The organism is Pseudomonas entomophila (assembly GCF_029478665.1).
Classification (GTDB): Bacteria; Pseudomonadota; Gammaproteobacteria; order Pseudomonadales; family Pseudomonadaceae; genus Aquipseudomonas; species Aquipseudomonas entomophila_F.
On the sequence record NZ_JARPQB010000027.1, the window covers coordinates 64025 to 120671 of the forward strand.

The window sequence follows — 56647 nt, forward strand, 5'->3', positions numbered from 1 at the left end:
TGATCCAGATCTTCACCCGCCGTGGCAGCGGCCCGGGCCTGCAGCCGCGCCTGCGCCTGGCGGCCGGCAGCAATCAGACCTGGCAACGCAGCCTGGGCCTGTCCGGTGGCAATGGCGCAACGCGCTTCAACCTCGGCGCCAGCCTGGACGAAACGGCCGGCATCGACTCCACCGGGCCGTCATATGCCAGCGATAGCGACCATGACGCCTATCGCAACCGTGCGTTCAACCTCAGCCTGAGCCACACCTTCAACGAGCGTTTCGAAGCGGGCCTGAACCTGCTCGAGAACCGTGGGCGTCGCGAGTTCGACGAGCCTCGTGGCAGCAGCCCGAAGGTGCCCTACTCGAACTTTGCCGTCAGCAGCCTGGGCAGTTACCTCGATGCCCAGCTTACCGAGCGATGGCATTCCCGGCTGGAGGTGGCTCACAGCGAGAACCGCGACGACAGCCGTGACAAGCTCACGCACCAGAGCTCGCCATTCAACACCTATCGCGACCAAGTCACCTGGCAGAACGACCTGACCCTGGATGACGAAAACAGCGTGCTGCTGGGTGGCGAGTGGTACGAGGACCGGGTACACGCGGCCACCGACTTCAACGAGGACAGTCGCTGGAACCGCGCGGTGTTCGCCCAGCATCGCTTCCAGGGCGAACACTTCTCGACCGAACTTGGCGTACGCCACGACGAGAACCAGCAATTCGGCGGCCAGACCACCTGGAGCGGCAGCCTTACCCTGCCGTTGAACAGTCGCAATGACCTGCTGCTGTCCTACAGCGAGGGCTTCCGCGCCCCTACGTTCAACGACCTCTACTACCCCGGCTTCAGCAACCCTGATCTGAAGCCGGAGCACTCGAAGTCCTATGAAGTGCAATGGCGCAGCCAGCTGACCGACAGCAGCCGCCTGGAAACCTCGCTCTATCGCACCGACTTGCGAGACGCCATCAGCTACGACGCAGACACCAGAAACATGGGCAACGTCGCCCAGGCCCGCATCAACGGCTTCGAGATGGCGCTGGACCAGCAATGGGGTGCCTGGACATCGCAACTCGGCCTGGCACTGGTCGACCCACGCGACCGAAAGAGCGGCCACACTCTCGCCCGTCGTGCACGCCGCACCCTGAGCCTGGATATCGACCGTCAATTCGACCGTTTCAATGTCGGTGCCAGCTGGCAGGCCGTCAGCGGCAGCTATAACGACGAAACCAACAATGCACCCATCGGTGGCTACGGGCTGTTGGGCATTCGCGGTGGCTGGGCGGCTACCCGTGAGCTGAAGCTCGACCTCAAGCTCGACAACCTGCTGGACAAGCGTTACAGCCGCAATCTCTACAACTTCCAGGGGCATGACTACGGCTATCGCGAAGAAGGCCGCACCTGGCTGCTGAGCGTCACCTGGACGCCGGCGCTCTAGCCTCAAGCAATGCGCACAAGCGGGCGGTGGCCTCGATCATCTGTCCGCTGGGCCTCTCCAGACCTTTGTCGGGGACAACCAGCAAGCGCTGCCCTTTCACGGCGCTCAACTGCGGCCAGCTACGCCAACTGGCCAGCTGCGCCACGTCACCCGCCAGGATCACCTCGGGGTCGCGCAACAGCACCGATTCCACACTGACTTGCGGCGCGGGTTGGGCCAAGTCATCGAATACATTGCGCGCCCCGCAGACGCGCAAGGCGTCACTGACCACCTGACGCCCACCCAGGGTGTACAGCGGTTTGTCCCAGACCTGGTAGAACACTCGCAACGGCACTTCACGCCGGTACTGTTCCCGCAGCCCATGCAGCCGCTCACGCAAACGGGTGGCATAGGCCTGGCCTTGCTCGTCACGGCCGATGCGCTGGGCGATGGCTTCGATCTGCTCGATCAACTGGTCAAGGTCGCCAGGCTCGCCGCTGAACGTGGCGATGCCCAGGCGCCTGAGCTGGTCGCGCTGGGCAGGTGCCACGCTCCCGGGCCAGAGCAGCAGCAGGTCGGGCTTGAGGCTGAGCAGGCGCTCCATGTCGAGCTGGCCATGGCGGCCGACGGAGGGAAGACGGGCCAGTGCCTGCGGACGTTCGCCGCCGTCGAGCACGCCAACCAGCAGGTCGCCAGCCTCCAGCTCAAGCACGATCTCGGTCATCGACGGCGCCAGGCTGACCACGCGTGGCGCAGCTTCGGCCAAGGCGCCGCAGCACAACAGCGCGATACCGGCGAGCAGTGCCCGCATCAGCCCAACTGACGCGGAATGCGATAGAGGTACAAGATCACCACGGTAGACAACGCCAGCAGGATCTGTGGCACCGCTTCGAGCCCCACCAGCACCGACAGCGCGGCCACCCAGGCGGGGAAACAGGCGAACAGCATGGCCAGGCGCCGCACCCGGGCCAGCTCGATCCAGGCACCGGGTTCTTCCGGCGTGCCCAGTTGCTTGTCGGTGGCGATCAATGCCCGCTTGTAGGCGCCGAAACGCGGCAGGCTGAGGAACATGGTCGCGGCCCCGGCGATGAACAACGGCATGGCCAGCACCGGGATCAGCGGTTCGCCAGCGCCGAACGCCCAGGCCATCACCGGCAACGGCACCAGGCCCACGGCCAGGTACTGCCACCAGGCCAGGGCCAGCCGGCGCTTCACCTCGTTGCGGGTCACGCCTGGGGCACCTCGCCCTGGTGCTTGTTGCCCATCATGTGGCCAAGCTTGTCGGCCTTGGTGGCCAGGTACAGGCGGTTGTGCGGGTTGTGGCCGGTGTGCAGCGGCACGCGCTCGGCGACCTTGATGCTCATGTCGGTCAACGCCTTGACCTTGCGCGGGTTGTTGGTCATCAGGCGCAGCGAGGTCACGCCCAGGTGCTCGAGCATCGGCAGGCACATGGCGTAGTCGCGCTGGTCGGCGGCGAAGCCCAGGCGTTCGTTGGCCTCGACGGTGTCGGCGCCGCCGTCCTGCAGCTCGTAGGCGCGGATCTTGTTCAGCAGGCCGATGCCACGGCCTTCCTGGCGCAGGTACAGCAGCACGCCACGGCCTTCACGGGCGATGGCCTGCAGCGCGGCCTCCAGTTGCGAGCCGCAGTCGCAACGCTGGCTGAACAGGGCATCGCCGGTCAGGCACTCGGAGTGCAGGCGCCCCAGCACCGGCTCACCGTCCGCGATGTCACCCAGGCTGAGCACCACGTGCTCACGGCCAGTGGCTTCGTCGAGGAAGCCATGCATGGTGAAGATCGCAAAGGGGGTCGGGAGTTTGGAGGCGGCGACAAAGACGACGGGCACGTTGTGCTCCTGGAAAGTAGGAATATTCAGATCGGCCGATTGTATCAGCAGCCCGGCGCCGGTGCGCAGGCTGAATATCGCGGCTTAAGATCGAAAAGTTCGATGCTTATAGAGGCGCCATTAGCCCTCGTACCGCTGCTTTCGGGTTCAAGACAACCTGTAGGAGCCGGCTTTGCCGGCGAACCAGGCAACGCGGTGAAGGGCACCGGCTACGCCGGTGTTCGCCGGCAAAGCCGGCTCCTACACGGTCGGCGACTAGTGAGGCTGACTGTCGCCGGTGAACGGATAAGGCTGCTTCCAGCGCTCGAAGATCGGCTTCAGCTCGCCACTGCGCACCAGCACCTCCATGCGCCGGTCGAACAGGTCGCGCAGGGCCTTGCCCTGTTCGCTGTCGGCGAATGCCAGGTACAACGGCAACTCGGCCACATGAGTGAGCTTGAACTGCTTGGGGTCGGGCGCCTGGCCGAGCACGTAGTTCACCTCGGTCTCGGCATCGATGTAGAAATCCACCCGGTCATGCTCGAGCATCGGCAGGATGCCCTCGCGGCGTTGGATCTCGCGGAAATTCCTGGCATTGGGCAGGTAGCTGGCGTAGTCGTAGCCCCGCACCCAGGCCAGGCGGAACTGGCCGATGTTGTCGAGGGTGGGTGCCGGTTTGCTGGCCAGGCCCAGGGCGTAGATATGGTCCATGTCGAAATGCCAGCGCGGGTAGAGGTTGTTGGGGTTCTCCTCCTTGTAGGAGCCCACCCAGGCATCCGCCTCGCCCCGCTTGACCAAACCCACCGCGCGGCTGTACGGCGCGCTCTGCGGCTTGAGCTTGACGCCGGCCGGCTCGAACACCTTGCGCATCACGTCCCAGGCCAGCCCGGTGCCGTCCTTGTTGGTGTAGTCGAGCCACTCCTCGCTGACCAGGCGCACCTGCGTCGGAGCCTCCCGGGCCATGGCACCGGTGCCCGCGACAAGCAGCATCACTGCCAGCAATACAGTCCTGAACCCCATCACAACGCTCCCTGTTTCAGGCCACCGCCCACACCAGCACCTGCATGCCCAGCCAGGCGAACACGCCGGCCAGGATATCGTCGAGCATGATCCCGAAGCCGCCATGCACATGGCGGTCGATCCAGCGGATCGGCCACGGCTTGAGGATGTCGAAGAAGCGGAACATCAGGAACCCCGCCAGCAGCCACTGCCAGCCCTCCGGCACCAGCCACAGGGTGATCCACATGCCGACGATCTCGTCCCAGACAATGCCTTCGTGGTCATGGACGCGCAAGTCGCTGGCCACCTTGCCGCACAGCCACACGCCGAACAGCATGCTGATGCCCAGCAGCAGCCAATAGCCCCAGTCGGGCAGCATCTGCCACAGCGGGATGAACGGCAGCGCCACCAGCGAACCCCAGGTACCCGGGGCCTTGGGCAGGGTGCCGGAGCCGAAGCCGAACGCGATGAAGTGCCACGGGTTGCGCCAGACCGAAGGCGGAACGAACTCCGCAGGCACCTGGTTGGGGTGGTCGGTCACGGTGACTCCCTGAAATGTTGATAACCCCGCTGTGCGGGGGTGATGTCCTGGCCCTGCGGGTCGCGCAGGGTCACGCCCTGGCCTTCCAGCACACGGCCAATGACGTGCACCTGGTCGGCCAGGGATGAAAGCGCGTATTCCGGCAGGGTGAACGCCAGCACGTAGTCGTCGCCACCGGTGAGCGCCGCGTGCACTGCCGCCTCGCGGCCAAGGAACGCCTGCAAGGGAGCAGACACGGGAACCTGCGCCAGGTTCACCTCCAGCGCCACGCCGGACGCCTTGGCGATATGCCCGCAGTCGGCCAGCAGCCCGTCGGAGATGTCCAGTGCCGCCGTGGCCAGGCCACGCAGGCGCTCGCCCAGCTGCAGTTGCGGCAGCGGCGACCAGTAATGCGCCAGCAGCGGCGCGGCTACATCATTAGCCGCTTCGCGCTCGCCCAGCACCAGCGGCAATGCACCTGCCGCGTTCCCCAGAAAACCACCGACGCACAGCAAGTCGCCCGGCCGTGCACCGCTGCGACGCAGCGCCTGGCCGGCCGGCACGCGGCCGAACACGGTCACGGTGATGCTCAACGGGCCACGGGTGGTGTCGCCACCAATCAGCGTCATGCTGCAACGCTGGGCCATGCGACCGAGGCCGTCGGCATAAGCCGCGAGCCAGTCGGGGCCGACTTCGGGCAGCGTGAGGGCCAGGGTGAAGCCGATGGGCGTGGCGCCCATGGCCGCGAGGTCGCTGGCCGCCACGGCAAGCGAGCGCTGGCCGAGCAGCAGGGGGTCGCAGATTGCGGGAAAGTGCACACCGGCCACGAGCGTGTCGGTGGAAACCGCCAGCTGTTCGCCAGCGGGAAGGTCCAGCAGGGCGCAGTCGTCGCCGATACCCAGGGCCACGCCCTCGCCGCCCTGCGCACAGGGCGCGGCGGCGAAGTAGTGGCTGATCAGCTCGAACTCACCCATGGCTCGACAGCGCCGCGATCAGCGCTTGTTCGCCCGGACTTCCGCTTCACGCAGACGCGGAGCCAGCTTGTCCAGCACGCCGTTGACGAACTTGTGCCCGTCGGTGGCGCCGAAGACTTTCGCCAGTTCCACACCTTCGTTGATCACCACGCGGTACGGCACGTCGGCGCGCATCATGAATTCCCAGGCGGACAGGCGCAGCACCGACAGCTCGACCGGGTCGAGTTCTTCCAGTGGCGTATCCAGGCAGGGCTTCAGAGCCTCGTCGATCTCGACCTTCTTCGCCGGGACCCCGTGCAGGATCTCGCGGAAGTAGGCGCCGTCGACATCGGAGAAATCGTTATCGACCCGGAACTGCGCTTCCACTTCGTTCAGCGAGTGCTTGGCCATGTGCCACTGGTAGAGGGCTTGCGTGGCGAGCTTGCGGGCTTCGCGACGCTTGGCGCTCTTCGAGGGCTTGCCGGCATCCGCAGGTTTTGGATCGCGCGGGTTGAAACGATCGCTTTCGTCGCTAATCACTTGGCCTCCAACTGCGCCAGCAGGCTGACCATTTCCAGGGCGGACAGGGCCGCTTCGGCACCTTTGTTGCCAGCCTTGGTGCCGGAACGCTCGATGGCTTGCTCGATGGAGTCGACGGTCAGTACGCCGAAGGCCACCGGAACACCGAACTCCATGGACACCTGGGCCAGGCCCTTGGTGCACTCGCCCGCCACGTATTCGAAGTGCGGGGTACCGCCACGGATCACTGCGCCCAGGGCGATGATCGCGTCGTAAGCGCCTTGCTGGGCGACTTTCTGTGCCACCAGCGGGATCTCGAACGCGCCCGGGGCACGGATGATGGTGATGTCGCTTTCGCTGACGCCATGGCGTACCAGGGCATCGACTGCGCCGCTAACCAGGCTTTCGACGACGAAGCTGTTGAAGCGGCCAACCACCAAAGCATAGCGACCTTTGGGGGCGATGAAGGTACCTTCGATGGTCTTCAGGGTCATTCCGGAGTTCTCATCTTCAAGAGCGAGGCCGCGCAGTGGCGGCCTCGGGAGGGTTTTGACTCGAGTCTAGGGGCGATCAGGCCGCCTCAAGTCACTCGGAGGGCACGTATTCTACAACTTCCAGATCGAATCCGGATATCGCATTGAACTTCATTGGCGAACTCATCAGGCGCATCTTGCGCACGCCGAGGTCGCGCAGTATCTGCGAACCGGCACCGACGGTGCTGTAGGTGGTCGGTGCCTTGGGCTGCGCATCGCCCGCGCTCTCGCGGATGTGCGCCAGCAGCACGTCGCCGTCCAGCGGGTGGCCCAGCAGCAGCACCACGCCGCTGCCGGCCTCGGCCACGGCGGCCATGGCGGCGCGCAGGCTCCAGCGGCCCGGCTGCTTGACCATCAGCAGATCGCGCAGCGGGTCCATGTTGTGCACGCGCACCAGCGTCGGTTCGTCGGCGCAGATCTTGCCCAGCGTCAGGGCCATGTGCACGTCGCCTTCCACCGCGTCGCGGTAGGTGACCAGGTTGAACTGGCCCAGCTCGCTGTCCAGCGGCTGCTCGGAGACGCGCTGCACGGTACGCTCGTGGATCATGCGGTAGTGGATCAGGTCGGCGATGGTGCCGATCTTGAGGTTGTGCTCGGCGGCGAACACTTCCAGCTCGGCGCGGCGCGACATGGTGCCGTCGTCGTTCATCACTTCGCAGATCACGCCGCTCGGCTCGAAGCCGGCCATGCGCGCCAGGTCGCAGGCCGCCTCGGTATGGCCGGCGCGGGCGAGGGTGCCGCCGGGCTGGGCCATCAGCGGGAAGATGTGGCCGGGGCTGACGATGTCCTCGGCCTTGGCGTCTTTGGCGGCGGCGGCCTGCACGGTACGCGCGCGGTCGGCGGCGGAGATGCCGGTGGTGACGCCTTCGGCGGCCTCGATCGACACGGTGAACTTGGTGCCGAAACCAGAACCGTTGCGCGGCGCCATCAGCGGCAGCTTGAGCGTTTCGCAGCGCTCGCGGGTCATGGGCATGCAGATCAGGCCACGGGCGTGCTTGGCCATGAAGTTGATGTGCTCGGGCAGGCAGCATTCGGCTGCCATGATGATGTCGCCTTCGTTCTCGCGGTCTTCGTCATCCATGAGGATGACCATTTTGCCCTGGCGGATGTCTTCGACCAGTTCTTCGATGCTGTTGAGCGCCACGCGGCACCCCCTTCTCAATCAGGATTTCAAGAAGCCGTTGGCGGCCAGGAAGCTTTCGGTGATGCCACTGCCCTTGCTCGGTTCGGCGGCCTTGTCGCCCAGCAGCAGACGCTCCAGGTAACGGGCCAGCAGGTCGACCTCAAGGTTCACCCGACGCCCTGCGCGGTAGTCGGCCATGATGGTTTCGGACAGGGTGTGCGGGACGATGGTCAGCTCGAACTCGGCGCCATCGACTTCGTTGACCGTCAGGCTGGTGCCGTCGACGGTGATCGAGCCCTTGTGGGCGATGTACTTGGCCAGCTCTTTCGGGGCGCGCACGCGGAACTGGATGGCGCGGGCGTTATCGGCGCGCGAGACGATCTCGCCGACACCGTCGACGTGGCCGCTGACCAGGTGGCCGCCCAGGCGGGTGGTGGGGGTCAGGGCCTTTTCCAGGTTGACCCGGCTGCCGCTCTTGAGGTCGACCATGGCGGTACGCTTCAGCGTTTCGACACTGACGTCGGCCCAGAAGCCGTCGCCAGGCAGTTCGACGGCGGTCAGGCACACGCCGTTGACGGCGATGCTGTCGCCCAGCTTGACGTCGCCCAAGTCGAGCTTGCCGGTTTCCACGTAGACGCGCACGTCACCGCCCTTGGGGGTCATGCTGCGGATGGTGCCGATGGATTCGATGATGCCGGTGAACATGGTGTTCTCCTAGATACGGGCTGCGCGGGGCAGGCCAGGCATTATACGCCGGGGGCCGGCAAGGGGATGGCAGTGACTCGCCAGTCATCGCCGACCGCGCGCATTTCGGTGATTTTCAGCCGTGGCGCCTCGCTCATTTTCGACAACGGCCAGTCCAGCAACGGGCGGGCCTCGGAGCCGAGGAAGGTGCCAGCGACGAACAGCTGGAACTCGTCGACCAGGCCCTGGCGGGCGAAGGCGCCGACCAGGCCGGCGCCGGCCTCCAGCAAGATCTCGTTGACACCGCGTTCGGCCAGGCGGCGCAGCAGCGCGGTCAGGTCGACCTGGCCGTCGTCGCCCGGCAGATTGAGCAGTTCATGGCCGGCAGCAGCGTAGCGCGGATCATCGCCCGCAGCGGTGACCACCAGCGCCGGGCCGGCCTGGAAGAACGGTGCGTCCAGCAGCAGGCGCAGGCGCCCGTCGACCAGCACCCGCAGCGGCGGGCGCGACAGGGCCAGGGCGGTGAGCTCGCTGTCCAGCCCGAGCTCTGCGCCACGCACGGTCATCCGGGCGTTGTCCTGCAACACGCTCTGGGCGCTGGTCAGCACCACGCTGGAGCGGGCGCGCAGGCGCTGCACCGCGGCACGGGCGGCGGGGCCGGTGATCCACTGGCTCTCGCCGCTGGCCATGGCGGTGCGGCCGTCCAGGCTCATGGCCAGCTTGGCGCGGACGAACGGCAGGCCATGCTCCATGCGTTTCAGGAAGCCGGGGTTCAGTGCCCGCGCCTCGGCTTCGAGCACGCCGCTGGCCACCTCGATACCGGCCTCGCGCAGGCGCCGCAGGCCATTACCGGCCACTTGCGGGTTGGGGTCCTGCATGGCCGCCACGACCCGCGCCACGCCCGCCTTGACCAGCGCCTCGGCGCACGGCGGCGTGCGACCGTGGTGACTGCACGGTTCGAGAGTGACATAGGCACAGGCGCCGCGGGCACGCTCACCGGCCTGGCGCAGGGCATGCACCTCGGCATGGGGCTCGCCGGCACGTACATGCCAGCCTTCGCCGACCACCTCGCCATCGCGCACGATCACGCAACCGACGCGTGGGTTGGGGTGGGTCGTGTAGAGGCCCTTGCGGGCCAGCTCCACGGCCCGGGCCATGTAATGAGCGTCGAGAATGGCTTGGCTGGACATGCTTACTCTTTAGCCGGCTCGCGGGCCAGGCGGTCGATTTCTTCGCGGAACTCGTCGAGGTCCTGGAAGCGTCGGTAGACCGAGGCGAAACGGATGTAGGCGACTTCGTCGAGCTTGCGCAGCTCGGCCATCACCATTTCACCCACCACCAGCGACTTCACCTCGCGCTCGCCGGTGGCGCGCAACCGGCTCTTGATGTGCGCCAGCGCCGCTTCCAGGCGTTCGATACTCACCGGGCGCTTCTCCAGCGCCCGCTGCATGCCGGCGCGCAGCTTGTCTTCGTCGAAGGGCTGGCGCGTGCCGTCCTGCTTGATCAGCCGGGGCAGGACCAGCTCGGCGGTCTCGAAGGTGGTGAAGCGCTCGCCGCAGGCGACACACTCGCGGCGGCGGCGCACTTGCTCGCCCTCGGCGACAAGACGAGAGTCGATGACCTTGGTGTCGTTGGCACCGCAAAACGGACAGTGCATGGTGGCAGGCAACAAAAAAAGGGAGGGCCATGGTAGCGCATTGCACTGGCAAGACAAGCCAAAGGGTTTACCATCCATGCAAATCTGCCCGTGAAGGACTCCCCCATGCATCATCGCGCACTCATCGTGCTGTGCTGCGCCGTTCTGCTCGCCGCCTGCGGCAGCGACCGGCCCAAGTCCGAGCAAGCCCCGGCGCCCGCACCGGCCAAGGTGGCCAGGAAAGCCCAGCCGCTGGGCCCGCTGCCGGCCTACCAGCGCGAACTGAGCGGCACCCTGCTGGAAGTCCCGGCCGGCGCCGACGTGGAACTGGCCCTGCTGGTCATCGACGAGCGTGGCCGCCCACAGCAACTGCTCGCCAGCAGCACCCTGACCGGCACCGGCCAGGCCCTGCCCTATCACCTGCGCTTCAACCCCGAAGTATTCCCCGCCGGTGGCCGGGTCGAGCTGCGCGGCCGCGCCAGCCAATCAGGCCAGCTGATCCTGCACCTGCCGCCCGTGCGTATCGCCCAGGCCGAAACCCAGGCTACCGGCCCGCTGCGCTTCGAAAAGGCCCCGTAGGATGGCCCCGCAAGCCCTGCAACAGGCCCTGAGCGGCCTGATCGGTGAAGCGCGCCTGGTGGTCAGCGAACTGCCCGGCTGCGCCCTGAAACTCTGGCTGATCGACGACCAGAATATGGACCGCGCCTTCAGCAGCGAGGAAACCCGGCGCATCCTGGAAGAGCCGCCCTACTGGAGCTTCTGCTGGGCCAGCGGCCTGGCCATGGCCCGCTATCTCGCCGAACACCCGGAATGGGTGCGGGGCAAGCGCGTGCTGGACTTCGGCGCGGGCTCCGGCATTGCCGGCATTGCCGCCGCCCAGGCCGGCGCCCTGGAAGTGGTGGCCTGCGACCTCGACCCGCTGGCCCTGGATGCCTGTCGCGCCAACGCCGCGCTGAACCAGGTCGAACTGGGCTACAGCAGCGACTTCTTCGCCGAAGCCGACCGTTTCGACCTGATCCTGGTCGCCGATGTGCTCTACGATCGCGCCAATCTGCCACTACTGGACGCGTTCCTCAGCCGTGGCCGCCAGGCGCTGGTGGCCGACTCGCGGGTGCGCGACTTCAGCCACCCGCTATACCGCTCGCTGGGCGTGCTCGAGGCGCTGACCCTGCCGGACCTGGCCGAGCCGCACGAATTCCGCCGGGTCAGCCTGTACCATGCCAGCCGCGAGCCTTTATAGTGGGGCATTCACGTTTGCGAGAGTCGCGATGAGCCAAGCTCCTGATAACACAAGCCTGCCGTACATCTTCGATGCCACCGATGCCACCTTCCAGCAGCTGGTCATCGAGAACTCCTTCCACAAGCCCGTGCTGGTGGACTTCTGGGCCGAATGGTGCGCGCCCTGCAAGGCGCTGATGCCGCTGCTGGCGAAGATCACCGAGGGCTATCAGGGCGAGCTGCTGCTGGCCAAGATCAACTGCGACGTCGAGCAGCAGGTGGTGGCCCAGTTCGGCATCCGCAGCCTGCCGACCGTGGTGCTGTTCAAGGACGGCCAGCCGGTGGACGGCTTTGCCGGCGCCCAGCCCGAGTCGGCCATCCGCGCCATGCTCGAACCCCATGTGCAGATGCCCGCGCCACCGACCGCCGCGCCGCTGGAGCAGGCCAAGGCGCTGTTCGCCGAAAGCCGTTTCAGCGAAGCCGAAGCCCTGCTGCAGGTGCTGCTGGGTGAAGACAACAGCAACGCCGAGGCGCTGATCCTCTACGCCCGCTGCCTGGCTGAGCGGGGCGAACTGGGCGAGGCGCAGGTGGTGCTCGACGCGGTCAAGACCGACGAGCACAAGGCCGCCCTGGCCGGCGCCAAGGCCCAGCTGACCTTCCTGCGCCAGGCCGCCAGCCTGCCGGAAGCCGCCGAGCTCAAGACCCGCCTGGCGCAGAACCCGCAGGACGACGAAGCGGCCTACCAGCTGTGCATCCAGCAGCTGGCGCGCCAGCAATATGAAGCGGCATTGGATGGGCTGCTGAAGCTGTTCCAGCGCAATCGCGCTTACGAGAATGGGCTACCGCAGAAAGCGTTGCTGCAAGTGTTCGAACTGCTGGGCAACGAGCATCCGCTGGTCGGCGTGTACCGTCGCAAGCTATCGGCGGCGATGTTCTGAGATAGACCGCTGTTCGCCAGCAAGGCTGGCTCCTACAGGTATCACGCCGCCCGAGGGTGCATACACTGTAGGAGCCAGCCTTGCTGGCGAATGGCAGCAACACGGTCACCCCACCCAGTGATACACCGGCGCATCCGCGCCACTTTCCACCTTCACCTCACTGCTGTGGCGCAAGCGCACCAGCAGCCGCTTGCCCGCCGCCACACTGCCAGCCAACCCTTCCAGGCGCTCCAGCAACTCCGGCCCGCCCATCTGCCCCGCCTGGCGCAGCACCTCGCGCGCGGCCAGCCACTGCCCGTCATCCTGGCGCGGCGCCGGGCCAGCGCTGGCCTGAACGGCCTCGACCACGACAGGCGCCTCCAGCCGACGCCCAAGCTGCGCCCACTCTTCAGGCGCCAGCTCGATGGTCAAGTCCACCGGCCAGTCACCGATCTGTCCACGAATTCTCACGCTGCCTTCCTCGATCCTGGGCTTGAATGCAGCCATGCTCCCACGAACATGAAACCTGTGCCAGGCGGGCTGGCGAGGCAAACAGAAGTTGTTATAACATTACCAAATCCTTCCAAGCCGCCCCTGGAGCCGTCCATGCGTCGTCTGCTGCTCGCCCTGCCCTTCGCCCTGCTTCCCCTGGCCGTGGCCCATGCCCACGACGACCATGACCACGACACCCTCGGTGCCCACGAGCACGGCGTGGCCAAGCTCAATGTGGTGCTCGACGGCAACACCCTCGAACTGGGGCTGGACAGCCCGGCGATGAACCTGGTGGGCTTCGAGCACGTCGCCAGCACCGATGCCGACAAGGCCAAGGTCACCGCCGCCCGCCAGCAGCTGGAACAACCGCTGAAGCTGTTCGGCCTGGCCCTGGCCGCTGGCTGCACCGAGGAGAACCAGGAACTGGAGAGCCCGCTGTTCGAGGCCGGCGACAAGCAGGCGCAAGGTCACCAGCACGCCGACATCGAAGCCCATTACCAGCTGACTTGCGCCAACCCCGACAAGCTCACCCGCATCGACCTCGCGCCGCTGTTCAAGACCTTCCCGCAAACCCAGAAGGTCAATGTGCAACTGATCGGCCCGAACGGCCAGAAAGGCACGGAAGCGACGTCCGCCAAGGCCGTGGTCGTGTTCTGAATGCGCCAGCCGTTGATCGACCTGCATGACCTGGTGTTCGCCTGGCCCGGCCAGGCGCCGCTGCTGGATATTCCCGCGTTTCGCCTGGAGCCGGGCGAGGCGCTGTTCCTCAAGGGCCCCAGCGGCAGCGGCAAGACCACCCTGCTCGGCCTGTTGGGCGGTGTGAACCGCCCGGGCCAGGGCAGTATCCAGTTGCTTGGCCAGGACCTGGCGGCGCTGGGCCAGGGCGCCCGTGACCGCTTCCGGGTCGATCACACCGGCTACATCTTCCAGCAGTTCAACCTGCTGCCGTTTCTCTCGGTGCGCGAGAACGTCGAGCTGCCCTGCCGCTTCTCGAAAAGCCGTGCCACCCGCGCCGCCCAGCGCCATGGCAGCGTTGACCAGGCCGCCGCGCAACTGCTCGCGCACCTGGGGCTGGACGACCCGGCCCTGCTCGCCCGCCGCGCCGACAGCTTGTCGATCGGCCAGCAGCAACGGGTGGCCGCGGCCCGGGCGCTGATCGGCCAGCCGGAACTGGTGATCGCCGACGAGCCCACCTCCGCGCTCGACGCCGACACCCGCGAGGCGTTCATCCGCCTGCTGTTCGCCGAATGCCGCGCAGCCGGTTCCAGCCTGCTGTTCGTCAGCCATGACCAGAGCCTGGCGCCACTGTTCGACCGACACCTGTCCCTGGCCGAGCTCAATCGCGCCGCCAAGCCCCGGGAGGCCTGATGTACCTGCTCCGCCTTGCCCTGGCCAGCCTGGCCAACCGCCGCTTTACCGCCCTGCTCACCGCCTTCGCCATCGCCCTGTCGGTGTGCCTGCTGCTGGCCGTCGAGCGCGTGCGCACCGAAGCCCGCGCCAGCTTCGCCAGCACCATCAGCGGCACCGACCTGATCGTCGGCGCCCGCTCGGGGTCGGTGAACCTGCTGCTGTATTCGGTGTTTCGCATCGGCAACGCCACCAACAACATCCGCTGGGACAGCTACGAGCACTACGCCAAGGACCCACGGGTGAAATGGGCGATCCCCATCTCCCTGGGCGACTCGCACCGCGGCTACCGGGTGATGGGCACCACCGGCGACTACTTCAGCCACTACCAGTACGGCCGGCGCCAACACCTGGCGCTGGGCCAGGGCCGCCCGTTCGGCGACAACCCGTTCGAGGTGGTGCTCGGCGCCGAAGTCGCCGAAGCGCTGCACTACACGCTCGGCGACAAGCTGGTGCTGGCCCATGGCGTGGCCGCCATCAGCCTGGTCAAGCACGATGACAAGCCGTTTACCGTGGTCGGGGTGCTCGAGCGTACTGGCACGCCGGTAGACCGCACCCTGCACATCAGCCTGGCCGGCATGGAGGCGATCCACATCGACTGGCACAACGGCGTGCCGGCCCGCGGCGCCGGGCGCATCAGCGCCGAACAAGCGCGTACGATGGACCTGCAACCCACGGCCATCACCGCCTTCATGCTCGGCCTGAACAACAAGATCGCCACCTTCAGCCTGCAGCGCGAGCTCAACGAATACCGCGGCGAGCCGCTGCTGGCGATCCTCCCCGGCGTGGCCCTGCAGGAACTGTGGAGCCTGATGGGCACTGCTGAACAGGCGCTGTTCGTGGTGTCGCTGTTCGTGGTGCTGACCGGGTTGATCGGCATGCTCACGGCGATCCTCACCAGCCTCAACGAACGCCGCCGGGAAATGGCCATCCTGCGCTCGGTGGGCGCACGGCCGTGGCATATCGCCGGGCTGCTGGTGCTCGAGGCACTGGCCCTGGCGCTGGCCGGCATCGCGGCCGGGCTGGGGTTGCTGTATACCGGGATCGCCCTGGCCCAGGGCTATGTGCAGGCCAACTATGGGCTTTACTTGCCGCTGGCCTGGCCGAGCGCTCATGAGTGGACGCTGCTGGCCATCATCCTTGGCGCGGCGTTGCTGATGGGCAGCGTGCCGGCATGGCGCGCCTATCGGCAGTCGCTGGCCGACGGTCTGTCGATTCACCTGTGAGAGTACCCATGCACATTCATCGCATCTTCGTTGCCTGGGTTCGCCGGCAAGCCGGCTCCTACAGATGGGGCGCGCTTTCCGTGCTCCTGCTTGCGCTGGTGTTCGTCATGCCCGCCGGTTGGGCTGCCGAACCCCGCGAACTGGACTGGCCGGCCCTGATCCCCGAAGGCGCCCCGGTCATCCCGCCGCAGCTGACGCCCCTGCACGACCTGTCGCGGATCAGCGACGCGCTCTCGGCCGAAGCCGCGCCCGCCGCCCGCCAGCAGGCGCCGAATGCCCCAGTGGTCAAGGCGCTGGACGGCCAGCCGGTGAAGATCCCCGGCTACATCGTGCCCCTGGAAGTCAGCGACGAGGGCCGCACCACCGAGTTCCTCCTGGTGCCGTACTACGGCGCCTGCATTCACGTGCCACCGCCGCCGTCGAACCAGATCGTGCACATTTTCAGCGAGATGGGCGTGCGCGTCGAAGACCTCTACCAGCCCTACTGGATCGAAGGGACGATGCAGGTCAAGGCCTCCAGCAGCGAGTTGGCCGACGCGGGTTACCAGATGGAAGCCGAGAAAATCTACGCTTACGAGCTGAAGTGAGAACAGGTTGCACTGTGTGAAACCGCTTCGTTGAGCTGGGTCAAACTTTCTGTTTAGTCAGCTTCGTACCATTGGACTACTCGATTACTCACGTCCTTTGGGAGCTTCCATGAACAAGTCCTTGCTCAGTGCCTCGCTCGTCGCGCTGGCGCTCGCAGCGCCCGTCGCCCACGCCCACCAGGCGGGGGATTTCATCCTCCGCGCCGGCGCCATCACCACCGCGCCGAACGAAAACAGCGGCGACATCAAACTTGATGGCGCGAAGGTTTCGGGCACCAAGGCGACCCTGGACAGCGACACCCAACTGGGCCTGGCCTTCGCCTACATGCTGACCGACCACATCGGCCTGGAACTGCTGGCCGCCACGCCGTTCCAGCACACCGTCGGCGTCAAGGGCCTCGGCCCTGGCCTGGACGGCAAGCTGGCCGACATCAAGCAGCTGCCACCGACCCTGTCGCTGCAGTACTACCCGATGGAACCCACTTCGAAGTTCCAGCCTTACGCGGGCGTGGGCATCAACTACACCCTGTTCTTCGATGAAGACCTGAGCAGCAACCGCAAGGCCCAAGGTTTCAGCAACATGAAGCTGCAGGACTCGATCGGTATCGCCGGCCAGCTGGGCATGGACTACATGATCACCGACAACCTGCTGGTCAACGCCGCGGTCTGGTACGTCGACATCGACACCAAAGCCACCATCGACGGCCCGAGCGCCCTGGGCGTCGGCAAGACCAAGGTCGATGTGGACGTCGACCCTTGGGTCTACATGGTCGGTATCGGCTACAAGTTCTGACTCACCGCCGCCCTTGTAGGAGCCAGCCTTGCTGGCGAAGCTCCGCGCATTCGCCAGCAAGGCTGGCTCCTACAAGACGCAGCTGCATCAACCAGCAACACCAAGCCATTGCACCGCCCCCGCCCCACCGCCCTACACCCAGGTCGCCACGACCGCCCCAACCCGCTACCAAGCATTCGCGAGCGGTTCGCCGGCTAGGGCCAGGATCGCTCCTGTAGGAGCCGGCTTGCCGGCGAACCACACGTGAGGCGATACCCGATATCAGGCCTTGCCGAGCAACCGCGCCAGCCCTTCGGTGAACGGCGTCGGCGCGGGGAACTCGAACCGCGCCAGCAACCGCGCGTTGTCTGCCCGGGAATGGCGGATATCCCCGGAACGCGCCGGCCCATGGCTGACCGCTGGCAGCGTGCCAACCACCTGTTCCAGCGCCGACAGCAACTGGTTCAGCGAAGTCGCCTGGTTCAAACCGATATTCACCGCGCCCTCTTCGACCGCATCCTGCTCAAGGGCCTGGACCATCACCTGGACCAGATCCCCGACATAGAGGAAGTCACGAGTCTGCTCGCCATCGCCGAACACGGTGATCGGCTGACCGGCCAGGGCGCGCTCACAGAAGATGCTGATCACCCCGGAATACGGCGAGGACGGATCCTGCCGCGGCCCGAAGATATTGAAGAAGCGCAATACCACCGGCTCCAGCCCATGCTGGCGACGATAGAAATCCAGGTACTGCTCGCTGGCCAGCTTGTCCACCGCATAGGGGGTCAGTGGCGCCTTGGGAGTGTCCTCGACGATGGACTGACCCTCGCCGTTGTTGCCATACACCGCCGCGCTGGAGGCGAACAGCACGCGGCGCACGCCATTCAGGCGCATGGCCTCGCACACGTTGAGGGTGCCGATGAAGTTGCTCTGGTGGGTCTTGACCGGGTCTTCCACCGATGCCTGCACCGAAGCCACCGCCGCCAGGTGCACCACGGCCCGGCAACCGGCGGCGGCGCGAGCTACCAGGGCCGCGTCGGCGACATCGCCTTCGAGCAGTTCAAGCTGCGGATGACCGAGCTGGAGGTTCTCGCGCTTGCCAGTGGACAGGTCGTCGAGGATGCGCACCGCGTAGCCTTTTTCCAGCAACGCATCGCACAGGTGGGAGCCAATGAAGCCGGCACCGCCGGTGATCAGGATGGGGGCATCAGCCATGTCGGTAGAAACGGTCCAGTAGAGGCGGCAGGCCGGCGCGCCAAGCGCGCGGCTTGATGCCAAAGGTGTGAAGGATCTTCTTGCAGGCCAGTACCGCGTGCTGCGGCTCTTCGCTGGCATCCGGGCGGGCGGCATGGGCCTGCGCGGTGGGTTGCTGCACGGCCAGCTGGCGCCACTGCACGGCCTCGGCGAGGATCGCCTGGCCCAGCGCCAGCGGCGTGGTGGCCTCGTTGCCGGCGTAGTGATAGGTGCCCCACAGCGGCGCCTTGCAGTCGAGCTGCTTGAGCACCGAGAGAATCACCCGGGCAGCGTCGTCCACCGGGGTCGGGTTGCCACGGCGGTCGTCGGCCAGCAGCAGTTCCTGGGGTTGTTCGGCGCGGGTCAGGAAGCGCCCGAGCGCGCCGTCCAGGCTTTCATCCAGCAGCCAGCCGAAACGCACCAGCACATGCTGTGGGCAGGTGGCGCGCACGCTCTGCTCGATGCGCCACAGGGCCTGGCCACGCAGGCCGAGCGGCACCGGTTCGTCCTTCTCGCTGTAGGCGGTGGCGCGCGAGCCATCGAACACGCGGTAGCTGGAGGGTTGCACCAGCACGATCTCGTGGTGCTGGCACAGTTCGGCCAGCCGCTCCACCGCGCGCTCCTGCTGGGCCAGGCGTTGCTCGCTGACAGACTCGGCCTGGAACCAGTCGAAGTAGTACGCCAGGTTGACCAGCGCGTCGGGGCGGTGCTCGTCGAGCAGCAGCGTCAGGCTGGCCGGGTCCCAGCCGCCTTCCGGCGGGCGCGGCGCCAGGAACGCGATGTCTTCCTCGGCCCCGAGGCGAATCAGCGCTTGCCCGAGGGCATTGCCACCACCCAACAGCATCAGGCGCATACGCATAGAGTCAACAGGTCCGCTCAGGTCGAAGGAGGAAAGGGGCCATTTTGCGGTTTCCGCGAGGGGAAGTCCAACGCCTGCAAAGTAATGCCCCTCAGCCCTTCCCAACCGCCATCGTCAGTGCAAGGCATCGCCCACCCATGCATTCAAGTTACGTTGTACTGGGAGAGTTCCCGTGCCAACGCCGCAAGTTCCTGATCATTCGCCCGTTTCCAGTCGTGAGAGGAGACATAGCCTTCATATCTTTCAAAGTACTTGTCGACACTCGACGATATTTTCCTGAATTCACTTCCGTTGCCCGTGCCGTGAAGAGGAAACAATTTGGCATGCAGGTGATCGATGCCATAGCCTTCGAAGATCATGGCGGTACGCCCGACATCGTCCAGTACCGAATCGAGCAAACGTGCCACTCGCTTGGCGGCAATGACCAGTTCACTCAGCACGTCATCTTCCTGATCGAATATATAACTTGAACGATGAATCTTGGGGATCACCACCGTTGCCCCACGGGTGTTTGGGAATATCGAAAGAAACGCCATATGTTTGTCGTCTTGCCAGAAGACATGAGCAGGGGATCGGCCCTCAACGATTTCGCAAAAAATACACATGGGTCAGTCTCCTTCCCCTGAACAATTGAATCCTCTGGAATCCCATCGGGCCACGGTGGTCTTCTGTTGGCCAAACGTGCGCCTCGCCAGGGAAGCGATCAAGTTTGCGCTCAATATCGAAGCCAGCGAGAAATTCATCGGGCCATAACTGGGCATGATTGCGCTAGGTAACGCCGACCATTGTTCGCTCTCCGCCAACCGGGCAGCCGCTTCTATCTGCTGGCAATCCTCGGGAAGGAAGTGGAACGAAGCACTCAGGTGGTGAAGGTAGCCTCCCGCCACCACAGGCACACCGCATGCCTTGGCAATTTTCCAGCCATTGCGCGCCAGGCTCGGAGGGTTGTCGGCAGTAATGGCAACACCTTGCACATTCTCAATGGCCATTTCACGCAGTTCGTCTAGCTGTGCGCTGCGATCCAGGCAGATGACATCAACCCCATCAAAGCGCGCTTCAAGAGCCCGCTTGAGCACATCGACCTTTTTTTGCCCAACATCGGCCAGTGTCCAGAACACTTGGCGGTTCAAATTGCTCCGCTCGATGACATCAGCGTCTATCAACAGGAACTGTCGCACCCCCGCCCCCGCCAGCAGCATGCAGATGGAACTGCCGATCCCGCCACATCCCACCACCATGACCCTGCTGCGCCGCAATGTTGCGATATCGCTGATGACGTCATCACATTGCCTGGCAGAACACAGCAAGTAACTGACCGTTCGGCTGGTGTCCGGGTTCGCCAACAGGTCCAATACCTGGTTGACCTCATGCGGCTGCCCTGCCACCAAGGCTCCGGTATCGACCAGGGCCCGATGCAAGCCAAGCTCATCACCTTGAGCCGCCCGGCTTATGCCAGCAGGGCCATTGATCAGGACTTGTCCATCCTGATATGAAAAAACAGTGGATGGAACAATCACGCCTACCGGCCTGTCGCCAGCAAAAAAGATCAAATCGTCCATGATAAGTCCTGAATGAAGTCAGGGGACCAAGTCCCCTGATTCTGAAGCTAGCCTAGGCTTTGTACGAAAAGTGCCTGCGCGACGATCATGCTGCGTTGAAAACAGGCTGGTGCGCCAGCCCGGTCGGAATGCTCATTGACAACCAGTCAAGTCGTGCGCGACTCCGACCGTTCCTCGCCTGTTTTCGCCTTGCCTGATCGCCGCTCGGCGACTTTTCGTACAAACCCAAATACTCTCAGTTACCGCACTGCGGCAGGAATCTGTAATTGATATCGCTGCAGCGCGAACGGTCGAAGTTTGCGGTGGTGGTCGAGTGAGGAATCAGCATCTGTTCCTTTGTGGTCAATTGCCCAGGTTCCTTCTCAAGCGATACGGACGCTTGAACCACTGGGGCACCTAGGGCAATGATTGCTGCGAAGCCGAGCATCTTTTTCATCATAAACTCCATTTAACTGACGAGAACGATTATCGTTCGCGATTGATTCTATCGATATCCTCACCTGCGTCAAGGGTACGACTGCAAGGAATGCTCGACCGTCCTGTACTATCGGTTTCCAGACAACCACCAGGAGCAGGTGATGGCCGTTGAGGTGAATGAAATGGACCGAACCAAGTGGCAATACGACGAACCCGCTCCCGGCATCGAGCGAATCATCGAAGAGGCCTTCGATGGTTACCACCAGCAAGCGCGCCTGCTAATGCCAGAACAGGAACGTGCGCCAGCAGCCTTCGTGATCGGCGGCGCCCGCTCAGATTTCACCCGGCTCAATCCGCTGCTGTACCGCTTGCAGCGCCAGGGCATCGGCTCGCTGACCGGCAACCTCTCCGGCCACAGCCTGGCAAGCGAGCCCGGGGCGAAGGACGCCTCGCTGGCCAGCAACCTGCAGGAGGCCCTGCGCTTCCAACAGCACCTAGACGCTCGCAGCGACACGGTGGTCGGCCACAGCCTGGGCGGCGCCATCGCCCTAAAGCTGGCCGCCCAGCGCCCGAGCGTGCGCAAGCTGGTGCTGATCTGCCCGGCGGTGTATCCCGATGCGGCCCATGACGCGCCCTTTGGCCCCGCGTTCACCGAAGCGATCCGCAAGCCGTTCGCCTTTCTCGATTGCGACAGCTACGCCTTCCTGCGTCAGTTCCAGGGCCGCGTGCTGCTGGTGATCGGCGAGTACGACGGGCTGAACTCGAAGGTCCATGGCCAGGGCGCCGGCACTTCGGCCGGCACCCGTCGACTGGCGGGCGTCGAGCGCTACAGCCCGATCCCCGAGGAAGTCACCCACGCCTTGCTGCGCTCGGTACCGGCGCCCCATGTGGAATGCCTGATGCTCACCAATTGCGACCACGGCATCGCCGCGCACCTGCGCGACCGGCCAGAGGTGGCGGACCAGGTGGCTGATGCGGTGAGTGCCTTCATCCTGGCGTGACGCTTTTTCATTGGCCTGACACGACCTCTGTAGGAGCGGCTTCAGCCGCGATCACCCGTGCAGCGGGTGCCGGACACCGCGGTGTCCGCATCGCGGCTGAAGCCGCTCCTACAGACTGCGGTGGCTCACTCGATCTCGAACAACCCATTGCTGACCATCCCCGCACTCAGGCGGTCACGGATGTCGTCATCGATGCGTGGGTCATCAGGGCGGTACAGCTTGATCTGCCGATAGGCATTGATGCGGTTGATCTCCTCGCCCAGGTACTCCCACACCACCCGGGTACACGCCGGGTTACGGCGGTCACCACTGGAAACCCCGGTCTTGAGGCCATTGAGGCGGCTGATGCGGCTCTTGAAGCTGGGGATGAGGATGGTCTGGCTCATCTCGTTGAAGGTCAGCGACTCGTAGTCAATCAGGAACATCCGGTCCTGCAGCTGGAATGCCGCGCCGAGGTAGCGGCAACGCACTTCGGCATGCTGGTCCAGGCCGGAGCTGCGCTCCTGACGCTCCTGGCGCTCGAACAGGAAACTGCCGCGCTCCTCCCACAGGTGCACCAGCGACACCAGGATCGAACCCGGCACCGACATGCAGTTGGAATACTCGAAGTAATAGCCGCAGTAGCGCGACAGGTTGCCGGCTTCTTTATGCAGGGGCTTGAACAGTTCGCTGATCGGGTCGTCCTGCGGCCCAACGCGCTGCTCCTGGCTGCGCGCGCCAATCAGGCGGGCGAACTGTTCGTGGGGCAAGCCCAGCTCGTAGTCCTCCACGCCGAAGAAGTCGCCGATGCGCTTGAGGTTGTACGCCGTCGGGCGGCTTTGCCCGCTCAGGTACTTGTTGAATTGTGCCCGATTGATCGACAGCTGCCGGCAAACCTCGGAGATAGAGCGGTAGTGACTACAGGCGAATTTGAGGTTGACAGCGAAATGATCGCCCATGATGCGGGGGTCCAGGTGATGCGAGTGGTGCCATTCTAGCATCAAGTCGCACCAAAATTGAGCAACCCGCGAAATTGTAACCACAGTTGTCATAGCCAACCATGCGCCCCCAATGAATAGCGGTGCGCCTGCCGCCCGCTGGTCTTTCCATGCGAAGAATAAGAATCGAGGTCATTTTCCAATGCTCGAAGCACTCAACGATTTCCTTTCGGGGAAACTTCTCATCGTGCTGATTGTCGGTCTCGGCAGCTACTTCACGATCCGCTCGCGGTTCGTCCAGTTCCGCCATTTCGGCCACATGTTCGGTGTCTTCAAGGAATCTCTTCGCGGCCAGGCAGGCCAACTGAGCTCGTTCCAGGCCCTGATGCTGAGCCTCGCCGGCCGCGTCGGCGCCGGTAACATTGCCGGTGTCGGTATCGCCGTGACCCTCGGCGGCCCAGGCGCCGTGTTCTGGATGTGGGTCACCGCGCTGGTGGGCATGTCCAGCAGCTTCTTCGAGTGCACCCTGGCCCAGGTCTACAAGCGCGCCGACGGCGACGGCCTGTACCGCGGCGGCCCGGCGTACTACATCCAGCACGGCCTGAAGCTGAAAAGCATGGCCATCGTGTTCTCGATCCTGCTGCTGGTCACCTATGGCTTCGCCTTCATCGGCCTGCAGTCGTACACCGTGACCCACTCGCTGCAGAACGCCTTTGCCTTCGATCCGAAACACACCGGTATCGTCCTGGCGGCCCTGCTGGCCCTGACCTTCATCGGCGGCATCAAGCGCATCGCCGCGGTGTCGGACCTGCTGGTTCCGGTCAAGACCCTGGCCTACATCGGCGTGACCCTGTACGTGATCGGCACCCAGATCGAACACGTGCCGGCCATGCTGGAAACCATCTTCAAGAGCGCCTTCGGCCTCGACCCGGCCTTCGGCGGCCTGCTTGGTAGCGCCATCGTCATGGGCGTGAAGCGTGGCGTGTTCGCCAACGAAGCGGGCCTGGGCAGCGCGCCGAACGTCGCCGCCGTGGCCGCCGTGAAGCACCCGGGCGCCCAGGGCGTGGTCCAGGCCTTCAGCGTGTTCCTCGACACCTTCGTGATCTGCACCTGCACCGCGCTGCTGATCCTGCTGTCGGGCTTCTACACTCCGGGCTTCGAAGGTGACGGCATCGTCCTGACCCAGAACTCGCTGGCCGCCGTGGTCGGTGACTGGGGCCGCCTGTTCGTCAGCGTCGCGCTGTCGCTGTTCGTCTTTACCTGCATCCTCTACAACTACTACCTGGGCGAGAACAGCCTGCAGTTCCTCAGCCGCAACCGCGCCGTGCTGATGACCTTCCGCGGCCTGGTGCTGGCGCTGGTGGTGTGGGGTTCGACCCAGGACCTGTCGACCGTGTTCGCCTTCGCCGACATCACCATGACCTGCCTGGCGTTCGTCAACCTGATCGCCCTGGCCATGCTGTTCAAGGTCGGCCTGCGCGTGATGCGCGACTACGACGCACAACGCAAGGCAGGCATCAAGCAGCCGGTGTTCGACTCCAGCAAGTTCGCCGACCTGGACCTGGACCGTGGCGCCTGGCCGGCCAATCCGCAGGCTGAAACAGCCACTGACAAAGCCGCCGCCCAGGCGCACGCTCAGCGCTGATATTCTCCCCTGCCCCAGTCGCCCCGTCCGTGGGCGGCTGACCTTTTCTTTGTCTTCGGGCCCCATCGCCGGCAAGCCGGCTCCTACAGGGGATCGCCTCGCCCCAGGCATGCTTTGCACCTGTAGGAGCCAGCTTGCCGGCGAAAGAACCCGACATCGCTACGGAATGTTTCCATGCGTGTAGTCAAGAATCTTCTCGTCCTTTACACCGGTGGCACCATCGGCATGCTGCAGACCGCCGAAGGCCTCGCACCGGCCGGTGGCTTCGACGCGCGCATGCGCGAGCACTTCGCCGCCTGCGGTGATGCACCGACGCTGCAATGGTCGCTGCGTGAACTGAACCCACTGATCGACAGCGCCAACATGCAACAGGCCAACTGGCTGGCGATGCGCGACGCCATCGTCGAGGCGGTCGAGCGTGATGGCCACGATGGCGTGCTGGTGCTGCACGGCACCGACACCCTGGCCTACAGCGCGGCGGCGTTGTCATTCCTGCTGCTGGGCCTGCCGGTGCCGGTGCTGCTGACCGGCTCGATGCTGCCTGCCGGCGCGCCGGACAGCGATGCCTGGGCCAACCTGCTTGGTGCCCTGAACCTGTTCGAAAGCGGCCTGGAAGACGGCGTGCAGCTGTACTTCCACGGCCAGTTGCTGCATGGCTGCCGCGCCTCCAAGCTGCGCAGCGAGGCGTTCGACGCCTTCACCGTACTACCTCGCCATCGTGAGGGCGAGCGCGCGCCTGAACTACCTACCCGCCTGGACTACCGCCAGCCACGCCAGCCGGTCAAGCTGGCGGTCATGCCGGTGTTCCCCGGGCTTGCCGCCGAACACCTGCGTGGCCTGTTCGACAGTGGCATCCAGGGCTTGGTACTGGAGTGCTACGGCAGTGGTACCGGGCCATCCGACGATCAGGCACTGCTCGACGCCCTGCACGACGCCCGCCAGGGTGGCGTGATGATCGTCGCCATCAGCCAGTGCCCGGAAGGTTCGGTGGTGTTCGACACCTACGCGGCCGGTAGCCGCCTGCGTGACACCGGGCTGGTCAGCGGGGGTGGCATGACCCGCGAAGCGGCACTGGGCAAGTTGTTTGCGTTGCTGGGCGCGGGGTTGGACGTGCAGGCGGCGGAGCATTGGTTCGCGCTGGACCTGTGCGGCGAGCGCGCCTGACGCGCAAACGTTCCGTTCGCCATCGCGGGGCGAGCCCGCTCCCATGCGTCCTGTACAGGGCATCGTGGGAGCGGGCTTGCCCCGCGATCGTTTCATCTTCTGGAAAAATGGCGGAAGGCAGCGGGAGTCGAACCTGCCCGGGAACGGCTGCCGTCCCCAACCGGGTTTGAAGCCCGGCCGCGCCACCGGGCGCGATTGCCTTCCTTGAAAATCAGGGCCCGCGTTGCGGCTGGGCCAGGGCGCTGTCGACGCGGACATGACGCAGGTCACCGACCCGACGGGTCAGGCCAATGCGGTCGAAGTACTCAAGAATTTGCACACTGCGCTTGCGACCGATGGCCAGGCCATCGCGAAACGCCGCGACCTGCACTATCGGCGATGTCGCAGCCTGGCGCAACAGCAGCTCTGCCATGCGCCTCAGCGTCGTCTCCGGGTAGAACAGGTCACGCACCACCTGGTGCACCAAACCCAACCGGGCCAGCTTGCGCAACAACAGGCGCACGTCAGCCTCCGCACAACCCTCCTCGCCAGCCAGAGTGCGCACCCAGGGCGGATCGAACTCGCCCGCCAGCAGGCGCGGCAACAGACGCGCCCACAACGCGGTATCCGCGTCGCTCAACTGGACCCGGTGATCCGGCAGGTGCAGCCATGGGCCACTGCTGCTGATCGCGTCTTCGCCCAACAACTCATCCAGCAGGCTGACAAACGCGGGGCGCTCCAACGGCAGCGCGGTAAAGCGGCGCAACCGATCACGGTCCGGGCCAAGCTGATCAGGCTCCTGTTCATGGAACCGCGCCAGGCGCTCCAGCACCTGTTGCTTGAGCGCCTGCCACTGTAGGCGATCGAACAACAGCTGACCTTGACGCGTGGCAATCACCAGCACCGTATCCGGCAACTGCCAGGTCTCGCGCAGGCGATTGAACTGGCGCTCCAGGCGCTGGGGCTCGAGACCGCCGGGGGCCGCCTCCAGCAAGGCGGGCAGCGCCTGTTCAAGGTTGTCGGCTTCGCGCAGCACCTGCAACTGGCGCAAGCGCGCCTCGCTGCGCCGCTGCCGGCTTGGTGCGAAGGGGTCGAGCACACGGCCACCCCCCAGCGTGCGCTGGGCGCGCTGGTCACGCAGCACCAGACGATCCCCATGCACCGCCTGCAACGGTGCATTGAGCAGCAGTTGGGCGAACATGCGCTGGCCAGCCCCGAGCCGTTCCCCTTCGAGCAACGCGACCCGGGCAGTGACATCCTGGGTCCCCAGGTGCACGTGCACCGCGCTGAAATGCTCGAACACGCGGGTTTCTCCCGCCAGCAAGGTGAGGTCGATATCGACCCGCACGCTGGGCGCATGCAACCACTCCGGCATCAGCCAATCGCCACGATGTACCTGCTCGGCCGAGAGCTTTTCCGCGCTGATGTTCAGTGCAACCCGCTGCCCAGCCTCAGCTACCAATGCCGCCTGGTTCTGCGCATGCAGGCCACGCACCCGTACCGGTTTGCCAGCCTTGCCCAACAGCAAGGTGTCGCCCACGCTGACCCGCCCGGCCAGCGCCGTGCCGGTAACCACCACCCCAGCCCCGGAAACCGCGAAGGCACGGTCCACGGCCAGGCGGAAACCGCCTCGCACACTGCGTTGACGAACCTGCGCCTCGGCCGCCAGCAAGGCCGCGCGCAGGGCGTCGATCCCCTCGCCGGACAGGCTCGAAACCGGAAATTGCCTGGCCCCGGCGTATGGCCCCGCCGCGAGCAGTTCGCTGACCTGGGCCTGGACCTCGGTCAACCGCGCCGGCTCGACCCGGTCGCATTTGCTGATGACCACCAGCGCCTGGGGGATGCCCAGCAGCTCGATGATCGACAGGTGCTCGCGGGTCTGCGGCATCACCCCGTCGTCAGCGGCCACCACCAGCAGCACCAGGTCGATGCCATGGGCGCCGGCAAGCATGTTGTGGATAAAGCGCTCATGGCCGGGCACATCGATGAACCCCGTCAGCGGCGCGCCTTCGGCCAGCGCCGCATAGCGATAGCCAAGGTCGATGGTCATGCCCCGGGCACGCTCTTCCTGGCGCGTATCGCCGGCCTGGCCGGTCAGGGCCTGGAGCAGCGCGGTCTTGCCATGGTCGATATGGCCGGCGGTACCGACGATCACTGCACCGGCCCCAGTTGCAACGCCGGCAGTTGCGCCAGCCATTGCGCCTCGTCATCCAGCTGGCGCAGGTCGAGCCACAGGGCGTCGTCGTCGATGCGCCCGAGCACCGGTACCGGCAGGTCGCGCAACGCCCGCTCCAACACATGCAGGCTGCGCCCGCGCAACTTCTTCGACACTTGCGGACGCAGGCACAAGGCCGCGCTTGGCAAACGCGCCACAGGCTGGCTGCCGCTGCCGATCATGCCCAGGGCCGATTCCACGCGAACCTCCCACTGCGCCCCCAATCGCGTGGCCAGCGCAGGTGCCAGGCGTTCAGCCTGTGCAGCGATTTCAGCCTGGGGCCGGGTCAGCAGGCGCAGGCTTGGAAGGCGCTCGGCCAGCCGATCAGGGTTGCGGTACAGCGCCAGCACGGCTTCGAGTGCCGCGAGGGTGATCTTGTCCACCCGCAAGGCACGCTTGAGGGGATTTTTCTTGATCTTCGCGATCAGTTCCTTGCGCCCGACAATGATCCCCGCCTGCGGTCCACCGAGCAGCTTGTCGCCGCTGAAGGTGACGATGTCGGCGCCGTCGGCCAGCGCCTGGCGCACGGTCGGCTCGGCGGGCAGGCCCCAGCGGGTCAGGTCAAGCAGGCTGCCGCTGCCCAGGTCCTCGAGCAGCGGCAGACCCTGTTCATGGGCAATGCGCGCCAGCTCGGCGGTGGGCACCTGGGTGGTGAAGCCCTGGATACTGTAGTTGCTGCAGTGCACGCGCATCAGCAGGCCGGTGCGCGGGTTGATCGCGCCTTCGTAGTCACGGGCATGGGTGCGGTTGGTGGTGCCGATCTCGTGCAGCTTCACGCCGGCGCGGGCCATGATGTCGGGGATGCGGAAGGCGCCGCCGATTTCGATCAGCTCGCCGCGGGAGATGATCCCTTCCTTGCGCGCGCCCAGGCTGTTGAGCGCCAGCAACACGGCGGCGGCGTTGTTGTTGACCACGGTGACGGCCTCGGCGCCGGTCAGTTCGCGGATCAAGCCTTCGATCAGGTCATCGCGGTCGCCGCGCTTGCCGGTGTCGAGATCGAACTCCAGGTTCAGCGGGTAGCGGGCGGCGGTCTGCATGGCGTCGATCGCCTCTTCGGGCAGCAACGCTCGGCCGAGGTTGGTGTGCAGTACCGTGCCGGTGAGGTTGAAGACGCGGCGCACCTGGCTGCGTTGCTGGATGGCCAGGCGTTCGCCGGCGCGGCCCAGGAGCACTTCGGCGGCCAGTTCGGCGTTACTCAGTTGGCCGAGGCGAGCAGGCTCGCGCAAGTCATCGAGCAGTTGGCGCAGGCTGGCCAGCACTGCGTCGCGGCCATGACGGTCGATCAGCGGAGCACAGACCGGATGGCGCAGCAGGGTATCGATGGAGGGCAGGCGTGGGGTGTCGCTGGCGAGGCTTGAAGACATGCGGTACTACCTATGACTGATCCGTTGTCTGTTCTGGCCCTTTCGCCGGCAAAGCCGGCTCCTACGGGAGAGGTGCCGTCCGATGGGACGCCTGTAGGAGCCGGCTTTGCCGGCGAACGGGGGCAACTCGGTATTGCAGTGTAGACCCGTTACCCTCCCCCCGGCGCCAGCAGCAGGTTGGGCGCCAGTCGATGGAAACCCTCCTCGTCCAAGCGCATGTCCAACGCCAGGCTCGCCAGGTCATCGGCCAGCGGCTCGGCCGCGGCGTCGTTCTCCAGGTAGCACTGCTTGAGGTAGCTCTCGCACCCAGGGCAGCACTCAGCGCGCAGAGGCGCCTTGCCTGACGCATGTCGGTCATCGTCAAGATTTGTGTAGCGCAAATCCTTGCTCGACTCGCAGTACACGCACTTGACCCTCACCACATGCCATTCGCAGGCACACAGCGAGCAGGCCAGGTAACGCAGGCCATTGTGCTTGCCACGGTTGCGCACCACCCCGGCCATGGCCGGCGATCCGCAAGCCGGGCACTGGGCCAGGCTGCCCGCTGGCTTGAGCTCGGGCGCAGGCAAGGCCAGCAGCCAGCTGGACCACGCCGCCTGCAACGCAGCACCGATAAAGGGCACCAGTGCCGCCGGCACCGCGTCGTACTGGCCACCGAGCAGGGCAATCGCCCAGCCCTTGCGCTGGGCATCGTCGCTGCCACACAGCGCATTCAGCGCCTCGGCCAGTGGCCCGTCGGATTCGGCCTCGAAGCGCTCGAGCAACGCCTGCAACCAGGCCAGCCACGGCCCTTCACGCACCAGGCTGTCGGCCGCCAGGGGCGGCAAACCATGACTTATACACAGGCGCTGGCGCTCTTCGGCCACTGGCAAGCCAGCAGGCGGGTTATCCACAAGCCACTGCTGAATCCGGCACAGCCGGGCCATCAGTTGCAGGTAGTCACCCAGGGCGTTGCCCTCTGCCAGGTGCTCCAGCCGCGCGGCGCGCACCTCGAAGAGGTTGGCGGGGGGCAGGTGCAGGAACGGCGGCATCACCGCCGACGCTTCGATCTGCCCAGGTTCGAGAATCGTACTCAAACGGTCATCCTTCTTTTCCACCGTGGTTGTGTGGCGTCTTGTCGCCGGTCACTTCCCGGTACCACAGTTCATGGTGCTTGCGCGCCCAGGCCCGGCTCACCCAACCATGCAGCATCGCGCCGATCGAGCCCTTGATCCAGATCCCGGCATAGATGTGCACGATGATGCTGAGGATCAGCACGAACGCCGCGAGGGCATGCAGCAGCGCGGACAGACGAATGACCTCGATGCCGAACCAATGGCTGAAGTACGCGCGCCAGATCACCACGCCGCTGACCAGCAGCACCAGCATGCACGCCAGCAGCGTCCAGAACAGCAGCTTCTGCCCGGCGTTGTACTTGCCGATCGGCGGCACGCCCTCTTCCTTGTTGAGCATCACCCGGTCAATACGGCGCAGCCACAGGCGGTCGTTGGCGGTGATGAAGTTGGCGCGCCAGAAGCGCAGCACCAGCCCGAGGAAGAACACGAACATGCCCACGCCGATGAACGGGTGCAGGATCCGCGTCCACGGCCCGCCACCGAACAGGTGGCTGAGCCAGAACAGCGCCGGGTGAAACAGCGCCAGCCCCGACAGCCCGGCCAGCACGAACAGGATCGCGACGATCCAGTGGTTGCTCCGCTCGTTGGCGTTGTAGCGCAGGATGGGTTTGTTGTCGTTCATGGCCGCTGCTCCCCCTGCCCGCCTGGGCGGTTCGGATCATAGACATGCACCGCCGGGTCCACCTGATGCACGCTGCTGTCCACAGGTGCCGGGTGTTCGTCCTCCTCGACCCGCTGCGGGCCGACGCGCACGTAGTGGAAGAACCCGGCCAGCACCGCCGCGCCCATGGCCAGCAGCGCCAATGGCTTGGTGAAGCCCTTCCACAGCCCCACCAGCGGGCTGATCACCGGCTGGTCCGGCAGGCCGGCGTAGATCCGTGGCGTGTCGGCGTGGTGCAGCACATACATCACATGGGTGCCGCCGACGCCGTCCGGGTCGTACAGCCCGGCCTTGTCGTAGCCCCGCGACTTCAGGTCGACGATGCGCTCGTCGGCATGCACCTTCATCTCCTCCTTGCTGCCGAAGACGATCGCCCCGGTCGGGCAGGTCTTCACGCAGGCCGGCTCCAGGCCCACGCTCACGCGGTCGGAACACAGGGTGCACTTGTACGCCTTGTGGTCCTTCTGCGAGATGCGCGGGATGTTGAACGGGCAGCCGGTGATGCAGTAGCCGCAACCGATGCAGTGGTCCTGGTTGAAGTCGACGATACCGTTGGCGTGCTTGATGATCGCCCCCGGGCTCGGGCAAGCCTTCAGGCAGCCTGGGTCGGCGCAGTGCATGCAGCCGTCCTTGCGGATCAGCCACTCCAGGTTGCCGTCGTCGCGCTCGTGCTCGGTGAAGCGCATCAGGGTCCAGGTCTCGGCGCTGAGGTCCTGGGGGTTGTCGTAGGTGCCGTGGTTGTGGCCGACCTCGTCACGCAGTTCGTTCCATTCCGAGCACGCCACCTGGCAGGCCTTGCAGCCGATGCACTTGGTGGTGTCGATCAGCTTGGCGACTTCCTGCTGCTGGCGTACCGAGGGTGGCACGGTGGTGGTGGCCGAGCGGGCGATGATGTCTTGGCTGGCCATCAGAGTTTCTCCACTTTGACGAGGAACGACTTGGACTCCGGCGTCTGGGTGTTGCCATCACCGAGGAACGGCACCAGGGTGTTGGTCAGGTAGCCGTGCCGCGTGGCGCCGGTGAAACCCCAGTGCAACGGGATGCCGATCTGGTGCACGGTCTGGTTGTTGACCTGCAGCGGACGGATCCGCTTGGTCACCACCGCCACCGCGTCGATATGCCCGCGCTTGCTGGACACCCGTACCCGGTCGCCGGCCTTGATGCCTTTCTCGTTGGCCAGCACCTCGCCGATCTCGACGAACTGCTCGGGCTGGGCAATGGCGTTGAGCCGGCAATGCTTGCTCCAGAAGTGGAAGTGCTCGGTCAGCCGGTAGGTGGTCGCCGCATGGGGGAACTCGTCATGCGTACCCAGGGTGTCCCACACCGAATCGAAGATCCGCCCGGCCGGGTTGCTGATGGCCTTCTTGTTCTGCGGATGCAGCGGGTTGATGCCAATCGGCGTTTCGAACGGCTCGTAGTGCTCGGGGAACGGCCCCTCGGCCATCTTGTCGACGGCGAAGAACCGCGCCACGCCCTCGGGGTTCATGATGAACGGGTTCATCCCTGCTTCCGGTGGCGAATCGACCTTGAAGTCCGGCACGTCGGTGCCGGTCCAGGCCTTGCCGTTCCACCACACCAGGCGCTTCTTCTCCGGGTCCCACGGCTTGCCTTGCGGGTCGCTGGAGGCACGGTTGTAGAGGATGCGCCGGTTGGCCGGCCAGGCCCAGGCCCAGTTCTGCACCTGGTGCATGCCGTACGGGTCGCTGTTGTCGCGCCGGGCCATCTGGTTGCCCTGCTCGGTCCAGCAGCCGGCGAAGATCCAGCAGCCGGACGCGGTGCTGCCGTCGTCCTTCATCTGGGCGAAGCCGGCCAGCTGCTGGCCGGCCTTGAGGGTGGCACCGGTGGCATCGGTGAGGTCGCTGACCGCCCAGCCGTTCATCTCCTTGGCCAACTCCTCCGGCGAAGGCTCTTCCGGGACCTTGTACGGCCAGCTGAGGTTGAGCATCGGGTCGGGGTAGGCGCCGCCTTCGGCCTGGTAGCGTTTGCGCAGGCGCAGGAACAGCTCGCTCATGATGTGCACGTCGGTGCGGGTCTCACCCGGGCCGTCGGCGCCCTTCCAGTGCCACTGCAGCCAGCGGCTGCTGTTGACCAGCGAGCCGTCCTCCTCGGCGAAGCAGGTGGTGGGCAGGCGGATCACCTCGGTCTGGATATTGGCCGTGTCGACGTCGTTGAACGCGCCGGCATTGCGCCAGAACTCGGACGTTTCGGTGGCCAGCGGGTCCATGATCACCAGCCACTTGAGCTTGGCCAGGGCCGCGGTGACGCGGTTCTTGTCCGGCAGCGCAGCGATCGGGTTGAACCCCTGGCACATATAGCCGTTGACCTTGCCCTGGCCCATCATTTCGAACATGCGCAGCACGTCGTAGGCCGGCACGTCGAGCTTGGGCAGCCAGTCGTAACCCCAGTTGTTGGCGGCAGTGGCGTTGGCGCCGTACCAGGCCTTCATCAGGCTGACGTGGAACTTGCCGTAGTTCTGCCAATAGGACAGCTGCCCCGGTCGCAGCGGCTTGGAGGCGCGCTTGTCGATGTAGGCGGCGTAGTCCTGCTCGGCGTCGCCGGCCAGGGTCAGATAACCCGGCAGCGAGTTCGACAGCAGCCCCAGGTCGGTCAGGCCCTGGATGTTGGAGTGCCCGCGCAGGGCGTTGACCCCGCCGCCCGGCATGCCGACGTTGCCCAGCAGCAACTGCACCATGGCCGCGCTGCGGATGATCTGCGCGCCGATGGAGTGCTGGGTCCAGCCCAGGGCGTAGAGGATCGTCATGGTCTTGCCCGGCACCGAGCAGGTGGCGATCTCTTCCCAGATCTTCATCATCTGGTCCTGGGGCATGCCGCAGGTCATGCTCGCCAGCTCAGGCGTGTAGCGGCTGTAGTGCTGCTTCATCAGCTGGTAGACGCAACGCGGGTGCTGCAGCGTCGGATCGACCTTGGCAAAGCCGTCCTCGCCCAGCTCGTAACCCCAGCCGGACTTGTCGGCATAGGTGCGCTTGGCCGCGTCGTAGCCGCTGAACAGCCCGTCCTCGAAGCCATAGCTCTCTTTGACGATGAATGACACGTCGGTGTAGTTGCGCACGTACTCGTGCTGGATCTTGTCGTTGCTCAGCAGGTAGTTGATCAGCCCGCCCATGAAGGCGATGTCGCTGCCGGTACGGATCGGCGCGTAATAGTCGGCTACGGAAGCGGTACGGGTGAACCGCGGGTCGACCACGATCAGCCGCGCCTTGTTGTGCGCCTTGGCTTCGGTCACCCACTTGAAGCCGCACGGGTGCGCTTCAGCGGCGTTGCCGCCCATCACCAGGACCAGGTTTGCGTTGGCGATGTCAGACCAGTGATTGGTCATCGCGCCACGGCCATACGTCGGGGCAAGACTTGCCACCGTCGGGCCGTGTCAGACACGCGCCTGGTTATCGAACCCCAGCATGCCCAGCGAACGGATCACCTTGTGCGTCATGTAGCCCGCTTCGCTGGAAGCGGCGGACGCGGCGAGGAAGCCGGTGGTGAGCCAGCGGTTGACCGTCTGGCCCTGGGCGTTCTTCTCGATGAAGTTGGCGTCGCGGTCCTGTTTCATCAGGTCGGCGACACGGTCGAGGGCTTCGTCCCAGCCGATGCGGGTCCACTCGTTGCTGCCCGGCTTGCGCACCTCGGGGTACTTGAGGCGGCTGGGGCTGTGGATGAAGTCCAGCAGGCCGGCGCCTTTCGGGCACAGGGTGCCGCGGTTGACCGGATGGTCCGCGTCGCCCTCGATATGGATGATGTTCTGTTTGACGTTTTTGCCCGCGTCACCCTGGCTGTACATGATCAGGCCGCAGCCGACCGAGCAGTAGGGGCAGGTGTTACGGGTCTCGATGGTGTGCGCCAGCTTGAAGTGGCGCACCTGCTCGGCGAACGCGGGTGTCGGGGCCATGCCCAACGCCGCGAGGCTCGAGCCTCCAAGGCCGACGGCGGCGACCTTGAAGAATTGCCGACGGTTGAGGTCCATCGCGCACTCCTGATCAGGTTCGGGCGCGCGGGACATGGCCGGCGCCTCAGGGACTTCACGGTGGCGGCAGGCAGACGCCGCCAACGGTTAAGACTAGTCAAGAAATCGGGAAGTGGGATGACCTGGGTCATGGTTTGAGTGGGAGCCGGGCTATTGCTGGGCCACTCTCAAGTACGACGAGTTTGCGGGAGGTCTCCTACCCATTCTGCCGCTGAGGACGCTATCGGCTCGGATGCGTATTCGCTACTTTCGTCAACCCACACCCGCCCCTCATATTTCATCATATTTCAGGAGATCCGCGGTGAAGGATTTACACATTGAAGAGCTCGAACTCATCGCGGGTGGGTACGGTATCCCCGGAGCTGTTGTCGGTGCAGCCGTCGCCGGAGCCGGCTACATCGGGTACCAAACCATGAAAGGCGAAGGCTCGATCGATGATTTTGCAACGACTGTGGCGGCAGGTGCTATCGGCGGCTTCGTAGCTGGCCCTGCAGGTGCGCAAGCTGTTGCAGCCGGAGCTATCGCAGGCACACAGGTCAGTTTTTATAGCGGTATGGCAGGCGGAATGCTAAACAACTGGATGAATGCTGCAGGGACTAACTATAACCGATAGCCGCAACAACCCCACTCCTAGTGGGCGCATCAGCAATGGATCAATAAAACATGGATGCCTTCGGCGTATTAAGATTTGCACTTAACATAGGTGCGAGCCTGCTAGTTTTATTTATGATAAAAATCATACTTTCCTGTTTCAAAAAAAACATATCGGATCCCTTATACTTTTCGCTTGCCATCACCTTGTCCACCTTAGTAGCGATCTACATCGCCGATCGCTGGTCACGTACATTGGCCGACGCATTAGGCATCATTGAATGCTAAACATGGAGCCCCTTGAAGCAATCAGGCTCAGCCTTACAGTAAGCGCAGCCCTCATCAGCTGCATACTAATGAAACTGCTCCTTTGGATTTTTAAGCCCAGAATCCCGGAGCCTCTGGAGATTCCATTGCTCACCGGCGTGCCCGCCATAATCGCAGCTCACATCACAAACACTTATTCGCAAGCATTAGTTTCTCTACTCGGGTTGACAAAGTAACTGCAAAAGCAAAACCCTTCCACTTCGCTAAAAACAGAAATACATTTACCGCCATGCAATCCAGCCAACGAAACGTGAGCTTGTATAGAGCGATGGCGGAAGGGGCGTTATAAATCGCGGACTAGATACTGCCTGGACCAACCATTTGCCTGGAAAACTAGAGAGTGCGCCGCCAGCAAACAATTGAAACGCCAAAAACCAATATCGCCATTAACACACCGCTGTCACCTTTAACCCGACGCCAATGAGATAATTGAGCACGGCAGTATCGAATCTGACGACTTCAAGATCCCCCACGACGGTCTGGTCACCAAGCAGGAGTAAATCGGGACAGGCACCGCCTGATCAAGTCATCGACCTATGAACGCCTCGCGACTAGAAAAGTGCAGGTGAGGGGGCAGGCCCAAGACTACACCGCACCGCCTGAAAGCTGGGTAGCCCCCTGATGCCTCAAGACCCCCAACGCAGAGCCTGCCAACGAGGAAACGATTGGCAACATATATGTTCGGATTTTTTCACAAATGAATATTGTTACTATTCGCTATGAATTATCATCCGCGCCGCGCAGGAAGACGCCCATGATAATTTCAACAGGTTCGCATTGATGCCCGCCCCTTCAGCCGCCGCCACTCCCCTGTTCCGCCCGGAAGCCGTCGCGGCGGTTCAGGAACAGCGCTTCGGCAATGTCCTGATCCATCAGCCATGGGGATACCGCATCGCCGCCCTGGTGGCCGGCCTGCTGATCGTGTTGATCGCGGCTTTCGCCTACTTTGGAACCTATACCCGCAAAGCCACTGTGCGCGGCCTGTTGATGCCCGAGCACGGCATGTTGCGCCTGACCGCCACCGGGACCGGCCTGCTGACGCAGGTGCGCGCCACGGAAGGTCAGCAGGTTGAAAAGGGCGATGTGTTGTTCGTGATCTCCGGCGAACGTCTGTCCGGGGCTGGCGGGACACAGGCGATGATCGCCGAGCAGCTGGGGCAGCGCCTGAACCTGTTGTTGCGCAACCGGGCACTGGCGGACGAGCGCCTGAAAAGCCAGTCGCACATGCTCGACACTCGCCTGGCGACGATTGCCAGTGAGCTTCAGCAGTTCGCCGAGGAAGTCCGCCTGCTGCAACGCCGTGCGGAACTGGCCAAAGTGCAGTTGGGGCGCCAGCAGGAACTGGTCGACGCCGGCTTCATTTCTATAGCGCAGTTGCAGCAGGCCGAGGGCGACTGGCTGACCCTGCAGGGGCAGTTGCAGGGCAATCAGCGCGCACGCGCCAGCCTGGAGCGCGAACGTACCGGGTTGCTGGCCCAGCGCCAGGAAGCCGAACTGCGTCATCGCAGCGAGATGAGCGAGGCCGACAGCGCCACCGCACTGGTCAAGCAGGAGCAGGCCGAGAACCAGGCGCGCAGCGAGTTGGTCAATGTGGCGCCATACGCCGGTACCCTGACCGGGCTGAGCGCGCAGGTCGGCCAGCAGGTGAATGCCGGTGCGTTACTGGCCAGCCTGATCCCCCGGGGCGCCACCTTGTATGCCCACCTGTATGCCGCGCCACGCCAGGCAGGCTTCATCGAGCCGGGCCAGAAGGTGTTGATGCGCTATGCCGCCTATCCGTACCAGAAGTTCGGCATGGCCCACGGCCGCGTCGTCGATGTCGCGAAGAGCCCCTATGCCACGCAGGAGCTACCCGCGCACATCGCCACCGCCCTGCAAGGGCAAGGCGCGCCGGCTGAACTGTTCTACCGAGTCACCGTGGCACTCGACGCTCCCGACATCGCCCTGTACGGGCAGCGTCAACCGCTGCAGGCAGGCATGCTGCTGGAGGCGGATGTGCTCCAGGACCGGCGAAGACTCTATGAATGGGCACTGGAACCGCTCTATTCGGTGACAGGCAGGTTTCACGATTGATTCAAGCCCGGGAACGAGACCCGGGTAGCTGGAATGTCTAACAAAGAAAAGTATTACGGAATCGTTATGGACCTGACCAGAAGAGAGTCGGATGTTTTGCAGTTGCTGCTACTTGGAAAAACCAACAAACAGATTGCACTCGACCTGAGTATCAGCGACTACACCGTGCGCGATCATGTCTCCGCGCTCTTGCGCAAGAGCGGGGTCCGCACCCGCATGGAGTTGATTGCCTCAAAAGCCAGGTACTGACCGCGACACCCCCTACATCTGTCGGATACAGCCAGTCATTACACACGCCTATTATCGCCGCCGATTGATCATGCCACTGTTTTTTCAGTGCTCCCTGGGTATTGCAATGACTCTTCCCAACCTGCAATCCAGCCAACCTGATCGCTCAATAAAAAACAAGCTACTGATATCGGCCACCACAACAATGATGAGGATGATCGCGTGAAAGAAATTAAAGTTGAAGACCTGGAAGTCGTCGCGGGTGGTTTCGGCATCCCCGGCGCCGTCGCCGGTGCCGTTGTCGCGGGTGCCGGCTACATCGGCTATGAAGCCGCAGCGGGCGGCGGTTCGATGAACGGCTTTATCGGCACGGTGGCTGGCGGTGCCGCAGTGGGCTTCTTTACCGGCCCTGCAGGCATTGGCGCCAGCACCTCCATGGCGATCGGTGGCGGGCAGTCAGCCTTCTACGGCGGCATGATCGGCGGCTTCATCACCAGTGGCATGGATGCCGCCGGCACCAACTACAACCGCTAACCCCTACCCTGCCTGCATGACTATCGGTGTTTCCAGAATGCGCATGGCCATGCCGATAGCCGTGGGAGAACGTGTGAAATGGAAAATGTAGAGCTGGTCAGGTTATTCCTGTGTATCGCGGTGGTCATGGGCGGCGCACTGATAATAAAGGGTCTTTTACGGCTCCTGGGCATTACGTTATCAAAAACCGTCGAGATGCCGCTGATGATTGGCATACCCGCCATTATTGCCGCCGCACTATCAGATCGCTGGTCTTACCCCGTAGCCGTTTTCTTCGACTTGGTAAAGTAGCTACTTTCTACCTACACCCACTTCAAGCCAACCCCCTCTAGAGCAATCTTGCTCAAAAATTGTTATTTCGAGCGCGTCGTGATCATTGATTTCAAAGTCTCAAAGCAAGCGTTTGCCGAACACTACCAAGGCAAGAAGCCGCTCTTCATCAAACAAGCATTCACGCCCTCCGCCGATTTCTCCTGGGCTGACGCCAACCAGATCATCACGCGCAACAACGTCGAATCCCCAGACTTCAAGATCCTGCACAACGGCCTGGTGCCCAAGCACGAGTACATCGAAACCTTCCATGACGTCGGCATGGTCCGGCACCGCCTGAACAAGTCGGCGGTCTATGAGCGCATGAGAAACGGCGCAACGCTGATCGCCAACAAGATCGTCAACGAACCCAAGGTCCATGGGTTCGCCCGGCAGGTGGCGCAGCTTACTGGCCGGCAGACGGTCAGCAGCGCATACGCCGCATTCGGCCGCCAGGCCTCCTTCCAGACCCATTGGGACACGCGCGACATCTTTGCCATCCAGCTGATGGGGCGCAAACGCTGGATCATCTACGAACCCAGCTTCGCCGACCCGCTGTACATGCAGCAGAGCAAGGACCTGGAGCAGGACTACCCCTGCCCCGCCGAGCCGTGCATGGACATCGTCCTGGAGCCTGGAGATGTCCTGTACCTGCCGCGAGGCTGGTGGCACAACCCTCTGCCCTTCGAGGAAGAAACCTTCCACCTCTCCGTCGGCACATTCCCGGCCAACACCCTGGACTATGTGCAATGGTCCCTGCAGAAACTGCCGGAGCTGGCCTCGGCGCGGCAGGCGATGAGCACCTTCGAGCGGGATAGCGAGACCCTGTCGTTGCTGGCCTCGCAACTCGCAGGCTTGATCAGCGACCCGGCCCACTACCGGCATTTCATGGAGCAGTTCGATGCCGCCCAACGTGTCGAGACGCCACTGGCCATCGACGTTTTCGGCAACAGCACCGTCAACCAACTGCCCGACGACTCGGTACTGCGGCTGGCGGCCAACAGTACCCTGTCCGTGGCCCGCAACCAGCTAATCGCCAACGGTACCCGACTCCAGCTCGACGAAACGGCGTTGCGCCTGGTGCGCCAGATCGAGCATTCACCCGGCATTTCCGTGCAGCAACTGACAACCGAGCTGCCCGAGCTTGACCCGGCGAAACTGCGAACGCTGGTGTTCGAGCTCTGCCGACAGGACATCCTCGAACTGATGCGCCCCTGAATTGGCCATGTGCTGCCTGATAAAGCCGGAGCCTGAAGCATGCGCGTGACCCTGCAGGCCGAAAGCCAGGAGTGCGGCCTGGCCTGCCTGGTGATGATCGCCGCCGCCCATGGCCTGCACCTGGACCTGGCGACCCTGCGCCGGCGCTTTGCCGTTTCAAGCAAGGGCACCAGCCTGGCGCAGCTGATCCGCCATGCCCAGCACCTGGCCTTTACCTGCCGGCCATTGCGCCTTGAGCTGGAGGAAATCCGCCAGCTGCGTACCCCCTGCATCCTGCACTGGAACCTGAACCACTTCGTGGTGCTGGAGGCATTCAAGGCTGGCCGCCTGGTGATTCTCGACCCGGCCCGTGGGCGCCTGGTGATCACACTGGAAGAAGCCTCCCGGCACTTCACCGGGGTGGCCCTTGAGCTTTCACCCAACGCCGAGTTCGTACCCGCCCAGCACAAGCCTCGCCTGCGGCTGAGGGCGTTGACCGGCCGGGTGCAGGGGCTCAAACGCGCGCTGGGTAACATCCTGGTACTGGCCCTGGCGCTGGAAGTGGTGGCCCTGCTCTCGCCCCAAGTCACGCAGTGGGTGGTCGACGGCGCCCTGGTTTCCGCCGACCGCCATTTGCTGCTGCTGGCCGTGATGGGGGGCTGCCTGTTGCTGCTGGTCGACTTCGCCCTGCGCATGGCCCGGGGCTGGATGAACCTGCGCCTCAACCAGCAACTGGCCCTGCAATGGTCGGGCAACCTCTTCAGCCATCTGTTGCGCCTGCCCTGGCCGTTCTTCGAAAAGCGCCAGCTGGGGGACATCACCGCGCGCTTCCAGTCGCTGGCGGCTATTCGCACGGTCTTCACCAATGGCGCTGTCACCGTGGTGCTGGATGGCCTGGTCACCTTCATCACCCTGGGGATGATGCTGCTGTACAGCACCACGCTGACCGGCATCGTGGGGGTGGCGGTGCTGTTGTACGCAGCCCTGCGACTGGCGTTCTACCACCCCTTGCGCAATGCCTCGGAAGAGCGAATCGTGCTGGCCGCCCGGGAGAACTCGTACTTCCTCGAAACCATCCGCACGGTCATGCCGCTGAAGCTGTTCAACATGACCTCGGCGCGCCTGGCCACCTGGCAAAACCTGCTGGCCGATGTGCAGAACCGCGACGTCACCACCCAGAAGATGCTGCTGGCATTCGCCAGCCTCAACACCCTGATCTTCGGCATCGAAGGCATGTTGCTGCTGTATGTCGGCGGCCTGGCGGTGCTGGAGGGCGGGTTGTCGCTGGGCATGTTGCTCGCCTTCCTGGCGTACAAGAGCCAGTTCACCGGGCGCGCCAGCAAGCTGATCGACCTGGGGGTCGAGATCAGGATGCTGTCGCTGCATGCCGAGCGCCTGGCGGATATCGCCCTGGAACCCGCCGAAGCGAGGGCGCAGCTGGAAACCGACGTGCAGCGCATCGAACCCTGCCTGGAGTTCCGGGATGTTTCCTTCCGCTATGCCGAGGGCGAGCCCTGGATCCTGCGCAACCTGTCCCTGACCATTGCCGCCGGCGACTCGCTGGCGATCGTCGGCGCATCGGGCTGCGGCAAGTCCACGCTGTTCAAGCTGATGCTCGGCCTGTTGCACCCCACTGAAGGCGAGATACGGATCGGCGACATCCCGGTGCGCCAACTGGGGGTCGAGGGGTTGCGCAGCCTGGTGGGCGCGGTGATGCAGGACGACCACCTGCTGGCCGGCTCCCTCGCCGAGAACATCGCCTGTTTCGATCCCCACGCCGATCAGGGTGGAATCGAAACAGCGGCGCGGCATGCCTATATCCACGACACGATCAGCCAGATGCCCATGGGTTACCAGACCCTGGTGGCGGAGATGGGCAGCGGCCTGTCCGGTGGCCAGCGGCAACGCTTGCTGCTGGCGCGGGCGCTGTACAGGCAACCGAAGATCCTGGCCCTGGACGAAGCCACCAGCCACCTGGACCTGCACAGTGAGCAATGCGTGGCAAAAGCCATGCAGCAAATGCGCATGACCCGCGTCAGCATCGCCCATCGCCAGGAGACCATCGCCCTGGCCAACCGCGTGGTGCGCCTGGAGAAAGGGGCGATCATCGAGGACTGGCGGCGCACAGCCCTGCCGGAGCCCGCCTGATGCCCCTTGCCGCACGTCTGCTCGGCCTGGTGCTGGTGTGCCTGCCGCTGGCCATCCAGGCCGACGACCTGCTCAGCATCTACCAGGACGCCCTGCTCAACGACCAGCAATGGTCTGCGGCCCAGGCCGAGCACCAGGCAGGCCTGGAGGCCGAGATGCAAGCCCGCGCCGGCCTGCTGCCCGAACTGTCCCTGCAGGCGCAGAACGCCTGGAACCGCACCCAATACCAGCTCGACAACGAGGCGATGACTTATCGCCGGCAGAGCCAGACCTACAGCCTCCAGCTGGTGCAACCATTGTTCCGCTGGAAGAACTGGGTCCAGTACCAGCAGGGCAGCCAACAGACCGCCCTGGCCATCAGCCGTTACCACGAAGCGCGCCAGGCGCTGCTGTTGCGCGTGGCCGAAGCGTACTTCGCGATCCTGAGCGCGGAAGCAAGCGTGGATGCCCTGCGCCAGCAGCATGCCGCCGATACCCAGCAACTGGCCAGCGCCCGCAAGCATTTCGAGTTGGGCAACGTCAGCATTGCCGACGTGCACGAGGCACAGGCCAGCGCCGACGCGGCCCTGGCCGCCTCGATCAAGGCCGGCAGCCAGGTCGAACTGGCCCGCCACGTACTGGCGCGGATCACCGGCCGAACCCCTGGCCCCCTGCAAGGCCTGCGCGAGGGCGTGAGCCTGGCGCCACCGCATCCCGCCGATATCGGCGCCTGGTTGGCCGCGGCGCAGCAGGACGCCTACGAGGTGCAGACGCAAGCCTTGCGCCTGGCCATCGCCCAGAACGAAGTGCGCAGCCGCAAGGCCGAGCACCTGCCCACGCTCGACCTGGTGGCGAGCCAAGGTGTGCAGCAGCAGCCGAACATCGGCGCCGCGCGCAGCGACCTGACAAGCGTCAGCCTGCGCCTGAGCCTGCCGCTGTACGCGGGTGGGCGCCCCAGCTCGGCGGTGCGCCAGGCCCAGGCATTGAGCGCCCAAGGCGAGGCCCAGTACAAAGAAGCCAAGCGCACCGCGCAGTTGCAGGTGCGTGAGGCTTGGCTGGGCGTGCTCGATGGCAGGGCCCAGGTGCAGGCGCTGGAGGCGGCGAGACTCTCGGCCAGGTCGGCGTTGGAAGCCAACCAGTTGGGGTACCGGGTGGGGGTGCGCGTGAGCATCGACGTGCTGGAGGCTCAGGGGCGTTTCACCGACATCGTGCAACAGCTGTCCCGGGCGCGCTACGACACCCTGCAGGCCCAGCTGCGCTTGAAGGCAGCCGTGGGCGCCCTGATGGAAAGCGACCTGCACGAAGTCAACCGGCTGCTCGGTTCCCCTGCTCCACCGCAACGCGATTCCGTAGGAGCCAGCCTTGCTGGCGATGCCCGGCACAGCCGGGCCAAACGCCACTCCCAGAGTCCTGCACCAACCCCGTAGGAGCCGGCTTGCCGGCGAACACAGGCAATCGGTTACCCACAAGCAAAACGTCGTATCTACTAGCTGGCCACACCACTCTTCGGCCCACTGGCAATCAACGCCGCGCCGCAAGCGGTCTTGTGCCCGTCGAGGGCCACCGGCGTGCCGTCGACGTTATAGGTGGCGCTGCCCTCGACAATCGGGAACACGCCCTTGCACAGCGGGCAACTGACCATGTGCCCGACACCAGCGATGGGCTTGCCGTTGACGTTGGTGTTGCCGAAGGAGCCGAGCACCTTGCCACCGTGGGTGGTGGAATCGCCAAGGCGGATGATGTCTTTCATGGGGTGAACTCCGTGTCAGAAGGGAGGCGTCGCTGCCGATGGCGAAAGCCTAACATAGCGCAGCGGATCGCAGGCCATAGGCCATCAATCCGTTTGGCTTCCCGAGGAGCCATCAGGTGACCGTGAATTTCACCACGGTACCAGCGGCCAGACCCTTCATCTGCTGTGCGATGCAGCCCCGGTAGCGCATACCCTCGATGGCATCGCCCGCGCGCAGGTTCTCCACCGCGAATGCACCACCGAAGGCAAACCCCGTGATGGGCAGCAACCGCTGGCCCTGGGCCAAGGGACCGTGCAGCGCTTGCCAGGCATTCGCCAGGGGCCATCCGGTCAAGAACTTGTAATCGGCCAGGATTTCCGCGGCCCAGCCCTCCAGGTCATCGGCCAGGTATTCGAACTTGCCGGTCTCCGGCTCGAACGTGTGCACCTGGCCCTGGCGCAGGCAGAACTGCACGCCGAACACGTCCTCGGCGAAGAACAGCACCGGCGCTTCTTCCAGCTCAGGGAATTCAAAGCGCCACAGCTCCGGGGTATTCCACTGCTGCAGGCTGGATTCGCTACCCGGCGCGGTCGCTCCTGTGGCAAACACATGCAACGCGCTTTCAAACGCGTAGAAACCATTGCGCCGTAACAGCAGGCTTTCCAACTCATCGGCCCTCGTGCCTGCCAAGTCCCGGCTCCGTGCATCGAGCGTGTCGGGCAAGGCCAGGGGCTCGCCTGAGATCGACAACAGTTTCTCCAGGCGGGACATTTGCGTATCCGTCAATTCAACACTCCTTCGTTGTGCAGCCTCAGCGTCTGCATCCTTGTAAACCTGTCATTCATTAGACGATGCCCCTCACAAGCCATATCTGAGCAGAAGCACTTCGGCTTGTGGATATTCCTCGAGAAAGCCATCGCTGCGCAGGAAGGCATGCAGTACATCACCTTTTGCCACCTGTTCCAGCAGTGCAGCCGCGCCGCTATCACCATTGCTGTTGAAAAGCCGCCCTAACAGAATCAGCGGCCATTCGCGCTCGCTGGAAACATTCATCAGCGCTTCGAAACCGGCGGCAAGCCGTGCTGCATATCGCTGGGGCGGTGCCTGGTCGAGCACCCGCATCACTGATTCCTGCACACCATGGTCGTGCGCATTGCCAAAGGTCCCCAGCAGCACATCGATGACGTCATCGCTCAGGCAGTGCGTTACCGCCTCCACCATTGCGAGAAACATCTGGCAGTCCGCCTGGTTTTCGTAACGGTCGAGTACCTCAAGTTGCATTTTCCATTGCTCGAAGATCGTCTGGTCCAACCGCTCTTTCCCTCCTCATTGCCGTCAGCCGTTCATTGCCGAATCAGTCCGTACTCGTAGTCCAGCCATTCACGTTCGGCCAACGGGTCAAGCCGCTCGACCACAGCATCGAAGCTTACCGTCGCAGGCACGTTGATCGAGAAGAACCGTTGGTTCAGCCCCTCCCAGCCACAGCCCATGTTCTCCAACTCCTCCAGCACCGTCTCGATGGCCGGCACCCCTTGATCGAAGAAGATGATGCGTAGCGTGCTGTTGCCGGAGTCCAGTTCTACTCGTTGAAATAGCCACTCGCCATCCATTCCCCTTATTACACTGACCCGATCATCAAGGCAGGCGTCCCGGCTGTAGAAGGGAATGTTGTCGACCCGGAACGTGCCGTCATCCAACGGCTGTGCCCATACCCCTTCGCTGGAGACAGGCGGATAGTCGTCGACGATGACCAATGGGAAATGAATTTTCTGCATAAGCCCTAGGCCCCGATGTACTTGAAGTGCAGTTCGCAGTGATCGCCTTGGAACGAAAAGCCCAGATGCAGAACTGCTTCCCCCGGCTCATCGTTCACCAGCAATACGCATTCGGCGCCCAACATACCGTCATCCATGTCGAAGAAGTCGATCAAAGGCCGACACCCCGGTAGACACTGCCGGTGGTTTTCCAGGGGCGCAATGGAAAGGACTTGAGAGGGGGCGTAATACCCTTGCACGCACTCGAGCAACTCCTCGACCACCGCGAAGCCAAGCCCGAATTCATCGGCAAGCGCAGCACCGTCCCGCCTGGAGAGCAACTGCACAAAATGCTTCAAGTAGGGGTAAGCCGCTTGTTCCCTGCTGCTCAAAAGTGGAACTCCTTGTTCGTATCCGGGCTTCGTGACGGGTCGTCACGCACTGTCCACGCTTCAATCGTCGTGTCTCAATCCATCACCTGCCAGAGTGCCCTTGCCAGGTCACCGGCCGTCATGACCAACCCTTGGCACTGTGGCACTGGAAAGACCTGGCACACGCGTCGGTCGGCCTGCATCCCGGGGAGCCACTTCGCCAGGAAATCACCCAGCGGGATGCTTCGCGCCTGGTAACCGGACCACTCTGCCGTTGCACAGCTCATCGCCAGTGCCGCCTCCGGCCAGAAGGGAACAGCCTCGCCATCGGCGAATCCCGAGGTTGCCCAACCGTTGTCATGCAGCCCCCAGACTTCTTCACAGTCCGAAACCTTACGCAGGAAGTAGGCGAACCTGTCGCCACGGCTCATGGTCTGGAGGTTTTGAAGTTTTTTGGGATGCAAGGCAATGGGTCTATTCAGGTTCATTTGGCGAGAATGTCCAGCAACGTGGAAAGGCTCGCGCATTCCAACACACGCTCCCGGTCTATGCCCGGATGTTGCAGGCAGGCATCCTCGTACTCGACTTCGCCCTCTTCCACAGCGCCACTGAGATAGTCATCGATTGCCGCGAACGACACGTCAGGCGGGATATCGACGGCAAACAACGAGCACTTCGAGCTGACCGAGCAAACACCCCCTCTTCGCGTAATCTCCCGCACCATCTCGGCCTTTCTGGCATCGCCTTCGGCATAGACACGCAAGGTCGAGTGCCCACCTTGGCGCACAACACTCTCGGCGATAAGTTCGCCGTCGCGCGCCGCGACCGTGACGACGTCACCCTTGCTGGCGCCATAGACATACCAGGGCGTGTTATCCAGGCGGTACTCGCTCGGCCCCAGCCGAATACCCCAGATGGCCTCACTGGCGACTGGCGGATAGTCATCTTCATCAGGTACCAGTTCGAAAACCAGCTTGCGCAGTTCGCTGGGAAAATGTGGAGCCATGGCCGTCAATCCTCACACGGTTGCGATGCAAACTTGGCCTTGATCCGCTCATCCCAGGTGCCGATATCCGCCTCGCTCCAGAACCGCTGTGCCGACAGTTTGCGCCTGGCCTTCTCAAGTTCACCACCACCGAACACAAGCGCGAACCGGTCACACAGCATCCGCCTGATTTCACTCAACCGGCACACCATCTGGCTGGTCTCGACGAATTTCGCCGTCTCCACGCGATAGGCGAGTTCGTCTTCTGGGGTCACTTCATCCCGAACGTAGTAGTACAACCCGATGTTTCTCAGGGAGATCAGCAAGAATTCGAGCACTTCATGCACAGCCAACGCTTCATGATACGCAAGTACCAGGCCGGTCTTGCGTTGGAGCTTCGGATTGGCCGGCGCCATTTCAGCAGATCCAAGAACGAGTTGTCGGCTCTGCCAGCGCTCGAATGAAGACGGCATCGCCGTCTCGCAGAACCCTGGACGCTCCCAGACGATCACGGGCTCCAACGCTCGCTCCAGGTCGCTCATGTCATCGTCGCCGAGCGTGTCGTCGAACAACCTGCTGATGAGCGATCGCATACTGGCCAGACGCGCGGTTACATTCTCTGCGTCGATGAAGCCCGTCAGCTCTGTGCAGTACTCATTGCAGGTGGCATAGCTTTTTTCGCCACTGGCCTCGTAGTGCTGGCTCAGGTTTTCGAGCGATACCACGATGAACTCCGCCTCCTGCAAGAGGTTGATTACATCCTTCCGTCTTAGAACGAACGCTTCGTTCTCACTTCTCACCTGACACTCCTTGCAAAACGAAAAACTCCATTATTTTATTTAAAAATAAATAGATTAGAATTGCAGTACCCCTCAACGATATCCATCAACTCCAAAATTGAATCTTCATCGCAAGTCACCCTGAGTGCTTCAAGACACGAAAGCATTTCACCTTTCGTCATGCCTCTCGCCTTGAAGTCAACAAGTATCAATCTCAAACGCCAGAGCTCGAAACTATCCTCCAATTGGCTCGATAGTGCACTGGCCAACTCTTCTTCCATGAATGCTCTCCAGACTGTCTCCGCGCTCACCGCTACGCTACTCACCAGGCCGGCAAATGCAAGCCTTTACACCTTCAACTTCAACGAGAACATTGATAATTACTCAGACGTGGAAACCCCTTCATTGACAATAAAGACTTCATCATCCAATACGTTCAAGACAACGCAAAAATTATGCGTGGACTGAACATAGACCAAATCCCCTTGGCGCCTCATATCTACAAACGGATTGGATGTCGTCGAAAACAAAAACCATTCAAGATTATTGTCTTTGTTCGTCCTGGCGATAAAGCCCTCATTGCCCATCTCGCCCTCACCGCACAGCATTACCTGCCCGCTCTCCAGCGACAACTTGTTGTTCACCTGCACGCTCGACCAGACATCGTCACCGCCAAGCAACTCGACAAGTGTAGCCTCGCCCCAAAAAAAAATTTATATTCTCTGCCAAAAGTACCCGTGAGCTTATCGTTCTCGACAGAGTCAATATCTATAAACCTCACAGCGGCCGCCCCGCAATAGACAATATCCAAACCTATCAGCTGGCCTGAAGCCCATCTACGTTGAAGTTCTCTCATTCTACTCCAACGCCTCGTTCATTGATCTGTTGGGGTTCACTTACTGCCGGCATCACAATCAATCCCCCGTCAGGTAGTGCAGGCGTTTCCATACAAGATCCACACAACCCGCACTGACAACGGCGTGGAGCCGCCTCGGTATCCCAACGGCGCGACCAATAGCTTCGGGGGACACATTGTTTTCGAAAAAACCAGAGCGATTCACTATCAAACCGCGCCCTCTCATCCCGGGACCGTACACCTAGACTGAAGATCTACGCGCCCACCCCTCTTGTTCACCGCGGAATATATATAGCTCATTCAACCTGAGCCCTTCTGGACATTCAACAAACACATATTTGAACCGTTGTTTCAACCCTTTATTACGAAGCGTTTCAACACTTACCCCCTTGCCCTCAGGGGTCAATGTATCCGCGAGAATTTCTTGTTCATACTCGGGCGGCCGACCGGTCCCAAGCGTATCCATCTTTGCTTTACCAAAATCAGCAACCGCTCGTTCAGTAAGAAATGTATCGAAGATCGCGGCCAGTTCCTCTCTCGCCCCCTTGTTGATCTGATCACGACAATCTGAGTTTTCCTTGTAATCCGAGCTTCGCTTTTTGGAGTTCAGTGATACCTCCCTGGCCAGCATGGCCTCAAGGAATCCCTTCAAAGCGTCTACTGTTGACATGTAAATTCCTCACTGACATCCGTCCCCTTTTTTTGATACAAGGTGGAATCGCAGCACAGCTCACGCAGGCGTTTGACTCGCCGCATCTGGTCCCAGCCAAAACCACCAGCCGGAAAAGTAATCAAGTTGTTTGAACTATAAATCGTCCCTCTACCCTCCCCTCACGCTCCCCAATCATTAAAATTCCAAGGCCACCCACCAATATTCCCTTATGAGAAGGAGCCGCCTTATTCAAGCGAGAGCTATTGATTTGCAGAGCAAAGCTCAACCCCTCAGTATCCTCTTCATCTTGAAGCCAGCACGGAACCCCTCCAATTTTTGCAACCCCGTTTTCATCACTGTCTTCACCGGCATTCTCGACCACCATAATCAGCTTAGCAGGCGAGATCTCCTCCCCCCCGCCACTTACAACATGATCCCCTGGGGCATAAATCAAAACTTCGCCACCATCCTCCATGACCTCATCAATATAATCATCACTTGACTTCGAGTAAGGCACAAATATCGAAACCAGATTCGATCCGGCCACCTTGGCATCGCTATGCTTTTCGATGAAGGATAGCGGAAAACAAGCCAAATGTAGCTTGGGGTTTCCTTGACGATCCAACGGCCAACAAATAGACCCCGGCAGGTATGCACCGCCCCCAAGATAGGGGTTGCTTGGATCAATACCGCCACCCTCAAAAATCAACTCATCAAACATTCACCACCTCAATTTTATACCTCGGGAAAGTCGGACAAAAAATAATCCACATCCCGCCTTGACTACCGACACCGTGAAGCAGGTAGGCTTGAAGTGATTAAATAAGCGCTTGACAAAAAACCAGCACCAGCTGACTCTTATGCCGATTGGTTTCAACGTCGAATGAGAGCCACCTCCCCCATAAATATTCCATCTAATGCCGCATAAATATCATCCCTCCCTACTACAGAGTTTGAAATATCTATCTGCACGGCATTCAGCGGCTTTACCCAATCACAGGTTTTCAAGAAACTCAAAATAATTTTTTCTGAAAAAACCTCGACTTTCTCTATACCACCATAACCAGCGACACCGGGCTCACCCATCTCGACATAGTAAGTATCTTGTTCGAGATCTTCGTCCTGCTCATCAACCTCGTCGGCTCGTTGAAGAATAATGAACTCCGAAGGTTCATCATGACTATCCGCAAATCCGACTGTTATAACTTCATCCTCGCTGGACGCATCAAAATAGGTCGCCGCAAATCTCTTATTCATACTTATCTCCGTCTCCGCTTCTGCCCAGCGGTCCAAGTCTTGGTTTCGCCATTTTCAGGCCAAGTATATTGAATTTTCGCCCCAGTTTCAGTTGACGCCCTATTCATTTGGCCTTTGCAAGAATGGCAGGGAGGGTACTGACCACCAATAACCATTACGTCCCATTTCGGTACTTTTTGGTAATGTTGGCGAACTGCGCGGCGTGGACGGTTTAGTCGACGCTGGTGACGTTGGTGATGCCGCCGGTCTTTTTTTGGCTAACTAAATCATAACAAATCGCTTATCAAAACGCCCTTCAAAAACACAAGCCAACTACTTGTAACACTTCCAGAAAACCAACCGAGACATCCAGCACCTTAGTTAGACCCTGACTTCGCCTTTTTAATAATTCGAAAAACCTCTCATACCCACCACCAAACACAGCAGCTTACAATACCAGCAACCGATACCAAACTGACATCAATGGTTCCCAAACTGAATTGGTTGATGCAACACCAAACGCACCAACCAATTTAACACCATCTTAAATAGCCTCAAGATCCTGCGAGGAGAATTTAGACAGCGGCAACAATTCAATACCTTTCAGCCCCTTACCATCAAGCTTACGCTTAAACTCATCCGAACAAAATAGAGTGGCGATACGTGGATGAAGCCTATTAAGCCTAAACAAATCAGGCGCACTATCCCGAATATCCAACTGATCAAAGTCATTGATCCACCCGCGCATACCCTCCGACACCTCCGAAGAGCTCATCACCAGCGCATCATAATCAGCAACATCAAACACAACAACATAATACTGAGAGGAAACAATGCTTTTGTTCAAACTCGAAACAACGTCAATCTTTACGCAGTCGAGCATCTGAACCCCCAACTCACGACAAACCTCTAAAAACTCTTCACTAGCGGCATACAACCTGTCATAAAGCATGCGCACTGAAAATTCAATCTTCTTCACGCTCGCAATCAACACAAGACCTTCCGGCAGTTTTTCATGGGGTCTTCCAAGCGCTGCGTTTGCGTACCATGGGAAAATACCGTGATCCATGCTTTTAGCATTATCATAAAAACGATCATATAACGCAGCATTCAGCTTCCCGACTGGACACCCGATATCTTTTTTCTGCGACAACATATAGAAATCCATATCTCTCAACTCAGCCTCCTAGGCTTCGATCCGGTTTTCGATAGCTCTGCCCGCCTAGTCACCTGCAATGCGAAAAAGGGGACGGATTTATTTTCCCTACTTCAGAGTAGTAAAAATAAATCCGTCCCCTTTTTGGTCCCGGCCTCCTAACCACGACCAACTTCTACAGACCGTGTCAGCCGTAAAAGTAGTCAACAAATCTACTGAAATTATCTAACCCTACAATCGGAAGAATATCTTCCTTTAGTCTTTCCATGAAGCCATCCACCACACCATCGTCATCAAATACATCGAACACATTATACTCACCATATACAATTTCTGTGAGTTTTGCTAAGGCAAGCAAAAAATCCGCAATTGACTCGGCGACCTTAAACGGAGACAAAGTGTCATAGCTAGCATAGACCGGCGTTCCAGCCTTATCAGTTACGGCAACTATAGGCTTCCCGCCTCCACTATCATCCATTACCACCACGTACTCTTGAGGCCAGCCAGGGTGAAGGACCTGCCCTGATGGTGTGTTGGACCAGCGATATCCAACTTGCGCACCCTTCAACTGATCCAGCCCAACCAATTTCAGTGGTGTAAGCCCTGTCTCAAACTTAACGTTCTCAGGCTCACACTCATTGTAAAACTCTGTTAGCTCAGCCGATGCAGGAATACCAACCGGCCAATAGTTCACAGCCCTTCCGCCCGCAGTAAACGTGCCAGGCAAGCCAAACTTACCATGGACAATCTTTAACGCTTTGATCGCATCAACTAACTCTGCCACATCAGCCTCCAAATTAAAGTTCGCACGTGCTTCCGCTGGCACTTCTGACCCTATCAATCAAACGCCCGCTACCGGAATTCGAATAGTTCCCACGATGTCCTTGTGGTGAATTCAGGTGTTCGTCTACACCACTCGGGTGATTAGCGTTTTGCAGGAATACTATATTTCTAGGGTCCCCTTTCCAGTCCGCCCCCAGCTTTCCATTGCCCTCGACGCTGTTAATATGGTGCCCCGTATAGCCGGCCTCCGACATCGTTGAAGAAAGCTTGGCATTGTTGCGCACACTCATAATTGTTTCTCTTTCGGCTGCTGTCCAATCCCTAGACCCCCCGCCACTCGCGACAAGTGTGCGTTCCTCTCCCCAAGCCCTATTGATTGCGGTGCTTCTGCTTCCAGGTCGAGGAGTCAGCGTTTCCCTAGGCTTATACCTTACCAACCCTTCTGGTGCTAATCCAAATGGATCAACCCAGCCAGTTGAGTTCATGGTGTAACTGTAAAGGTTATTCCCCCCAAGCAATCCAATTGGATCTTGGGTTATGAATTTCGCGGTTTTCGGATCATAGTACCGATAGCGATTGTAATGCAGCCCGGTCTCGTGGTCGTGGTACTGGCCTTGGAAGCGAATCGGGTTGGTCAGGCCGACCTGCTTCGCCCACTCCGAGCGGGCCTCCTTGATCTCACCCCATGCCTTGTACTGCGCCGTCCACGCCAGTTCACCATTGTGGTCGGTGAGTTCCATCGGCGTGCCGAGGTGATCGCACTGGTACCAGGCAATGGCGTCGATTGCCTGTGGTTTGACCTCATGCTGCCACAACGGATCCTGATCGAAATCGTACTCCCGGTCATTCCAGTCCGGTTGGCGTAGCAAGCGGATAGGGCTCTTGCGCAGCGCCTGGGCAACCGGCACGAAACTGCCCGGCTCGTACAGGTAATGCACGGTGCGCCCGGTCTCGCCCTCGTCCTGCGGCGGCGAACTTTCCCAAGCGAGGGCGTCACCGTCCCAGCCGTACAAGGTGTAACCGCAGCCCAATTCGCGCTGGCGCTTGGCCCGCTGCATCTGGTTCCAGCCACTGCCGGCACGCGGATCATCCTGATGTTGCGCGGTGGAATGTTTGTGCAAACGACGACCCAAGGCGTCATAGCTGTACACCACGCTGAGCTTGCCATCGTCGAAGTGCGCCAAGCGGTCGAACAGGTCCCAGCTGAGGCGCGCCTGTTCACCGTTGTGCAGACGATGGATCAGGTTGCCGCGTTCGTCATACTGGTAATGAGTCCCGGCGTATTCACGCAGCAGGTTGTCCATCAACTTGTTGCGGCGCGGATCGCTTTCCAGCGGGCGGTTGAGCTCCTGGCTCTTGTCGTCCAGCAGGTTACCGGCCGGGTCAAAGGCAAAGGTCTCGACTCCGAGACGGCTGGTGGCTTGCAGCAAGCGGCTGACCGGGTCGTACTGATAAGCCAGGTGCCCGCGACGGGTATCGTGGATATCGATCAGTTGGCCAACGGCATCGTACTGATACTGGCGCTTGAGCAAGGTGGCCTTACCATCATGACTGCCCAGCAACTGTTCCTGCAGACGCCCTGCCGGGTCCCAGCTCTGAACCTGCATCAGCTGGTTTCCCTGATGACGCACCACTTCACGGTGAAGATCATCGCGCTCATAACCCAACAGCTCATGCTGATCGAGGGTCATACCGAGCAGATGCCCACTGCCATATGTCAGCCAACGGACCTTGTGCCCATCCGGGCGAGTCGTCGCCGTGCGCAGGTTCAGTGCGTCGTATTCGTGCTGCCACACCGCGACCATCGGCACCTCGGTACCGAGATAGTACTGGTGCTCGCGGGTCAGGTTGCCCGCCTCGTCATGGAACCATTGCAGCTTGCTGGCCGCGTTGATCGCCTGGATCAGGTTGCCGTTGCCGTTGTAAGCGAAGGTTTCTTCCTGGCGCTGGTCACCCAGGCTGGCCACGCGAGAAACGAGCCGGCCCATCGGATCGAAGGTGATATCGATACGGCGCTGGCCGACTTGGGTGCTCGCCAGCCGGCCCGTATCAGGATCGTACTGATAACGGGTTACCAACCCATCGAAACCTTGCTCTTGCAGCAAGCGCCCGATTGGATCGTAGAGGAAATTGGCCTTACTCTCGTTCTCGTTCTCCAGGCCAATCAGGCGACCGAGCTTGTCCCAGCGGTAACGCAAGGTGTGTTCGGCCGCATCGACGCGTTCAGCGAGCAGGCCCACGGCGTTGTAGGTCCAGGTGGTGCAACGGTCCAGCGCGTCGGCATGCGCGAGCAGACGGCCTTCGGCATCGCGCTCGAAGCGCTCTTCGGTATTGTCCGGGTGAATGACTTTTGCGAGCTGGCCAGTCTTGTATTCATAAACCGTCTTGCTGCCCGCCGCATCGATGAACTGGGTCAGATAGCCGAAGTCGTCGTATTCCCATTGACTAGTCTTGCCCGAACAGTCGGTGTACTCGACCAATTGATCCGCCGCGTTGTACGCCAGTTTCTTCTCGTTGCCGTTGGCGTCCTTGATCGCCTTGACCAGTCCCGATGAGGTGTAGGCGAACTCGGTCTTATTGCCCAGCGGGTCGGTGGTCTCGACCAGGTTGCCCTTCTGGTCGTAGTCCCGCAGCCACAGGCCGCCTTCGGCGTCGCGGATCTTGATCAGGTGACGGCGGTCGTCATAGACAAAGTGCGTCTGGGTATGGTCCGCACGGATATGGCGGATGACACTGCCTTGCTCGTCGTAGTCATAGCGGTCTTCGCTGCCATCCGGGTGGACGTGACGCAGCAGCTTCTTGCGCTCATCGCGGAACAACCATTCCGAACGTTCGTCGGGGTGGCGAACCCGGTAGAGGAGGCCCTGGATGTCGTAGTAGTACCAGGTCTCCTGGCCGTGGGCGTCGGTGACGTAGGTGAGACGAATGTTCTCGTCCCACTCCAGGCGCGTGTCGTAACTGCCGTCATCGGCCCATTCGCGAATGGCCTTGGCGTCGAAGGCGCTGCCGTCCCACTGCAGGTTCATGCCCCTGCCGGTACGGTCGGTATAACGAGTCACCAGGTGGTTCTGGTACAGGTAATGCCAGGCCGCGCCATGCTCATCCTGGGCGGCGACCAGGTCGCCCTGATCATCGTAGTGGTAGGCGCACAGCTGGCGCAGTGGTTGACCGTCACGCATTTCCCACAGGCCGGTGACATGGCCGTGGTCATCGATCAAGGTGCCAAGGTGGCGGTGGATCTGGCTCGGGTCATCCTGATAGGTGATGACGTCCGAGAGCACCGGCCGGCCATTGTGGCGGTGCTCGTAATGCAGCATGCAGCCGGCGCCACTGGCGAGCGTGATCTTCTGCAGGTAATAGCGTTCCTCGACCCGCAGGTAGTATTCCTTGCGCTCGAAGCCTCGGCAGATCACCAGTTCGTTTTCGCGGCTGCGAACCAGCAGCAGGTCCTCGATGGCATTGAACAGCGACTGCTCTACTTTCGGCAGTTCGAACGCGTGGCTACGACCATCGTGGTCATGGAACACCAGGCCCTTGCCCACCACGTCGATACGGGTGGTGAACTCGGTGACCCAGCGTGCGCCGAGGGTGCCTTGATCGTATTCGGCCAGGCGCGAGTGATAGGTCCGTTCCCATTCGATGGGGAACGGTCCGGGCAAACTGAAATCGGTATGCAGGATGAATTCGGAGCCCAGCGAGAAACTGATGCTATGGCCTGTGCGTGTTTTGGGTTCGGGAGGGCAAGGCTTACGCTTGGGGCTGGCTGTTCCTTGCGCCTTGGCCTGCGAACCACTGACAGCCAACTCGCCCTTGCCCTTCTCCCGCTCCACTTGCGTGGTGGTTCCCGGTTTGCTCACCCCCGGCTGGCCATTCTTGTTGCGCTTGCGGAAGCCCTTCACCGCCCCGCCCAACACCGTCAGCATCCAACCGATGCTCATCTGCGTGCCGGGGTCCGCCAGCTTGTTCAACTGCCGGGCCATCTCCGGTCCCAGGGCGCGCAACTGGCCGGTGTTGGCCAAGACTTTGGTCTTGATCTGATCCGGCAGCAGCTTGC

General features: G+C 62.4%; 60 protein-coding genes, 1 tRNA gene and 2 pseudogenes (1 of these 63 only partly in view). 20 read left to right on the top strand and 43 right to left on the bottom strand.

Features of this window, described 5'->3' with window-relative positions; all coding sequences use genetic code 11:
- The coding region (locus P5705_RS15440) for a TonB-dependent receptor domain-containing protein (protein ID WP_277461711.1) at positions 1 to 1412 on the top strand (1412 nt) is incomplete at its 5' end.
- Here the strand turns inward: P5705_RS15440 and P5705_RS15445 are convergent.
- The 12 genes from P5705_RS15445 to nrdR form a co-directional block, all read right to left on the bottom strand.
- The gene (locus tag P5705_RS15445) at positions 1390 to 2202 is read right to left on the bottom strand and encodes a cobalamin-binding protein (protein ID WP_277461712.1); all 813 of its coding nucleotides are present in this window, start codon (positions 2200 to 2202) and stop codon (positions 1390 to 1392) included. The two genes, P5705_RS15440 and P5705_RS15445, sit on opposite strands and share 23 nt — an antisense overlap.
- Entirely contained in the window at positions 2202 to 2621 is a 420-nt protein-coding gene (locus P5705_RS15450) for an MFS transporter (protein WP_277461713.1), read from the bottom strand. The genes P5705_RS15445 and P5705_RS15450 overlap by 1 nt, the downstream gene beginning before the upstream one ends.
- The gene (ribA, locus tag P5705_RS15455; protein WP_277461714.1) at positions 2618 to 3235 is read right to left on the bottom strand and encodes a GTP cyclohydrolase II; all 618 of its coding nucleotides are present in this window, start codon (positions 3233 to 3235) and stop codon (positions 2618 to 2620) included. Before ribA ends, P5705_RS15450 begins: the two co-directional genes overlap by 4 nt.
- Before the next feature lie 255 nt (positions 3236 to 3490).
- Positions 3491 to 4234, bottom strand: coding sequence for a substrate-binding periplasmic protein (locus tag P5705_RS15460; RefSeq protein ID WP_277461715.1), 744 nt, complete (start codon positions 4232 to 4234; stop codon positions 3491 to 3493).
- Positions 4235 to 4250: 16 nt separating this feature from the next.
- Positions 4251 to 4754, bottom strand: coding sequence for a phosphatidylglycerophosphatase A family protein (locus P5705_RS15465; protein WP_277461716.1), 504 nt, complete (start codon positions 4752 to 4754; stop codon positions 4251 to 4253).
- Positions 4751 to 5707 carry a thiamine-phosphate kinase gene (thiL, locus tag P5705_RS15470; RefSeq protein WP_277461717.1) on the bottom strand — a complete coding sequence of 319 codons (957 nt, stop codon included), beginning with the start codon at positions 5705 to 5707 and terminating at the stop codon, positions 4751 to 4753. The genes P5705_RS15465 and thiL overlap by 4 nt, the downstream gene beginning before the upstream one ends.
- An 18-nt stretch (positions 5708 to 5725) precedes the next feature.
- A complete protein-coding gene (nusB, locus tag P5705_RS15475) occupies positions 5726 to 6226 on the bottom strand; it encodes a transcription antitermination factor NusB (protein ID WP_011531968.1) in 501 nt (166 codons plus the stop codon).
- Entirely contained in the window at positions 6223 to 6699 is a 477-nt protein-coding gene (gene ribH / locus P5705_RS15480; RefSeq protein ID WP_003255395.1) for a 6,7-dimethyl-8-ribityllumazine synthase, read from the bottom strand. The genes nusB and ribH overlap by 4 nt, the downstream gene beginning before the upstream one ends.
- Before the next feature lie 91 nt (positions 6700 to 6790).
- Positions 6791 to 7882: a bifunctional 3,4-dihydroxy-2-butanone-4-phosphate synthase/GTP cyclohydrolase II gene (gene ribBA, locus P5705_RS15485; protein WP_011531967.1), complete on the bottom strand. Its 1092-nt coding sequence runs from the start codon at positions 7880 to 7882 to the stop codon at positions 6791 to 6793.
- Between the two features lie 18 nt (positions 7883 to 7900).
- The gene (locus tag P5705_RS15490) at positions 7901 to 8566 is read right to left on the bottom strand and encodes a riboflavin synthase (RefSeq protein WP_011531966.1); all 666 of its coding nucleotides are present in this window, start codon (positions 8564 to 8566) and stop codon (positions 7901 to 7903) included.
- Positions 8567 to 8607: 41 nt separating this feature from the next.
- Positions 8608 to 9735 carry a bifunctional diaminohydroxyphosphoribosylaminopyrimidine deaminase/5-amino-6-(5-phosphoribosylamino)uracil reductase RibD gene (ribD, locus tag P5705_RS15495; protein ID WP_277461718.1) on the bottom strand — a complete coding sequence of 376 codons (1128 nt, stop codon included), beginning with the start codon at positions 9733 to 9735 and terminating at the stop codon, positions 8608 to 8610.
- A 2-nt stretch (positions 9736 to 9737) separates the two neighbouring features.
- Positions 9738 to 10202 (bottom strand): transcriptional regulator NrdR, encoded by a 465-nt coding sequence (gene nrdR / locus P5705_RS15500; RefSeq protein ID WP_011531964.1) that lies wholly within the window; start codon positions 10200 to 10202, stop codon positions 9738 to 9740.
- Between the two features lie 105 nt (positions 10203 to 10307).
- Here nrdR and P5705_RS15505 point away from each other — a divergent pair, with 105 nt between their 5' ends.
- The 3 genes from P5705_RS15505 to trxA are packed head-to-tail and all read left to right on the top strand — an operon-like array spanning position 10308 to position 12337.
- Positions 10308 to 10760 carry a hypothetical protein gene (locus P5705_RS15505; RefSeq protein ID WP_277461719.1) on the top strand — a complete coding sequence of 151 codons (453 nt, stop codon included), beginning with the start codon at positions 10308 to 10310 and terminating at the stop codon, positions 10758 to 10760.
- Position 10761: 1 nt separating this feature from the next.
- On the top strand, positions 10762 to 11421 hold the full coding sequence (locus tag P5705_RS15510) for a class I SAM-dependent methyltransferase (protein ID WP_277461720.1): 660 nt from the start codon (positions 10762 to 10764) through the stop codon (positions 11419 to 11421).
- Positions 11422 to 11449: 28 nt separating this feature from the next.
- A complete protein-coding gene (trxA, locus tag P5705_RS15515; protein ID WP_277461721.1) occupies positions 11450 to 12337 on the top strand; it encodes a thioredoxin in 888 nt (295 codons plus the stop codon).
- 105 nt (positions 12338 to 12442) lie between these two features.
- On the opposite strand, the gene P5705_RS15520 is transcribed toward trxA, so the two are convergent.
- Positions 12443 to 12787 (bottom strand): hypothetical protein, encoded by a 345-nt coding sequence (locus P5705_RS15520; protein ID WP_277461723.1) that lies wholly within the window; start codon positions 12785 to 12787, stop codon positions 12443 to 12445.
- Between the two features lie 135 nt (positions 12788 to 12922).
- Between P5705_RS15520 and P5705_RS15525 the strand changes: the two genes are divergently transcribed.
- From P5705_RS15525 to P5705_RS15545, 5 genes are all read left to right on the top strand, one after another.
- The gene (locus tag P5705_RS15525; protein WP_277461724.1) at positions 12923 to 13465 is read left to right on the top strand and encodes a DUF2796 domain-containing protein; all 543 of its coding nucleotides are present in this window, start codon (positions 12923 to 12925) and stop codon (positions 13463 to 13465) included.
- The gene (locus tag P5705_RS15530) at positions 13466 to 14176 is read left to right on the top strand and encodes an ABC transporter ATP-binding protein (RefSeq protein ID WP_277461726.1); all 711 of its coding nucleotides are present in this window, start codon (positions 13466 to 13468) and stop codon (positions 14174 to 14176) included.
- Positions 14176 to 15441: an ABC transporter permease gene (locus P5705_RS15535; protein ID WP_277461728.1), complete on the top strand. Its 1266-nt coding sequence runs from the start codon at positions 14176 to 14178 to the stop codon at positions 15439 to 15441. The genes P5705_RS15530 and P5705_RS15535 overlap by 1 nt, the downstream gene beginning before the upstream one ends.
- Positions 15442 to 15548: 107 nt before the next feature.
- A complete protein-coding gene (locus P5705_RS15540; protein WP_277461777.1) occupies positions 15549 to 16028 on the top strand; it encodes a DUF3299 domain-containing protein in 480 nt (159 codons plus the stop codon).
- 109 nt (positions 16029 to 16137) lie between these two features.
- A complete protein-coding gene (locus P5705_RS15545) occupies positions 16138 to 16821 on the top strand; it encodes an OmpW/AlkL family protein (protein ID WP_277461729.1) in 684 nt (227 codons plus the stop codon).
- 261 nt (positions 16822 to 17082) lie between these two features.
- Here the strand turns inward: P5705_RS15545 and P5705_RS15550 are convergent, their stop codons facing one another.
- From P5705_RS15550 to P5705_RS15570, 5 genes are all read right to left on the bottom strand, one after another.
- Positions 17083 to 18015: an NAD-dependent epimerase/dehydratase family protein gene (locus tag P5705_RS15550; RefSeq protein WP_277461731.1), complete on the bottom strand. Its 933-nt coding sequence runs from the start codon at positions 18013 to 18015 to the stop codon at positions 17083 to 17085.
- Positions 18008 to 18892, bottom strand: a complete 885-nt coding sequence (locus P5705_RS15555) for a sugar nucleotide-binding protein (protein ID WP_213659359.1) — start codon at positions 18890 to 18892, stop codon at positions 18008 to 18010. The genes P5705_RS15550 and P5705_RS15555 overlap by 8 nt, the downstream gene beginning before the upstream one ends.
- Positions 18893 to 19035: 143 nt before the next feature.
- Complete coding sequence (locus tag P5705_RS15560) at positions 19036 to 19497, bottom strand: HIT family protein (protein WP_277461732.1); 462 nt, start codon at positions 19495 to 19497, stop codon at positions 19036 to 19038.
- 3 nt (positions 19498 to 19500) lie between these two features.
- Positions 19501 to 20451 (bottom strand): ThiF family adenylyltransferase, encoded by a 951-nt coding sequence (locus tag P5705_RS15565; protein ID WP_277461733.1) that lies wholly within the window; start codon positions 20449 to 20451, stop codon positions 19501 to 19503.
- Positions 20452 to 20686: 235 nt separating this feature from the next.
- Positions 20687 to 20887, bottom strand: a complete 201-nt coding sequence (locus P5705_RS15570) for a hypothetical protein (RefSeq protein ID WP_277461734.1) — start codon at positions 20885 to 20887, stop codon at positions 20687 to 20689.
- Positions 20888 to 21050: 163 nt separating this feature from the next.
- Here P5705_RS15570 and P5705_RS15575 point away from each other — a divergent pair, with 163 nt between their 5' ends.
- Positions 21051 to 21869 (top strand): alpha/beta hydrolase, encoded by an 819-nt coding sequence (locus P5705_RS15575; protein ID WP_277461735.1) that lies wholly within the window; start codon positions 21051 to 21053, stop codon positions 21867 to 21869.
- 125 nt (positions 21870 to 21994) lie between these two features.
- Here the strand turns inward: P5705_RS15575 and P5705_RS15580 are convergent, their stop codons facing one another.
- Positions 21995 to 22807, bottom strand: coding sequence for a helix-turn-helix domain-containing protein (locus P5705_RS15580; RefSeq protein WP_240066521.1), 813 nt, complete (start codon positions 22805 to 22807; stop codon positions 21995 to 21997).
- A 181-nt stretch (positions 22808 to 22988) separates the two neighbouring features.
- Here P5705_RS15580 and P5705_RS15585 point away from each other — a divergent pair, with 181 nt between their 5' ends.
- Both P5705_RS15585 and P5705_RS15590 read left to right on the top strand, forming a co-directional pair.
- A complete protein-coding gene (locus P5705_RS15585) occupies positions 22989 to 24431 on the top strand; it encodes an alanine/glycine:cation symporter family protein (protein WP_277461737.1) in 1443 nt (480 codons plus the stop codon).
- Positions 24432 to 24605: 174 nt separating this feature from the next.
- Positions 24606 to 25595, top strand: coding sequence for an asparaginase (locus P5705_RS15590; RefSeq protein ID WP_277461738.1), 990 nt, complete (start codon positions 24606 to 24608; stop codon positions 25593 to 25595).
- Positions 25596 to 25703: 108 nt separating this feature from the next.
- Here P5705_RS15590 and P5705_RS15595 read toward each other — a convergent pair.
- The 7 genes from P5705_RS15595 to fdnG form a co-directional block, all read right to left on the bottom strand.
- Positions 25704 to 25799 (bottom strand) — tRNA-Sec (locus P5705_RS15595).
- A 7-nt stretch (positions 25800 to 25806) separates the two neighbouring features.
- The gene (gene selB, locus P5705_RS15600; protein WP_277461778.1) at positions 25807 to 27729 is read right to left on the bottom strand and encodes a selenocysteine-specific translation elongation factor; all 1923 of its coding nucleotides are present in this window, start codon (positions 27727 to 27729) and stop codon (positions 25807 to 25809) included.
- Entirely contained in the window at positions 27726 to 29153 is a 1428-nt protein-coding gene (selA, locus tag P5705_RS15605) for an L-seryl-tRNA(Sec) selenium transferase (RefSeq protein ID WP_277461739.1), read from the bottom strand. The genes selB and selA overlap by 4 nt, the downstream gene beginning before the upstream one ends.
- A gap of 149 nt (positions 29154 to 29302) precedes the next feature.
- Complete coding sequence (gene fdhE / locus P5705_RS15610; protein ID WP_277461740.1) at positions 29303 to 30229, bottom strand: formate dehydrogenase accessory protein FdhE; 927 nt, start codon at positions 30227 to 30229, stop codon at positions 29303 to 29305.
- Positions 30230 to 30233: 4 nt separating this feature from the next.
- Positions 30234 to 30890: a formate dehydrogenase subunit gamma gene (locus P5705_RS15615; protein WP_213659352.1), complete on the bottom strand. Its 657-nt coding sequence runs from the start codon at positions 30888 to 30890 to the stop codon at positions 30234 to 30236.
- Positions 30887 to 31837: a formate dehydrogenase subunit beta gene (fdxH, locus tag P5705_RS15620; protein ID WP_011531942.1), complete on the bottom strand. Its 951-nt coding sequence runs from the start codon at positions 31835 to 31837 to the stop codon at positions 30887 to 30889. Before fdxH ends, P5705_RS15615 begins: the two co-directional genes overlap by 4 nt.
- Complete coding sequence (gene fdnG, locus P5705_RS15625; protein WP_277461742.1) at positions 31837 to 34905, bottom strand: formate dehydrogenase-N subunit alpha; 3069 nt, start codon at positions 34903 to 34905, stop codon at positions 31837 to 31839. The genes fdxH and fdnG overlap by 1 nt, the downstream gene beginning before the upstream one ends.
- Positions 34906 to 35206: 301 nt before the next feature.
- Between fdnG and P5705_RS15630 the strand changes: the two genes are divergently transcribed.
- The 8 genes and pseudogenes from P5705_RS15630 (at position 35207) to P5705_RS15665 (ending at position 43718) form a co-directional block, all read left to right on the top strand.
- Positions 35207 to 35518 (top strand): hypothetical protein, encoded by a 312-nt coding sequence (locus P5705_RS15630; RefSeq protein WP_277461745.1) that lies wholly within the window; start codon positions 35207 to 35209, stop codon positions 35516 to 35518.
- A 1085-nt stretch (positions 35519 to 36603) separates the two neighbouring features.
- Positions 36604 to 37896 (top strand): HlyD family secretion protein, encoded by a 1293-nt coding sequence (locus P5705_RS15635; protein ID WP_277461746.1) that lies wholly within the window; start codon positions 36604 to 36606, stop codon positions 37894 to 37896.
- A 66-nt stretch (positions 37897 to 37962) separates the two neighbouring features.
- A pseudogene (locus P5705_RS15640) lies at positions 37963 to 38213 on the top strand (LuxR C-terminal-related transcriptional regulator).
- A 133-nt stretch (positions 38214 to 38346) separates the two neighbouring features.
- Positions 38347 to 38658: a hypothetical protein gene (locus tag P5705_RS15645; RefSeq protein WP_248918443.1), complete on the top strand. Its 312-nt coding sequence runs from the start codon at positions 38347 to 38349 to the stop codon at positions 38656 to 38658.
- Between the two features lie 78 nt (positions 38659 to 38736).
- On the top strand, positions 38737 to 38949 hold the full coding sequence (locus P5705_RS15650) for a hypothetical protein (RefSeq protein ID WP_277461747.1): 213 nt from the start codon (positions 38737 to 38739) through the stop codon (positions 38947 to 38949).
- Positions 38950 to 39027: 78 nt separating this feature from the next.
- A complete protein-coding gene (locus P5705_RS15655) occupies positions 39028 to 40185 on the top strand; it encodes a JmjC domain-containing protein (protein ID WP_277461748.1) in 1158 nt (385 codons plus the stop codon).
- 39 nt (positions 40186 to 40224) lie between these two features.
- Positions 40225 to 42312: a peptidase domain-containing ABC transporter gene (locus tag P5705_RS15660; protein ID WP_277461749.1), complete on the top strand. Its 2088-nt coding sequence runs from the start codon at positions 40225 to 40227 to the stop codon at positions 42310 to 42312.
- Positions 42312 to 43718, top strand: a complete 1407-nt coding sequence (locus P5705_RS15665; RefSeq protein ID WP_277461751.1) for a TolC family outer membrane protein — start codon at positions 42312 to 42314, stop codon at positions 43716 to 43718. Before P5705_RS15660 ends, P5705_RS15665 begins: the two co-directional genes overlap by 1 nt.
- Before the next feature lie 59 nt (positions 43719 to 43777).
- Here P5705_RS15665 and P5705_RS15670 read toward each other — a convergent pair whose 3' ends face one another.
- The 17 genes and pseudogenes from P5705_RS15670 to P5705_RS15745 all read right to left on the bottom strand — a co-directional run.
- Positions 43778 to 44041 carry a PAAR domain-containing protein gene (locus P5705_RS15670; RefSeq protein ID WP_011531938.1) on the bottom strand — a complete coding sequence of 88 codons (264 nt, stop codon included), beginning with the start codon at positions 44039 to 44041 and terminating at the stop codon, positions 43778 to 43780.
- 112 nt (positions 44042 to 44153) lie between these two features.
- A complete protein-coding gene (locus P5705_RS15675; RefSeq protein WP_277461752.1) occupies positions 44154 to 44807 on the bottom strand; it encodes a DUF2625 family protein in 654 nt (217 codons plus the stop codon).
- Positions 44808 to 44879: 72 nt separating this feature from the next.
- Positions 44880 to 45332: a hypothetical protein gene (locus tag P5705_RS15680; protein ID WP_277461753.1), complete on the bottom strand. Its 453-nt coding sequence runs from the start codon at positions 45330 to 45332 to the stop codon at positions 44880 to 44882.
- Positions 45333 to 45364: 32 nt separating this feature from the next.
- Entirely contained in the window at positions 45365 to 45796 is a 432-nt protein-coding gene (locus P5705_RS15685; RefSeq protein ID WP_277461754.1) for a DUF4265 domain-containing protein, read from the bottom strand.
- Positions 45797 to 45801: 5 nt separating this feature from the next.
- Positions 45802 to 46167, bottom strand: a complete 366-nt coding sequence (locus P5705_RS15690; RefSeq protein WP_277461755.1) for a hypothetical protein — start codon at positions 46165 to 46167, stop codon at positions 45802 to 45804.
- A 74-nt stretch (positions 46168 to 46241) separates the two neighbouring features.
- Positions 46242 to 46634 carry a DUF2750 domain-containing protein gene (locus P5705_RS15695; RefSeq protein WP_277461756.1) on the bottom strand — a complete coding sequence of 131 codons (393 nt, stop codon included), beginning with the start codon at positions 46632 to 46634 and terminating at the stop codon, positions 46242 to 46244.
- The gene (locus tag P5705_RS15700) at positions 46631 to 47152 is read right to left on the bottom strand and encodes a DUF4265 domain-containing protein (protein WP_277461758.1); all 522 of its coding nucleotides are present in this window, start codon (positions 47150 to 47152) and stop codon (positions 46631 to 46633) included. The genes P5705_RS15695 and P5705_RS15700 overlap by 4 nt, the downstream gene beginning before the upstream one ends.
- Before the next feature lie 5 nt (positions 47153 to 47157).
- Entirely contained in the window at positions 47158 to 47931 is a 774-nt protein-coding gene (locus P5705_RS15705) for a hypothetical protein (protein WP_277461759.1), read from the bottom strand.
- 35 nt (positions 47932 to 47966) lie between these two features.
- Entirely contained in the window at positions 47967 to 48191 is a 225-nt protein-coding gene (locus P5705_RS15710; RefSeq protein ID WP_277461760.1) for a hypothetical protein, read from the bottom strand.
- Positions 48192 to 48290: 99 nt separating this feature from the next.
- Positions 48291 to 48554 (bottom strand): hypothetical protein, encoded by a 264-nt coding sequence (locus tag P5705_RS15715; RefSeq protein WP_277461761.1) that lies wholly within the window; start codon positions 48552 to 48554, stop codon positions 48291 to 48293.
- 453 nt (positions 48555 to 49007) lie between these two features.
- On the bottom strand, positions 49008 to 49436 hold the full coding sequence (locus tag P5705_RS15720) for an NTF2 fold immunity protein (RefSeq protein ID WP_277461763.1): 429 nt from the start codon (positions 49434 to 49436) through the stop codon (positions 49008 to 49010).
- Positions 49437 to 49557: 121 nt separating this feature from the next.
- Positions 49558 to 50139, bottom strand: coding sequence for a hypothetical protein (locus tag P5705_RS15725; RefSeq protein WP_277461764.1), 582 nt, complete (start codon positions 50137 to 50139; stop codon positions 49558 to 49560).
- A gap of 152 nt (positions 50140 to 50291) precedes the next feature.
- Positions 50292 to 50675, bottom strand: a complete 384-nt coding sequence (locus tag P5705_RS15730; protein ID WP_277461765.1) for an Imm10 family immunity protein — start codon at positions 50673 to 50675, stop codon at positions 50292 to 50294.
- A 2-nt stretch (positions 50676 to 50677) separates the two neighbouring features.
- Positions 50678 to 50863: pseudogene (locus P5705_RS26420) on the bottom strand (hypothetical protein); the annotation flags it as partial.
- 335 nt (positions 50864 to 51198) lie between these two features.
- Positions 51199 to 51810, bottom strand: a complete 612-nt coding sequence (locus P5705_RS15735) for an Imm43 family immunity protein (RefSeq protein WP_277461766.1) — start codon at positions 51808 to 51810, stop codon at positions 51199 to 51201.
- Between the two features lie 187 nt (positions 51811 to 51997).
- A complete protein-coding gene (locus tag P5705_RS15740) occupies positions 51998 to 52594 on the bottom strand; it encodes a hypothetical protein (protein ID WP_277461768.1) in 597 nt (198 codons plus the stop codon).
- A 13-nt stretch (positions 52595 to 52607) separates the two neighbouring features.
- Positions 52608 to 56647, bottom strand: partial view of an RHS repeat-associated core domain-containing protein gene (locus tag P5705_RS15745; RefSeq protein ID WP_277461769.1) — the 3' portion only. Its footprint extends 721 nt past the window's final position; 4040 of the gene's 4761 nt are visible here — the last part of the coding sequence; its start codon lies off the right edge, out of view; the stop codon is at positions 52608 to 52610.

Coding starts and splice junctions, on each gene's coding strand:
- ribD (WP_277461718.1), bottom strand. CDS start 9,735: ATGTCCAGCCAAGCCATTCTCGACGCTCATTACATGGCCCGGGCCGTG.
- fdxH (WP_011531942.1), bottom strand. CDS start 31,837: ATGGCCAGCCAAGACATCATCGCCCGCTCGGCCACCACCACCGTGCCA.
- P5705_RS15660 (WP_277461749.1), top strand. CDS start 40,225: ATGCGCGTGACCCTGCAGGCCGAAAGCCAGGAGTGCGGCCTGGCCTGC.
- P5705_RS15570 (WP_277461734.1), bottom strand. CDS start 20,887: ATGAAAAAGATGCTCGGCTTCGCAGCAATCATTGCCCTAGGTGCCCCA.
- trxA (WP_277461721.1), top strand. CDS start 11,450: ATGAGCCAAGCTCCTGATAACACAAGCCTGCCGTACATCTTCGATGCC.
- P5705_RS15560 (WP_277461732.1), bottom strand. CDS start 19,497: ATGTGTATTTTTTGCGAAATCGTTGAGGGCCGATCCCCTGCTCATGTC.
- P5705_RS15445 (WP_277461712.1), bottom strand. CDS start 2,202: ATGCGGGCACTGCTCGCCGGTATCGCGCTGTTGTGCTGCGGCGCCTTG.
- P5705_RS15735 (WP_277461766.1), bottom strand. CDS start 51,810: ATGTTGTCGCAGAAAAAAGATATCGGGTGTCCAGTCGGGAAGCTGAAT.
- ribH (WP_003255395.1), bottom strand. CDS start 6,699: ATGACCCTGAAGACCATCGAAGGTACCTTCATCGCCCCCAAAGGTCGC.
- P5705_RS15510 (WP_277461720.1), top strand. CDS start 10,762: ATGGCCCCGCAAGCCCTGCAACAGGCCCTGAGCGGCCTGATCGGTGAA.
- P5705_RS15460 (WP_277461715.1), bottom strand. CDS start 4,234: ATGGGGTTCAGGACTGTATTGCTGGCAGTGATGCTGCTTGTCGCGGGC.
- P5705_RS15730 (WP_277461765.1), bottom strand. CDS start 50,675: ATGAATAAGAGATTTGCGGCGACCTATTTTGATGCGTCCAGCGAGGAT.
- P5705_RS15665 (WP_277461751.1), top strand. CDS start 42,312: ATGCCCCTTGCCGCACGTCTGCTCGGCCTGGTGCTGGTGTGCCTGCCG.
- P5705_RS15590 (WP_277461738.1), top strand. CDS start 24,606: ATGCGTGTAGTCAAGAATCTTCTCGTCCTTTACACCGGTGGCACCATC.
- P5705_RS15490 (WP_011531966.1), bottom strand. CDS start 8,566: ATGTTCACCGGCATCATCGAATCCATCGGCACCATCCGCAGCATGACC.
- P5705_RS15700 (WP_277461758.1), bottom strand. CDS start 47,152: ATGGCTCCACATTTTCCCAGCGAACTGCGCAAGCTGGTTTTCGAACTG.
- P5705_RS15550 (WP_277461731.1), bottom strand. CDS start 18,015: ATGGCTGATGCCCCCATCCTGATCACCGGCGGTGCCGGCTTCATTGGC.
- P5705_RS15505 (WP_277461719.1), top strand. CDS start 10,308: ATGCATCATCGCGCACTCATCGTGCTGTGCTGCGCCGTTCTGCTCGCC.
- P5705_RS15565 (WP_277461733.1), bottom strand. CDS start 20,451: ATGGACGATTTGATCTTTTTTGCTGGCGACAGGCCGGTAGGCGTGATT.
- P5705_RS15535 (WP_277461728.1), top strand. CDS start 14,176: ATGTACCTGCTCCGCCTTGCCCTGGCCAGCCTGGCCAACCGCCGCTTT.
- nrdR (WP_011531964.1), bottom strand. CDS start 10,202: ATGCACTGTCCGTTTTGCGGTGCCAACGACACCAAGGTCATCGACTCT.
- P5705_RS15670 (WP_011531938.1), bottom strand. CDS start 44,041: ATGAAAGACATCATCCGCCTTGGCGATTCCACCACCCACGGTGGCAAG.
- selA (WP_277461739.1), bottom strand. CDS start 29,153: ATGTCTTCAAGCCTCGCCAGCGACACCCCACGCCTGCCCTCCATCGAT.
- P5705_RS15585 (WP_277461737.1), top strand. CDS start 22,989: ATGCTCGAAGCACTCAACGATTTCCTTTCGGGGAAACTTCTCATCGTG.
- P5705_RS15615 (WP_213659352.1), bottom strand. CDS start 30,890: ATGAACGACAACAAACCCATCCTGCGCTACAACGCCAACGAGCGGAGC.
- P5705_RS15555 (WP_213659359.1), bottom strand. CDS start 18,892: ATGCGTATGCGCCTGATGCTGTTGGGTGGTGGCAATGCCCTCGGGCAA.
- P5705_RS15685 (WP_277461754.1), bottom strand. CDS start 45,796: ATGCAGAAAATTCATTTCCCATTGGTCATCGTCGACGACTATCCGCCT.
- P5705_RS15545 (WP_277461729.1), top strand. CDS start 16,138: ATGAACAAGTCCTTGCTCAGTGCCTCGCTCGTCGCGCTGGCGCTCGCA.
- P5705_RS15575 (WP_277461735.1), top strand. CDS start 21,051: ATGGACCGAACCAAGTGGCAATACGACGAACCCGCTCCCGGCATCGAG.
- P5705_RS15710 (WP_277461760.1), bottom strand. CDS start 48,191: ATGGAAGAAGAGTTGGCCAGTGCACTATCGAGCCAATTGGAGGATAGT.
- P5705_RS15530 (WP_277461726.1), top strand. CDS start 13,466: ATGCGCCAGCCGTTGATCGACCTGCATGACCTGGTGTTCGCCTGGCCC.
- P5705_RS15720 (WP_277461763.1), bottom strand. CDS start 49,436: ATGTCAACAGTAGACGCTTTGAAGGGATTCCTTGAGGCCATGCTGGCC.
- P5705_RS15725 (WP_277461764.1), bottom strand. CDS start 50,139: ATGTTTGATGAGTTGATTTTTGAGGGTGGCGGTATTGATCCAAGCAAC.
- thiL (WP_277461717.1), bottom strand. CDS start 5,707: ATGGGTGAGTTCGAGCTGATCAGCCACTACTTCGCCGCCGCGCCCTGT.
- P5705_RS15525 (WP_277461724.1), top strand. CDS start 12,923: ATGCGTCGTCTGCTGCTCGCCCTGCCCTTCGCCCTGCTTCCCCTGGCC.
- P5705_RS15540 (WP_277461777.1), top strand. CDS start 15,549: ATGCCCGCCGGTTGGGCTGCCGAACCCCGCGAACTGGACTGGCCGGCC.
- P5705_RS15580 (WP_240066521.1), bottom strand. CDS start 22,807: ATGGGCGATCATTTCGCTGTCAACCTCAAATTCGCCTGTAGTCACTAC.
- P5705_RS15650 (WP_277461747.1), top strand. CDS start 38,737: ATGGAAAATGTAGAGCTGGTCAGGTTATTCCTGTGTATCGCGGTGGTC.
- P5705_RS15635 (WP_277461746.1), top strand. CDS start 36,604: ATGCCCGCCCCTTCAGCCGCCGCCACTCCCCTGTTCCGCCCGGAAGCC.
- P5705_RS15695 (WP_277461756.1), bottom strand. CDS start 46,634: ATGAACCTGAATAGACCCATTGCCTTGCATCCCAAAAAACTTCAAAAC.